Genomic DNA, 57,671 nt, shown 5'->3' with positions numbered 1-57,671 from the left:
GGACTTCCCAGCAGGCGTCCAGATCGGCAGCAATACGCTGTTCGTTCAGTTCCAGTTTGCCGATGCCTTTCAGGCTCGCTTCGTAGGCAATCACGCTGTGGGCGAAGCCCACGCCGAGGTTGCGCAGTACGGTGGAGTCGGTCAGGTCACGCTGCCAGCGGGAGATCGGCAGTTTGCTCGCCAGGTGCTGGAACAGCGCGTTGGCGATACCCAGGTTGCCTTCGGAGTTTTCGAAGTCGATCGGGTTGACCTTGTGTGGCATGGTCGAGGAGCCGATTTCGCCAGCGACGGTCTTCTGCTTGAAGTAACCCAGGGAGATGTAACCCCAGATATCGCGGTCGAAGTCGATCAGGATGGTGTTGAAGCGCGCGATGGCGTCGAACAGCTCGGCGATGTAGTCGTGCGGTTCGATCTGCGTGGTGTACGGGTTGAAGCCCAGGCCCAGCTCGTCTTCGATGAAGGCGCGGGCGTTGGCTTCCCAGTCGATGTCCGGGTAGGCCGACAGGTGTGCGTTGTAGTTGCCGACGGCGCCGTTGATCTTGCCCAGCAGCGGAACGGCGGCGACCTGAGCGATCTGGCGTTCCAGACGGTAGACGACGTTGGCCAGTTCTTTACCCAGGGTGGTCGGCGAGGCCGGTTGACCGTGGGTGCGCGACAGCATCGGTACGGCGGCGAAGCGGATCGCCAGCTCGCGGATCGACTCGGCGATCTGACGCATCAGCGGCAGCAGCACGGTGTCACGGCCTTCGCGCAGCATCAGCGCGTGGGACAGGTTGTTGATGTCTTCGCTGGTGCAGGCGAAGTGGATGAATTCGCTGACTTTGGCCAGCTCCGGCAGTTTGGCCGCCTGCTCCTTGAGCAGGTATTCGATCGCCTTGACGTCGTGGTTGGTGGTGCGCTCGATCTCTTTCACACGCTCGGCGTGTTCCAGTGCGAAGTCATCGGCCAGCGCATTGAGAATGGCGTTGGCTTCGGCGGAAAACGCCGGCACTTCAGAGATTTGCGGGTGGGCCGCCAGGCGCTGGAGCCAGCGCACTTCAACCAGGGCGCGGAAACGGATCAGGCCGTATTCGCTGAAAATAGGGCGCAGGGCCTGGGTTTTGCCGGCGTAGCGGCCGTCTACAGGGGAAACCGCAGTGAGCGAAGAAAGCTGCATGGGGTGCTCTCGGACAGTCGGGCAACGAAAAGGGGCGCGTATCATACATGAAAAAACGGCTCAGCCGAGGTCGGATGGCCGTCGCGGATCGCGCAGCGGGTGTTTCCAGGGGTGTTTTCCGTGGTGCTGGCGATCAGCCGTGCATCAACGGATACAGTTCTTTCAATAACTTGCGACGGCTGATCACCAGTTGCCAGCGATGACCGCCCACTTGTCGCCAAAGTCGCGCGCAGCGAATGCCGGCCAGCAGCAGGGCGCGGATTTTCGAGGCATTGTTGGGCTGCTGCAGGTTGCGCATGTCGCCATGCACCTGAATACGCTGACGCAGGGTGCTCAGGGTGTCCTGGTACAGCGCACCGCTGGCGGCGATCACGTTCTCGTGGACGATGCCGAAATGTTCGACCTGGGATTTGATCTGCGGCAGGCGTCTGCCGATGGTGTCGAGCAGGTCGTCGCGCTTGGATAACTGACGTTCGAGACCGAGCATGGCCAGGGCATAACGCAGCGGTTCACGTTGCAGGGTGCCGGGGTCGCGCTCCAGGGCGCTCGCGAGGGCGCGGTAGCCCTCGCGCAGGTTCAGGTCGTCACCGCCGAATACATCCAGCGTGTCTTTGGGGTCCATCACCAGCAGGCCGCCCAGCAGGCAGCCGACGGCGGCTTCGCTGGCCTGGCCGGTCTTGGCGATGCGGTCGACCAGCACGGCGGCCTGAAAGACACCGCCCAGGGCGGTGAGTTGTTCCTGAGTCGGGCTCATCAGCCGGCGTCCTTGCTGTACCACGGTTCGGCAACTTCGATGACGCCGCCACCCAGGCAGACTTCACCCTCATAGAAAACCACCGACTGGCCCGGTGTTACCGCGCGCTGCGGTTCGTCGAAGATCGCGCGGTAGCCGGTGGCGGTGCGTTCCAGCGTGCAGCTCTGGTCACCCTGGCGATAGCGGACCTTGGCGGTCAGCTTGCGCGGGCTGCTCAGGTCGATCGGGTTGACCCAGTAGATCTCCGAAGCGAGCAGGGCACGCGAGAACAGCCATGGGTGTTCGTTGCCCTGGCCGACGACCAGCACGTTGTGGGTCAGGTCCTTGCTCAGCACGTACCACGGCTCGTCGCCGGCATCCTTCAGGCCGCCGATGCCCAGGCCCTGGCGCTGGCCGATGGTGTGGTACATCAGGCCGGCGTGGCGGCCGATCACTTCACCTTCTGTGGTGCGGATCTCGCCGGGTTGGGCGGGCAGATACTGCTTGAGGAAATCGGTAAAGCGGCGCTCACCGATGAAGCAGATGCCGGTGGAGTCCTTTTTCTTCGCGGTCGCCAGCTGGTATTTCTCGGCGATCGCGCGCACTTCCGGTTTTTCCAGCTCGCCGACCGGGAACAGAGTCTTGGCGATCTGCTCGCCGCCAACGGCATGCAGGAAGTAGCTCTGGTCCTTGTTCGGGTCCAGGCCCTTGAGCAGTTCGGTACGGCCATCGATGTCGCGACGGCGCACGTAGTGACCGGTGGCGATCAGGTCGGCGCCGAGCATGAAAGCGTAGTCGAGGAACGCCTTGAACTTGATCTCGCGGTTGCACAGGATGTCCGGGTTGGGCGTGCGGCCGGCCTTGTACTCTTCGAGGAAGTGCTCGAAGACGTTGTCCCAGTACTCGGCTGCAAAGTTCACCGTGTGCAGCTTGATGCCGATGCGATCACACACGGCCTGGGCGTCGGCCAGATCGTCCATGGCAGTGCAGTATTCCGTTCCATCGTCTTCTTCCCAGTTCTTCATGAACAGGCCTTCCACCTGATACCCCTGCTCCATGAGCAGGAGGGCGGAGACCGAAGAATCCACGCCGCCGGACATGCCGACAATGACGCGTTTCTTTTCTGGATTGGAAAAGGCTGAATCAGACATAGGGGGTCGCTGGGTCGTCTGGAAAAGGACGCGATTCTAGCAGGGAGTCGGCGCCAAGGCTAAAAGCTATTCAATTGCGCACGACATCCAGGCTGTGGACGGGGCCGCGCAGGTAGTCGTCGATGCACTGCAGCACCAGCTCGCTGCGCCAACGTTGTGGCTGGGCGACCAGTTCTTCACGGGTCATCCACGGCGCGCCGACGATACCGGTGTCCAGTTCGCGTTCGGGGTAATGCTTGACCGCTTTGGCGGCGAAGCACACCCGTTGATAGGTCACGCCGTTGCTGGGCGCGGTGTACAGGTAGATGCCGACCACGCCGGTCAGCTCGACGTCCCAGCCGGTTTCTTCAAGGGTTTCGCGAATCGCGGCTTCGCGCAGGGTTTCGTTGGCCTCCAGATGGCCGGCGGGCTGATTGAGTACCCGTTTGTCGTTTTTCACTTCTTCGACGAACAGGAAGCGACCGTTGTCTTCGACGATGGTGGCGACGGTGATGTGGGGTTGCCAGGTCATGGTGGGGCTCTTTGTTGGGACGGGTGTGCGGGGATGATATGAACGCCGCTTGCCATGTGGCAGCGAATTCATTCGCGATGCGGTGGTGCGTCCGGGACATTTCGGCGGCTGATCGATTTTTCGCGAATGAATTCGCTCCCACAGTCTTGGCAGGTATGTGATTGTGGATACGGGGCGGCGTTGGTGCCACTGAAAAAGAAAGCCCCGGCACATGGCCGGGGCTTTCCTGTTGCGTTCGGCGGGGTGAGCCGCCGATCCGGCAAGCCTTACTTCAGCGCGTTGATCGCGTCGTTCAGGGTCTTGCTAGGACGCATGGCTTTGCTGGCCAGTTCTGGAGTGGCGAAGTAGTAGCCGCCGATGTCCAGTGGCTTGCCCTGTACGCCGTTCAGCTCGGCCACGATGGTGGCTTCGTTGTCGGTCAGGGTTTTTGCCAGCTGGGTGAACTTGGCTTGCAGTGCGGTATCTTCGGTCTGTGCCGCCAGAGCCTGAGCCCAGTAGGTGGCCAGGTAGAAGTGGCTGCCGCGGTTGTCGATGCCGCCAACCTTGCGCGATGGCGACTTGTTGTTGTCCAGGAACTGGCCGGTGGCCTTGTCCAGGGCAGTGGCAAGTACCAGTGCTTTCGGGTTGTTGTAGACGTTGCCCAGGTGCTCCAGGGACGCCGCTAGCGCCAGGAATTCACCCAGCGAGTCCCAGCGCAGGAAGTTTTCTTCATTGAGCTGCTGGACGTGCTTCGGAGCCGAACCGCCGGCGCCGGTTTCGAACAGACCGCCGCCGTTCATCAGCGGAACGATCGACAGCATCTTGGCGCTGGTGCCCAGTTCCATGATCGGGAACAGGTCGGTCAGGTAGTCACGCAGTACGTTACCGGTCACCGAGATGGTGTCCTTGCCGGCGCGGATGCGCTCCAGCGAGGTCTTCATCGCTTCGACTGGCGACTTGATGGTGATGTCCAGGCCGGTGGTGTCGTGATCTTTCAGGTATTTTTCGACCTTGCCGATCATCACGGCGTCGTGGGCGCGCGCTGGGTCCAGCCAGAAGATGGCCGGGGTGTTGCTCAGGCGCGAGCGGTTGACGGCCAGTTTGACCCAGTCCTGAATCGGCGCGTCCTTGGTCTGGCACATGCGCCAGATGTCGCCGACTTCAACGTTCTGCTCCATCAGCACCTGGCCTTTGTCGTCGGTCACGCGGACCACGCCATCGGTTTCGATCTGGAAGGTCTTGTTGTGCGAGCCGTACTCTTCGGCTTTCTGCGCCATCAGGCCAACGTTCGGTACGCTGCCCATGGTGGTCGGATCGAAGGCGCCGTGCTTCTTGCAGTCTTCGATGACAGCCTGGTAGATGGTGGCGTAGCAGCGATCCGGGATCAGTGCCTTGGCATCCTGCAGGACGCCGTCGTTGTTCCACATCTTGCCGGAATCACGAATCATCGCAGGCATCGAGGCGTCGACGATGACGTCGCTCGGTACGTGCAGGTTGGTGATGCCTTTGTCCGAGTTGACCATCGCCAGGGCAGGGCGGGTGGCGTAGACGGCTTTGACGTCGGCTTCGATCTGCGCCTGCTGGTCAGCCGGCAGATCCTTGATACGGGCGTACAGGTCGCCGATACCGTTGTTCAGGTTGAAGCCGATTTCCTTGAGGACTTCAGCGTGCTTGTTCAGTGCGTCCTGATAGTACTCGGCAACGATCTCGCCGAACATGATCGGGTCGGAGACCTTCATCATGGTGGCTTTCAGGTGAACGGAGAACAGAACGCCTTGCTTCTTGGCGTCTTCGATCTCTTTGGCAACGAAAGCGCGCAGGGCTTTCTTGCTCATGACCGCGCAGTCGATGACTTCACCGGCCAGTACCGAGGTCTTGTCCTTCAGTACGGTGGTGCTGCCGTCTTTGCCGATCAGCTCGATCTTCACGGCGCCGGCGGTTTCGATCAGCGAGGATTTTTCGCTGCCGTAGAAGTCGCCGTTGTCCATGTGGGCAACGTGGGATTTGGAGTCGGCAGCCCAGGCGCCCATCTTGTGCGGGTGCTTGCGCGCGTAGTTCTTCACCGAAAGCGGTGCGCGGCGATCAGAGTTGCCTTCGCGCAGAACCGGGTTCACGGCGCTGCCTTTTACCTTGTCGTAGCCAGCCCGGGCGGCCTTGTCTGCTTCGGTGACCACTTCATCCGGGTAGTCCGGAACATCGTAGCCCTTGGCTTGCAGTTCCTTGATCGCGGCCTTCAGTTGCGGAACCGAGGCGCTGATGTTCGGCAGCTTGATGATGTTGGCTTCCGGCGTGGTCGCCAGTTCACCCAGCTCTGCCAGATCGTCGGAAACCTTCTTGTCGCCCAGCTGCTCGGGGAAGCTGGCCAGAATACGGGCGGCGAGAGAGATGTCGCGGGTTTCAACGGTGATGTCGGCGGAGGCGGTGAAGGCTTCGATGATAGGAAGCAGTGAGTAGGTGGCGAGGGCAGGAGCTTCGTCGGTGAAGGTATAGATGATCTTCGAGCGGTTGGACATTTTCGGGATAACTCTCTTCTTTGCTGAGCGTACACAAAATTTCGAGATGCGCAGGGTAGGCACTTTCGCCCAAGGTATCGATGAGCCGAAAGTCGAGAATTTCGTCGCGTGATATGGGATACATCATCATCGAGCGTCAAGCAGTTGGACCGCGCAGGCGCTGTACGGAAAATGACTGCGGCTCGCCTAGCGACCTTCCGTACAGAGCCTGGCAATCCAGGCTACCGAGGGCTGAAAGTCTCGTATCAGATGGCTTGGCCCCCAATGACCCAATGGTCACCGGCGGCGAGTATACCACCGGTCCCGGCCATTAATACGATAGTAGTGTGAACGGTTTGCAAGGGCGTGGATCGATTCAGCGGTCCGAATTGCGCTTCGGAAAAATGCCGAATGGCGGCAATGCCGCGTACTACGGGGCCTGCGGCAACCTGACGCAGTTGTGGCTGGCGATGAGGCGTGGCGCATGCTCAGGTGGTGATTTTCGACTAAAGGAGCATTTTTTCCTGGCCCCCGGCAACTGAGCTACGCTCGATGCAGCGCGAATCTCCAGTCACAAAAACAAGCGGAGTCAAGCATGGGATACCAGAAGATCAAGGTGCCGGGCCAGGGCGAGAAGATCACGGTCAACGCCGATCATTCGCTCAATGTGCCGAACAATCCGATCATTCCCTATATAGAAGGCGATGGTATCGGCGTGGACATCAGCCCGGTGATGATCAAGGTGGTCGACGCAGCGGTGGCCAAGGCCTATGGCGGCCAGCGCAAGATCTCGTGGATGGAGGTCTACGCCGGCGAGAAGGCCACTCAGGTCTACGACCAGGACACCTGGCTGCCACAGGAGACCCTGGATGCCGTGCGCGACTACGTGGTGTCGATCAAGGGGCCGCTGACCACGCCGGTCGGTGGCGGCATCCGCTCGCTCAACGTGGCCCTGCGCCAACAGCTGGACCTTTATGTCTGCCTGCGGCCGGTGCGCTGGTTCGAAGGCGTGCCGAGCCCGGTGAAGAAGCCGGGTGACGTCGACATGACCATCTTCCGCGAGAACTCCGAAGACATTTACGCCGGCATCGAGTGGAAAGCCGGCTCTCCCGAAGCGACCAAGGTCATCAAGTTTCTGAAAGAAGAAATGGGCGTGACCAAGATCCGCTTCGACGAAAACTGCGGCATCGGCGTCAAGCCAGTCTCCCGCGAAGGTACCCGGCGTCTGGCGCGCAAGGCCCTGCAATATGTGGTCGACAATGACCGGTCCTCGCTGACCATCGTCCACAAAGGCAACATCATGAAATTCACCGAGGGCGCCTTCAAGGAATGGGCCTATGAGGTGGCGGCCGAGGAGTTCGGCGCGACGCTGCTCGATGGCGGCCCGTGGATGCAGTTCAAGAACCCGAGAAGCGGGCGCAACGTGATCGTCAAGGATGCCATCGCCGACGCCATGCTCCAGCAGATCCTGTTGCGGCCTGCCGAATACGACGTGATCGCCACGCTCAACCTTAACGGTGACTATCTGTCCGATGCGCTGGCGGCGGAAGTGGGCGGCATCGGCATCGCGCCGGGGGCCAACCTGTCCGACACCGTGGCAATGTTCGAGGCGACCCACGGCACCGCACCGAAATATGCCGGCAAGGACCAGGTCAACCCTGGTTCGCTGATCCTGTCCGCGGAGATGATGCTGCGGCACATGGGCTGGACCGAGGCGGCAGATCTGATCATCAAGGGCACCAACGGCGCCATTTCGGCGAAGACTGTGACCTATGATTTCGAGCGACTGATGGACGGAGCCAAATTACTGTCTTCGTCGGCCTTCGGTGATGCGCTGATTTCACACATGTAGTTTCGCAGGCGAAAAAAAACCGGTCAGTCCAGGGTGGGGGCTGACCGGTCTTTCAGGTCTCGCGCATGAACGGTCCGGCTCAGGCGTGATCTTTGCTGTGTTCGTGTTGCGTGTTTGGTTGCTGAACGTGCTCTTTATTGGCCGCAGGTTGCCCGCTGATCTTGACTGCGTGCATACCTTTGGGACCTTGGATGATTTCGAATTGAACCGGCTGACCAGCCTTGAGCGTCTTGTACCCGTCCATTTCGATCGCCGAGTAGTGCGCGAACAGGTCTTCGGACTTGCCGTCTTCAACGATGAAGCCATACCCCTTGGCGTTGTTAAACCACTTGACCTTACCGCTTAGCATAGTCACATCCCTCTGCAAAGGACTCCGATGGGAGTATCATCACCTCTCATCCGCCGGACCTAAAAAATTTTGGTTGACTGCGCGGACCCTTTTTACCCAATGTGGGTTCTATTGTTTGTAACACCGATTAGCCGATAGTCAAGGTCATGCGGCGGTCCAATCGATAACGTGCATGATCATGACCAATCTATTTAATTTCGTCCCCTGCGAACCTTCTTTACCATGCATGCAATGAGCAAGATTCGACTAACATTCAATCAGGATGACCCGCAGTCCCACGAGGACGAAGCGGCGGGCATCGCGGTGCAGGAAGCCAAGCCGACATTGCAGGTGCCACCGATGTACAAGGTGGTTTTGTTCAACGATGACTACACCCCGATGGACTTTGTCGTCGAAGTGCTCGAGGTGTTCTTCAATCTGAATAGAGAGCTGGCGACCAAGGTCATGCTGGCCGTCCATACAGAGGGACGGGCAGTGTGTGGATTGTTTACCCGCGACATCGCCGAGACCAAGGCAATGCAGGTCAACCAATACGCCAGGGAAAGCCAGCATCCGCTACTCTGTGAGATCGAGAAGGACGGTTAACGCCGGACACTTGGGTATGAGGTGAAGCTATGTTAAACCGTGAGCTCGAAGTCACCCTCAATTTGGCTTTCAAGGAGGCTCGCTCAAAACGTCATGAATTCATGACCGTCGAGCACCTGCTGCTGGCCCTATTGGACAATGAGGCCGCCGCGACTGTTCTGCGTGCCTGCGGCGCAAACCTCGAAAAACTCAAACACGACCTTCAGGAGTTCATCGACTCCACCACGCCGCTGATCCCTGTCCACGACGAAGATCGCGAAACCCAGCCAACCCTGGGCTTCCAGCGCGTGCTGCAGCGTGCCGTGTTCCATGTGCAGAGTTCCGGTAAGCGTGAAGTCACCGGCGCCAACGTGCTGGTGGCCATTTTCAGTGAACAGGAAAGCCAGGCAGTGTTTCTGCTGAAACAGCAGAGCGTTGCCCGTATCGATGTCGTCAACTATATCGCCCACGGCATCTCCAAAGTGCCGGGGCATGGCGAACACTCCGAAGGTGAGCAAGATATGCAGGACGATGAGGGCGGCGAGTCTTCTTCTTCAGGCAATCCTCTGGATGCCTATGCCAGCAACCTGAACGAACTGGCCCGTCAGGGTCGCATCGATCCTCTGGTCGGCCGCGAGCTGGAAGTCGAGCGTGTCGCTCAGATTCTCGCCCGTCGTCGCAAGAACAACCCGCTGCTGGTGGGCGAAGCCGGTGTCGGCAAGACCGCCATCGCCGAGGGCCTGGCCAAACGCATCGTCGACAGCCAGGTCCCGGATCTGCTCGCCAACAGCGTCGTCTACTCGCTGGACCTCGGTGCGCTGCTGGCAGGCACCAAGTACCGCGGCGATTTCGAAAAACGCTTCAAGGCGCTGCTCGGTGAGTTGAAAAAACGCCCTCATGCGATCCTGTTCATCGACGAAATCCACACCATCATCGGTGCGGGCGCGGCGTCGGGCGGGGTCATGGATGCGTCCAATCTGCTCAAGCCACTGCTATCGTCGGGTGATATTCGCTGCATCGGCTCGACCACCTTCCAGGAATTCCGTGGCATCTTCGAAAAAGACCGTGCCTTGGCGCGTCGCTTCCAGAAGGTCGATGTGACCGAGCCTTCGGTCGAAGACACCATCGGCATCCTGCGCGGGCTGAAAGGCCGTTTCGAGCAGCACCACAACATCGAATACAGCGATGAGGCGCTGCGTGCCGCTGCCGAACTGGCATCGCGCTACATCAATGACCGTCACATGCCGGACAAAGCCATCGACGTGATCGACGAGGCCGGTGCCTTCCAGCGTTTGCAGCCGGCCGATCAGCGCGTCAAGCGCATCGAGGTGGCTCAGGTCGAAGACATCGTCGCGAAGATCGCGCGGATTCCGCCAAAACACGTCAACAGCTCGGACAAGGAGCTGCTGCGTAACCTGGAGCGTGACCTCAAGCTGACCGTGTTCGGTCAGGATGCGGCCATCGATTCCCTGGCCACGGCGATCAAGCTGTCCCGTGCCGGTCTGAAGTCGCCGGACAAGCCGGTCGGTTCGTTCCTGTTCGCAGGTCCTACCGGCGTCGGCAAGACCGAAGCGGCGCGTCAGCTGGCCAAGGCGCTGGGTATCGAACTGGTTCGCTTCGACATGTCCGAGTACATGGAACGGCATACCGTGTCCCGTCTGATCGGTGCGCCTCCGGGCTACGTCGGTTTCGACCAGGGCGGCCTGCTCACCGAAGCCATCACCAAGCAACCGCATTGTGTGCTGCTGCTCGATGAAATCGAGAAGGCGCATCCGGAAGTCTTCAACCTGCTGCTGCAGGTCATGGACCACGGTACGCTGACCGACAACAACGGTCGCAAGGCGGATTTCCGCAACGTGATCGTGATCATGACCACCAACGCCGGTGCCGAAACGGCGGCGCGTGCTTCGATCGGCTTTACGCATCAGGATCACTCTTCCGATGCGATGGAAGTCATCAAGAAGAGCTTCACGCCGGAGTTCCGCAACCGTCTGGACACCATTATCCAGTTCGGTCGCCTCAGTCATGAGGTGATCAAGAGCGTGGTGGACAAGTTCCTCACCGAACTGCAGGCGCAACTGGAAGACAAGCGCGTGTTGCTGGAAGTGTCCGACGCGGCGCGCAGCTGGCTGGCGGAAGGCGGTTACGACGCACAGATGGGGGCTCGCCCGATGGCGCGTCTGATCCAGGACAAGATCAAGCGTCCGTTGGCCGAGGAGATTCTGTTCGGCGAACTGTCCGAGCATGGCGGTGTGGTACACATCGACTTCAAGGACGGCGAGATCACGTTCGAGTACGAAACGACGGCCGAACTGGCCTGACGTTTACCGCAAGACAGCAAAAAGGCGCCAATCGGCGCCTTTTTGCTGTCTGTAGGAGCGCGCTTGCCCGCGATTGCAATCTACCGGTTTCCAATGCGTTGGCTGGCACACCGCAATCGCGGGCAAGCGCGCTCCTGCAGGAGAGGCTCAATTCGCACCCACAAAAAAGCCCGGCATGTGCCGGGCTTTCTTGTCGAAACTGAATTAGCGAGCGCGGTAGGTGATGCGCCCTTTGCTCAGGTCGTACGGCGTCAGTTCAACGCGGACCTTGTCACCGGTCAGAATACGAATGTAGTTCTTGCGCATCTTGCCGGAGATGTGCGCGGTAACGACGTGCCCATTTTCCAACTCCACACGGAACATGGTGTTGGGCAGGGTGTCGACGACAGTGCCTTCCATTTCGAAGCTGTCTTCTTTCGACATGCAGTAAAGCCCTCGGTATCCAATGAATGGCCCGGTGCAAACGGCAGCCAGGCAAAAGCGGGCTGCATTGTGCCCGAAAAGTGGGGGTCAAGCCAAGGGCTTCAGTAAAGAGTGACCCATCTTTGGTTGGTCAGCAGCTCGATGGGGCGATATTGGGTCTTGTAGTTCATCTTTTTGCAGTTTTTTATCCAGTAACCCAGATACACCGCGTGGAGTTGCAGACGCGCCGCTTCAGCGATCTGCCAGAGGATGGCATAGCGCCCGAGGCTGCGGCGTTCTTCGGCCGGCTCATAAAAGGTGTATACCGCCGACAGGCCGTTGGGCAGCAGGTCCGTCACGGCGACGGCAAGCAACCGACCCTCGACGCGAAACTCGTAAAAGCGCGAGAAGGGCAGGTCGCGGACCAGAAAGGTCGAAAACTGATCGCGGCTGGGTGGGTACATGTCGCCGTCGGCATGGCGCTCTTCGATGTAACGCTGATAAAGATCGAAGTATTCCTCGCTGAAGTGAGGCTTGGTGCTGGTGACTTCGATATCGGCGTTTTTCTTGAAAATGCGTTTTTGCTGGCGATCCGGAGTGAACAGCCCTACAGGAATGCGCGCAGGCACGCAGGCACTGCAATTCTGGCAGTGCGGGCGGTAGAGATGATCGCCACTGCGGCGAAACCCCATGTCGGAGAGGTCGGCGTAGACCTGCACGTCCATCGGCTGGCTGGGATCGAGAAACAGCGTGGTGGCTTGTTCCTCGGGCAGGTAGCTGCAGGAGTGGGGTTGAGTGGCATAAAACTTAAGCCGCGCCAGCTCGGTCATGATCAACCCTCGAGAAAAACTTTAGCTAAGAGTGTATGTCAGGCGAGTCAAACTCGCCTAGGCAGCCAGTCGGCGCAGTTGACGGAATCCAGATGTTCGCGCAGGTATTCGGCGAACTGCTGGCGCGGAATCGAGCGGGCGCCGAGGCTGTGCAGATGGCGCGTGGGCATCTGACAGTCGATCAGGACAAAGCCCCAGGCCTTGAGGTGTTCGACCAGGGTCACGAAGCCGACCTTGGAGGCGTTGTCGGCACGGCTGAACATCGACTCGCCAAAGAACAGCTGGCCCATCGCCAGGCCATACAGGCCGCCGACCAGCGTATCGCCGTCCCACACCTCGACACTGTGGGCGAAGCCTCGCTCGTGCAACTGTATATAAGCCGCCTGCATCGAGCCGGTGATCCAGGTGCCGTCGGCGTAGTCCCGGGGAGCGGCGCAGGCTTGAATCACGGCGGGGAAATCCTGATCGAAGGTCACTCGATAGCGCTGCTGGCGCAAAACCTTGGCCAGGCTGCGCGACACATGCAGCTCGGCAGGGAACAGCACCGTACGCGGATCCGGCGACCACCAGAGAATCGGCTGGCCCTGTTGGTACCAGGGAAAACAGCCGTGACGGTAAGCGTGGATCAGGCGATCGGCCGACAGATCACCGCCGGCCGCCAGCAAGCCGTTGGGGTCGCGCATGGCCCGTTCCAGCGGTGGAAATTCGAAATTGTCGCGTTGTAACCAGGTCAGCATGGTGTCCAGACTTCACGAAAGGGGAGGGGAGCACGGGCCGCACTGCAACTCCGGGCGCGGAGCGCGGTCACACGCCGTTGATCGGTGGCGCATTTGCGCGATCCCCCACGGCTGGCCGTGGGGGCGTTCGCAGCGTTCGACAGATGTTCGGCGAAGAGAGGTCCGGGTGACAACAACGCGTCATAAGCCTTTGTCAGTAAAGAAAATGCGTGCTCAAATTGGCAGCTCTCGTTGTGGCTTGAAGAACTGCAAGGTCCACGCCAGACTAATCGTGGCGTGCAGCGTGCAAATCCGTACAATGCCCGATGTTGTTTAACCTCTTTTCAAGTCACCTGTCGAGCGTGCGTTCAACGTTGTTGTCGTCTCAAGGCCGTCAGGGATCTGTCAGGGATTGGTTCGGCACTATAACGTCAGTGCAGCTGCGCCAATGCGGTCGTTTATAGTCAACCATCAGATGTTCGCGCCAACGCGCAGGAATTGAAGCGTTTTGAAGAAATCCACCGCAGCACCCAGCCCCGTTCCGCTCTGGCGGCAGCACTTGCACTACCGACTCAAGGAAGGTGCGCTGATCGCATTCGGCGCCTTGTGCCTGTACCTGATGATGGCCTTGCTGACCTACGATCAGACCGATCCAGGCTGGAGCCACACCAGTAGCTCCATGCAAGTGCAGAACGCCGCGGGCCGTGCCGGCGCGTTCTGTGCCGACATCCTGTTCATGGTGCTGGGCTACTTCGCCTATATCTTCCCGCTGTTGCTGGCCGTCAAGGCCTGGCAGGTATTCCGCCAGCGCCATGATCCGTGGCAATGGAGTGGCTGGCTGTTCTCCTGGCGCATGATCGGCCTGGTCTTTCTGGTGCTGGCCGGTGCTGCGCTGGCGCATATTCACTTTCACTCGGCTTCGGGCCTGCCGGGATCGGCAGGCGGCGTGCTGGGCGAGGTGCTCGGCGATCTGGCGAAACGTGCGCTGAACGTGCAGGGCAGCACGCTGCTGTTCATCGCCCTGTTCCTGTTCGGCCTGACCGTGTTCACTGACCTGTCATGGTTCAAGGTGATGGACACCACCGGCAAGATCACTCTCGATCTTTTCGAGCTGTTCCAGGGCGCCATCAACCGTTGGTGGGCCGAGCGCAACGAGCGCAAGCAGATGGTCGCGCAACTGCGTGAAGTCGATCTGCGTGTGGAAGAAGTCGTCGCCCCGGTGGTGCCGGACCGTCGCGAGCAGGTCAAGGCCAAGGAGCGCATCATCGAGCGCGAACAGGCGCTCGCTCAGCACATGACCGCCCGTGAAACCCACGTCCCTGCCGTGATTGCCCCGGCCCCGGCGCGTCCGCCAGAGCCAAGCAAGCGAGTGCAGAAGGAAAAACAGGTGCCGCTGTTTGTCGACAGCGCGGTAGAAGGCACCTTGCCGCCGATCTCGATTCTGGATGTCGCGCAGAAAAAGGCACTCAACTACTCGCCGGAATCGCTGAATGCTGTCGGACATCTTCTGGAGATCAAACTCAAGGAGTTTGGCGTTGAAGTGTCGGTGGATTCGATCCACCCTGGCCCGGTCATTACCCGTTATGAAATTCAGCCGGCCGCTGGCGTGAAGGTCAGCCGCATTGCCAACCTGGCCAAGGACCTTGCGCGTTCGCTGGCGGTGACCAGCGTCCGTGTGGTCGAGGTGATTCCGGGCAAGACCACCGTCGGTATCGAGATTCCCAACGAAGACCGGCAGATCGTGCGCTTCTCCGAAGTGCTGTCGACTCCGGAATACGACGACGCCAAGTCGCCGGTCACCCTTGCTCTGGGCCACGACATCGGTGGCAAGCCGGTCATTACCGACCTGGCGAAGATGCCGCACCTGCTGGTCGCCGGTACCACCGGTTCCGGTAAGTCGGTGGGGGTCAACGCCATGATCCTGTCGATCCTGTTCAAGTCGGGCCCTGAAGACGCCAAGCTGATCATGATCGACCCGAAAATGCTTGAACTGTCGATCTATGAAGGCATTCCGCACCTGCTGTGTCCGGTGGTGACCGACATGAAGGACGCCGCCAACGCCCTGCGCTGGTCGGTGGCCGAGATGGAGCGTCGCTACAAGCTGATGGCGAAGATGGGCGTGCGTAACCTGTCGGGCTTCAACCACAAGATCAAGGAAGCCGAGGACGCCGGTACGCCGATCGCCGATCCGCTGTATCACCGTGAAAGCATCCACGATGAAGCGCCACTGCTGACCAAGCTGCCGACTATCGTGGTGGTGGTCGACGAATTCGCCGACATGATGATGATCGTCGGCAAGAAGGTTGAGGAACTGATCGCCCGTATCGCCCAGAAAGCCCGTGCTGCCGGTATTCACCTGATCCTCGCGACACAGCGTCCGTCGGTGGACGTGATCACCGGTCTGATCAAGGCGAACATCCCGACCCGTATGGCGTTCCAGGTGTCGAGCAAGATCGACTCCCGGACCATCATCGACCAGGGTGGCGCCGAACAACTGTTGGGGCACGGTGACATGCTGTACATGCCGCCGGGCACCAGCCTGCCGATCCGTGTCCATGGTGCGTTCGTCTCCGACGATGAAGTGCACCGGGTGGTTGAGGCATGGAAGCTGCGCGGCACGCCGCAATATAACGACGATATCCTCAATGGCGTCGAAGAGGCCGGCAGCGGCTTCGAAGGCGGCGGTGGTGGTGGCGGCGACGGTGAAGACAGCGAAACCGACGCGCTGTATGACGAGGCGGTCAATTTCGTGCTGGAAAGCCGTCGTGCATCGATCTCTGCGGTGCAGCGCAAGCTGAAGATCGGCTACAACCGTGCGGCACGGATGATCGAAGCCATGGAAATGGCCGGCGTCGTGACTGCCATGAACACCAATGGCTCGCGGGAAGTGATTGCGCCAGCCCCCATGCGTGACTGACACTGCGTTCGTCGCAAGTGACTGAATGGCGCCTTCTGGCGCCATTCAGCGTTAACTGAAATTCAAAGAGGACTCCCATGCGTCTTATCCGCATGTTGCTGGTATCTGCACTGGCTTTCACTGCTGCATCCGCCCACGCCGACAGCAAGGATGTCGCGCGTCTGACGCAGTTGCTGGAAAACTCGAAGACCCTGAGCGGCCGTTTCTCGCAACTGACGCTGGACGGCGGTGGCACCCAGTTGCAGGAAACCTCTGGCGAAATGACCCTGCAGCGTCCGGGCCTGTTCTACTGGCACACCGATGCACCGCAGGAACAACTGATGGTGTCCGACGGCAAGAAAGTCTCGCTGTGGGACCCGGATCTGGAGCAGGTCACCATCAAGACTCTGGATCAGCGTCTGACCCAGACCCCGGCGCTGCTGCTGTCCGGCGACGTGTCGAAAATCAGCGAAAGCTTCGACATCACCGCCAAGGAAGCCGGCGGCGTGGTCGACTTCGTGCTCAAGCCAAAGTCCAAGGACTCGTTGTTCGACAACCTGCGCCTGTCGTTCCGCAACGGCATGATCAACGACATGCAACTGATCGACAGCGTTGGCCAGCGCACCAATATCTTGTTTACCGGGGTCAAGGCCAACGAGCCTGTCGCGGCGAGCAAATTCCAGTTCCAGATTCCGAAAGGCGCTGACGTCATTCAGGAATAAGAGGTAAGAGCGTCGTTGATGGACCTGTTCAGCAGTGAGCCGATTGCCCAGCCGTTGGCCGCCCGTTTGCGGGCGACCAACCTGGATGAGTATGTCGGTCAGCAGCATCTGCTCGCCCACGGCAAGCCCCTGCGCGAAGCGCTGGAGCAGGGTGCGCTGCATTCAATGATCTTCTGGGGGCCGCCCGGCGTGGGCAAGACCACGCTGGCGCGCTTGCTGGCGAAAGTCTCCGACGCCCATTTCGAAACCGTGTCTGCGGTGCTGGCCGGGGTGAAGGAAATCCGTCAGGCCGTCGAAGTCGCCAAGCAACAGGCCGGTCAATACGGGCGTCGCACGATCCTGTTCGTCGACGAAGTACACCGCTTCAACAAATCCCAGCAGGATGCGTTTCTGCCCTACGTTGAAGACGGCACGCTGATCTTCATCGGCGCAACCACGGAAAACCCGTCGTTCGAGCTGAACAACGCTTTGCTGTCCCGGGCGCGTGTCTATGTGCTGAAAAGCCTCGACGAAGCTGCGCTGCGTCAGCTGGTTGACCGTGCCCTCACTGAAGAGCGAGGGCTGGGCAAGCGTCATCTGTCCCTCGGTGAAGAAAGCTTCAAGACCCTGCTGGCCGCCGCCGACGGCGATGGCCGGCGTATGCTCAACCTGTTGGAGAACGCAGCGGATCTTGCCGAGGACGACAGCGAAATCGGCCCCGAACTGCTGCAAAGCCTGCTCGGTGACAGCCGCCGGCGTTTCGACAAGGGCGGCGAGGCGTTCTACGACCAGATTTCCGCCCTGCACAAATCCATTCGCGGCTCCAACCCCGACGCGGCGCTGTACTGGTTCGCCCGCATGATCGACGGCGGCTGCGACCCGTTGTACCTGGCGCGGCGGGTGGTACGCATGGCCAGTGAAGACATCGGCAACGCCGACCCCCGTGCATTGCCGCTGTGCATGTCGGCCTGGGATGTTCAGGAGCGACTGGGCAGTCCGGAAGGCGAACTCGCGGTGGCCCAGGCCATCACGTACCTGGCCTGCGCGCCGAAGAGCAACGCGGTGTACATGGGCTTCAAGATGGCCATGCGCGACGCGGCCGAGCACGGTTCGCTGGAGGTGCCGCTGCATCTGCGCAACGCGCCGACCAAGCTGATGAAGCAGTTGGGCTATGGCGAAGAATACCGCTATGCCCACGACGAGCCGGACGCTTATGCCGCCGGCGAAGATTACTTCCCGGAAGAACTGGAACCTCGCCAGTACTACCAGCCGGTGCCCCGTGGTCTGGAGCTGAAAATCGGCGAAAAACTCAAACATCTGGCGGCCCTGGACCGCGCCAGCCCCCGTCAGCGGAGAAAAGAGTGATTCCAGTGATTCTTGCCGTGTCTGTCGGGGGCGTGGCTGGTACATTATTGCGCTTCGCCACCGCCAACTATGTTTCAGCGAACTGGCCGCGCCACTTCTATACCGCGACGCTGACGGTCAACCTGGTGGGCTGCCTGCTCATCGGTTTCCTGTACGGGCTGTTTCTGATCCGCCCGGAAGTGCCGGTCGAAGTGCGTGCCGGCCTGATCGTCGGCTTTTTGGGTGGCCTGACGACGTTTTCGTCCTTTTCACTGGACACGATCCGTCTGCTGGAAAGCGGCCAGGCGCCATTGGCGATTGGTTACGCTCTGATCAGCGTGCTGGGTGGGCTGCTCGCGACCTGGGCTGGCCTGTCACTGACTCGCATTTGATAGCCCCGATTTTGTACACACGAACTTAGTACACCCGAATTCAATAGACGAGAGAACGATATGCTCGATTCCAAACTGTTACGTACCCAGCTTCAGGACGTAGCGGATCGCCTGGCTTCCCGTGGTTTCACACTGGACGTGGCCCGCATCGAAGCGCTGGAAAACCAGCGCAAGACCGTGCAGACCCGCACTGAGCAGCTTCAGGCCGAGCGTAACGCCCGTTCCAAATCCATCGGCCAGGCCAAACAGCGCGGCGAAGACATCGCACCGTTGATGGCTGACATCGACCGCATGGCCGAAGAGCTGAGCAGCGGCAAGAAAGAGCTGGACGGCATTCAGTCCGAGCTCGACGCCATTTTCCTGAACGTGCCGAACCTGCCGCACGAGTCGGTGCCGGTCGGTGCTGATGAAGAAGAAAACGTTGAGGTGCGCAAGTGGGGCACTCCGGCGACCTTCGATTTCGAAGTCAAGGACCACGTCGCGCTGGGCGAAAAGTACGGCTGGCTGGATTTCGAAACCGCCGCCAAGCTGTCCGGCGCACGCTTCGCACTGCTGCGTGGCCCGATCGCCCGTCTGCACCGTGCCCTGGCGCAGTTCATGATCACCCTGCACATCAACGAGCATGGCTACGAAGAGGCTTACACCCCGTATCTGGTGCAGGCGCCTGCGTTGCAGGGCACTGGCCAGTTGCCGAAATTCGAAGAAGACCTGTTCAAGATCGGCCGCGACGGCGAAGCCGACCTGTACCTGATCCCGACCGCCGAAGTGTCGCTGACCAACATCGTCTCCGGTGAAATCCTCGATCCGAAACAGCTGCCGCTGAAATTCGTCGCCCACACCCCGTGCTTCCGCAGTGAGGCCGGTGCGTCGGGCCGCGACACTCGCGGCATGATCCGTCAGCACCAGTTCGACAAGGTCGAGATGGTGCAGATCGTCGAGCCGGAAAAATCCATGGAAGCCCTGGAAAGCCTGACCGGCAACGCCGAGCGCGTACTGCAATTGCTGGAGCTGCCATACCGCGTGCTGGCGCTGTGCACCGGCGACATGGGCTTCAGTGCCGTGAAGACCTACGACCTGGAAGTGTGGATTCCGAGCCAGGACAAATACCGCGAGATCTCGTCGTGCTCCAACTGCGGCGACTTCCAGGCGCGCCGCATGCAGGCACGCTGGCGCAACCCGGAAACCGGCAAGCCGGAACTGGTACACACCCTGAACGGCTCCGGCCTGGCCGTTGGCCGCACGCTGGTAGCCGTACTGGAAAACTACCAGCAGGCCGACGGTTCGATCCGCGTGCCGGAAGTGCTGAAACCGTGGATGGGCGGGATCGAGGTCATCGGCTAAATGGAATTCCTGCCGCTGTTCCACAAACTTCAGGGCGCCCGAGTGCTGGTTGTCGGCGGCGGCGAGATTGCCTTGCGCAAATCCCGCCTGCTGGCCGATGCCGGTGCGGTCCTTCGGGTGGTGGCACCCGAGATCGGAACAGAGCTGCGGGAACTGATCGACACCAGCAGCGGCGAGCAGTTGTTGCGTGGCTACAGCGAGGCTGATCTGCACGGTTGCGTGCTGGTTATCGCTGCCACCGACGACGAAGCGCTCAATGCCCAGGTGTCTGCCGACTCTCGCCAGCGTGGCGTGCCGGTCAACGTGGTGGATGCGCCTGCCCTGTGCAGCGTGATTTTCCCGGCCATTGTCGACCGTTCGCCGCTGGTGGTTGCAGTTTCCAGTGGCGGCGATGCGCCGGTCCTGGCGCGGTTGATCCGGGCCAAGCTGGAAACCTGGATTCCGCCGGCCTACGGCCAGTTGGCGGGGTTGGCGGCACGTTTTCGTCATCAGGTGAAAAACCTGTTCCCGAATGTCCAGCAGCGCCGGGCATTCTGGGAAGACGTCTTTCAGGGCCCCATCGCTGAACGGCAACTGGCCGGGCAGGGCGGCGAGGCCGAGCGTCTGTTGCAGGCGAAGATCGACGGTGATGCGCCGCAAGCGCCGGGTGAGGTGTATCTGGTGGGCGCAGGGCCGGGTGATCCGGATCTGCTGACCTTCCGTGCCCTGCGCCTGATGCAGCAGGCTGACGTCGTGCTGTATGACCGTCTGGTGGCGCCAGCAATTCTCGAACTGTGCCGCCGCGATGCCGACCGTGTATATGTCGGCAAGCAGCGCGCCGATCACGCCTTGCCGCAGGACCTGATCAACCAGCAGCTGGTGGTTTTGGCCAAGCAGGGCAAGCGCGTGCTGCGCCTCAAGGGTGGCGACCCGTTCATCTTTGGCCGAGGTGGTGAAGAAATCGAGGAACTGGCGGCTCACGGCATTCCGTTCCAGGTGGTGCCGGGCATCACGGCGGCCAGTGGTTGTGCGGCCTATGCCGGCATTCCGCTGACCCATCGTGATTACGCGCAGTCCGTACGTTTCGTCACCGGGCACCTGAAAGACGGCACCTCCGATTTGCCATGGCACGATCTGGTGTCACCGGCGCAGACCCTGGTGTTCTACATGGGCCTCATCGGTCTGCCGATCATCTGCAGTGAACTGGTCAAGCATGGCCGTTCTGCCGACACCCCGGCAGCGTTGATCCAGCAGGGCACCACGGCCAACCAGCGGGTTTTCACCGGCACCCTGGCCAACCTGCCGCAACTGGTGGCGGAGCATGAAGTGCATGCGCCGACGCTGGTGATCGTGGGGGAAGTGGTGACGCTGCGGGACAAACTGGCCTGGTTCGAAGGGGCCCAGGGCAGCGTTTGACCGGATATCCTGGATAGAAACGCAACGGTAGGAGCCGGCTTGCTGGCGAACGCGTCAGGTCATTCACCTTTCTGGTGACTGATCTGGCAGGTTCGCCAGCAAGCCGGCTCCTACAGCATGCGATGGCGGTTCCGGAGCCTGGGACTGTCAACCGTTCTGCAAAATCCCACGTCCGCTCAGGCGCCCACGATCATGCTCCCCGCTGAAATCCTGCTCAGGCCCTTTCGGTACCACGCCGGTCGGGTTGATGGTGCTGTGGCTGGCGTAGTAGTGGTTCTTGATGTGCTGGAAATCCACGGTATCGGCCACGCCTGACCACTGATACAACTCACGCAGCCAGTTGCTCAGGTTCGGGTAATCGGCGATCCGGCGCAGGTTGCACTTGAAGTGGCCATGGTACACCGCGTCGAAACGAATCAGCGTGGTGAACAGGCGGATGTCGGCTTCGGTCAGGTATTCACCCGTCAGATAGCGCTTCTCGCCCAGCAGTTCTTCGAGCGTATCGAGTTCGGCAAAGAGGTCGTCGAAGGCCTCTTCATAGGCACCTTGGGAGGTGGCGAAACCGGCACGATACACGCCATTGTTCACCGCCGGGTAGATGCGGTCGTTGAGCTGGTTGATCTGCGGACGCAGCGATTCGGGATACAGGTCCAGCGTGTTGCCGGTCAGGTGGTCGAACGCCGAGTTGAACATGCGGATGATTTCCGACGACTCGTTGCTGACGATGCGTTGCAGCTTCTTGTCCCACAACACCGGCACGGTGACGCGCCCGGTGTAGTCGGCGGTGTCGGCCAGATAGCGCTCGTACATGTAAGTGTGGCCGTCGAGCGGGTCGCCGCTGGAGCCGGTCTGTTTGTCGAAGGTCCAGCCGTGTTCGCGCATCAGCCAGCTGACCACGGACACATCGATCAGGTTTTCCAGACCCTTGAGCTTGCGCACGATCAGCGTGCGGTGGGCCCATGGGCAGGCCAGCGAGACGTAAAGGTGATAGCGACCGGCTTCAGCCTTGAAGCCGCCTTCACCGGAAGGACCCGGGCGACCATCGGCGGTCACCCAGTTGCGGCGTTGTGCCTGTTCACGCTGAAACGCCCCGTCTTTGCTGCTCTGATACCACTGGTCCTGCCAGCGTCCCTCTACGAGAAGGCCCATGTCTGACTCCAAAAAAGTGTGTACGTCTGTACGTTGGAGGTCAGTCTAAAGACAATCGTTCGAAGAAATAGCGCAAAGAGTCGGGGGTAATGATCGATTAAATCGATGTGTTACGTTTCGCCCAGTACTGCTCGGCCTTGGCAAAGGCTTCGGCGCGTGTCATTCCAAGGCCACGCAGGGCCAGGGCGATGGTCGAAATCAGCGCCAATTGCGGGTAGCTGTCCTGCTCTTCACCGCGCCAGATGGCGACGAGCTGCTGTGGATCGAGAGTGGCCGGTTTGACGTGGCGGCGCTCGGACAGCGCCGGCCACTCTTCGTCCCACGGTTGGCCGCCGGTGGTGCCGTACAGATGGCTGATGGTGTCCGGGTTGATTTCCACTTCGCCGCCGTCGCCCTTGATCACGATGGCGTGATCGCCCAGCAACGTGCTGGCATCACGGTGTACCGCCTGATAGCCAGGGTGGAAAATGCTTTGCAGGCCGCAGCAGGCATCCAGCGGATTGAGGATGCGCGCCAACGAATGGATCGGCGAGCGCAGCCCCAAGGTGTTGCGCAGGTCGATCATGCGCTGCAGTTGCGGCGCCCAGTCACCCAGCGGCATGAAGGCGATGTTGTGCTGTTGCAGCGCCTGATCCACCGCCTGCCAGTCGCGGCACAGCGGAATGCCCAGCAGATCCAGTAATTGCTCGCTGTACAGGCGCCCGGCCGTGTGGGCGCCGCCGCCGTGCAGAAACACCCGAATACCGTTCTGCGCCAGGCATTTGGCCGCCAGCAGATACCACGGCAGGTGGCGTTTCTTGCCAGCGTAGGTGGGCCAGTCGATATCGACGGTCATGGGCGGCGCGGTCAGGCGCTCACGCACGGCTTCGGTGAAACCGGCCAGCTCTTCGGCGCTCTCTTCCTTGTGCCGCAGCAGCATGAGGAAGGCACCCAACTGCGTGTCTTCGACCTTTTCATCGAGCAGCATGCCCATGGCTTCGCGGGCTTCCTCGCGGGTCATGTTGCGCGCGCCGCGCTTGCCCTTGCCAAGGATGCGCACGAACTGGGCGAACGGGTGCTCGGCTGGGGTTTCGGTGACGAGGGGGGCGAATTCGGTCATAAGCAATTGGTCGGCTTGGGCAGGCCCGCCAGCTTGGCGGCGAGTTTGGCGGGAGTGCCGTTGAACAGGCGGTTCAGGTGCAGGCTGTTGCCTTTCTCCGCGCCCAGTTTCTGCGCGGTGTATTTGACCAGCGGGCGGGTGGCCGGGGACAGCTGGAATTCGGCGTAGAACGCTCGCAGCAATTCGAGGATTTCCCAATGCTCGGCGGTCAGGGCGATATCTTCTTCAAGTGCCAGCGCCTCGGCGACGCTGTTCGACCAGTCGTTCAGGTCTTCCAGATAACCGTCCTTGTCCAGCGCGATGCTGGCGCCATCGACGATCAGTTGTTTCATAGCCATGAGTTGACCTTGTCGTACTGCAACGACAGCGCGACGAATTCGGGGTAATCGACACTCTGCGCCCAGTCCGGCACAGGCAGATTACGCGTTCTGGCGTCTTCATCGAGAACAAACAGCTTGAGCTGGCCGGCCTTGTCGTCCAGTTTCTGGCGAGCGGCCGTTGCCGGTGTCAGCGCATAGGTGGCGTCACCGCACAGCAAAAGCGCGTCGTTGCTGCCGAGCAGGCGCAGGCAGCTGCTCAGGCGCGAGTCGGCGAAGGGGGAGTGGGATAACACGTGCAAGGTCGACATCAGATCGTGATCACCTGGTCAAAACGGTCAATGAGCGCAGTGATGTCCTGATCGTTCAGGATCTGTAGCGGGTCGACGCTCAGCCCGGCCGGCTGCATGCCACGCTCGGCCAGGCTGCTGCCGCAGGCGAACAGATCGTCCACACCGAACATCGACAGCGCTTGCAGATTGGCGGTCAGGTCTTTCTGCTGCAACTGGCTGGCTTGTTGCGCGGGCAGCAATTGCAGCACGCCATCGTCCATGAACAGCATGGCCAGCGGCAGATCGAATGCACCACCGGCCAGGGCGATATCGAGGGCCTCGCGAGCGCTCGGGCCGGACCAGGGTGACTGGCGGCTGATGATCAGCAATGACTTGGGCATTTCAAGGCCCTCCAAAACAGATCAGGCGGTCTGCGGCCTGCACCGCGTCGTGCAACTGGCCGAGGCCTGAAAGATCCCACGGCGCCGGCAGATTTGCCGCCGGACGGGAATAGCGCTGGGCTTCTTCTTCGTTCAGCACGCCGCGACGCAGGGCGGCGGCGATACACACCACGCCGTCCAACTGATTATCCGTGACGAACTTGCGCCATTGCGCAGCGACATCCAGCTCATCCTGCGGCGCAACGACGTTGGCCGAGGCACTGTGCACACCGTCCTGATAGAAGAACAGCCGCACGATTTCGTGGCCACCCGCCAGCACGGCCTGGGCGAACAGCAGCGCACGGCGCGACGAAGGCGCATGGGCGGGCGAATAGAGAGCGATGGCGAACTTCATGGAAGGCTCTGTAGCGAACGGGTAGGGGCAATGGCGCCAATGATAAAGAATTCACGAACGCGAGACAGCAAAAAGCCCGCCGAAGCGGGCTTTTTGTTGAAGCGTGACGGCGATCAGTCGTCGCGACCCATGATGCCGAAGATCTGCAACAGGCTGATGAACAGGTTGTAGATCGACACATACAGGCTGATGGTCGCCATGATGTAGTTACGCTCGCCGCCATGGATGATGGCGCTGGTCTGGAACAGGATGCACACCGACGAGAACAGCACGAAGCCGGCGCTGATCGCCAGTTGCAGGCCGCTGATCTGGAAGAACATGCTCGCCAGCACCGCCGCCAGCAGGACGAAGAAACCGGCGGTGATGAAACCACCGAGGAAGCTCATGTCCTTGCGGGTGATCAGCACGTAGGCCGAAAGACCACCGAACACCAGAGCGGTCATGGCAAACGCGGAAGAAACCACTTCTGCGCCGCCCTGCATGCCTAGGTAACGGTTGAGGATCGGGCCGAGGATGAAGCCCATGAAACCGGTCAGAGCGAACGCCGACACCAGACCCCACGCCGAATCGCGCAGCTTGTTGGTGAGGAAGAACAGACCGTAGAAACCGATCAGCACCACGAATACGTTCGGATAGCGCACGTGCATCTGCTGCGCCACGAATGCCATGATGCCGCTGAAAGCGAGGGTCAGGGCCAGAAGGCCGTAGGTGTTGCGCAGGACGCGGCTAACCTCTAGCTGCTCAGCCTGCACGCGGTTGTTGACTGCGTAATCCTGTTCGCGCATGGCGCTACTCCCGGTGGTTTGAAATCTCAAGTTGCAAAGATCATAACAGAGCCGTGATGGCACGCGAGCCGCAGAGTTTGACAGCTTGTTTCATTACGGTATTATGGCGCCCGCAACGCAATTGGAGGTGTGGCCGAGTGGTTTAAGGCAGCAGTCTTGAAAACTGCCGACTGTAACAGGTCCCTGAGTTCGAATCTCTGCGCCTCCGCCATATTTTGTACGTCAAAGCCCTGATTATTCAGGGTTTTTTCGTTTCTGGCGGTTGCCCCCTGTAGCTATCCCCATGCTGCCCAGGCATTCCAGCTCCCGTACTTGTCGCGCGCAATCATTGCGTACGACAGCATGTCGCTGCACAAGTGACGGCGGTCCGAAATGATCATGCAGCCGCTGGACGCTTCGATCATCGCCCCGCTTGAAAGCTACTCGTAAAGTTGACGCTGACCCGTGCTCCAATGGTGCCCGTTTCTTTTGGTACGCAATGTAGCCAGTCTTGTTGAGCCCGTCCTCCCATCACGATGAGGTCGCCGGAAGAAGGTTTGAACGTCATCGCGCGACCGCCTGAATACGGTTTGATCTGAAACCGGCGTGTGGCGCCCAAGGTCAACACCGGGACAACGCATTCGGGTCTACGACAGGATGGATAGTCGCGATGCCAGCCGGTGCTGTCTGCTTCGCTACGGTAGAGGTTCATCCAGACACCGTCATAGTCAACACCATAGTGTTCAGATAAGGAGGCGACCGCTTGCAGGATGCCTTGCTCTGTTACTTGTTGAAGGTCTGTGTATGCAGCGGTCAAGCGCGGCTCAAGAAAGTTCTTGTTGAACATCCGGCGCTCATGCTCTGCCCAGGGAACGCTTTTCAACATTTGCTCAAAGAGCAGGGCGGCACCGGACGCCCAACCTGGCACGATCTCGATCCAGGAATGCTCATCCAGTTCGATGCGTTTCGCAGTGCTGAACGATGTATCGACTGAAAATGCAGCGTTGTCATCGCCGAACAGATCATTCTGAACAAGCGACAGGCTCAAGGGTTGCGTGAGTGAATTCATGGTGTCACCCATTTCTAAAATATTTCCGACTCAGTTGGCTCTATGCCACAACTATTCGGTCGGTATCAGTTTCAGCTGATCCGTTCCCAGCAGCGTCTAATTCTTCTCCAGCCCGATCTGCCTGGCGCGTGCTTTCAATGCTTTCACTTCCGCCATGAGCGCGTCGTTCATGGCTACCAACGTACGAGCATCGCCTTTCAATCTTCTGATGTCTGCCCAGGCTTCATGCAGTTCATCCACCAGCATCAGGCATTGATGTTGATAGCTTTCGAGCTCGGTTGGGACGCCAAGGTCGAAAGGTGAGTCCTCGTGGGGTGGGATGGAATCAGACATGGGAAGCACCGTCAGGAGTACAGATGTTCTCCATAGCGTAATCTTTGATACTGGATGAATCAACAGTGTCTTGATCGTCGCGATCGGTGGTCTTTTCAACGTTCCGATGGGAACTGCAAAGGGCTAAGTAGTTTCGGGTGAATCGCCAGCGCGAATGGCTGTGGTGAACCAGACACGTCTGGTCTTGTTCCGTTCGCCAGTCCGCTGGCTTGGCTTAGTGGGCTGGTTTCTCGAATACATACGCAAACTTGTCGGTATGCCCCTTGATAGCCGGGTCGAATACCTTGAGTTGATGATTGTCTTCAGGGTTCGCCAGCACCTTGCTTTCGCCTTTGTAGACAAAGCCGGCTGCGAGCACTGCCTGCTTGGCTGCCGCAGGTTCGATGCGGTGTAGCGTATCGACTTGGGTAATCCCGGTTCCTGCAGCACCGGCATGATCAACCACGACAAAACGCCCGCCAGGTTTGAGCGCCTTGTAGACCTGTTTGCTGAATGCTGTGATGTCTACGCCGCCCAGGAAGGGAGTGGGCAGGTCATGCAGGTTTTGAGAGGTGAAGAACACATCCACCGGAGTGGGTAGAGAGAATGCCTTGAGGTCGATGGGGACGGCTTCGACTTTTCCCGACCCTTTCTCTGCCACCAACGCCTTCATGGCGTTTTCAGCCTTGGCGCCCGGAGCCACCAGCGGCGCTGGCCAGACATCAAGCACTTTACCTTTGGCCCCGACCACGCCCGAGAAGATGCGTGTCCAGTAACCTTCACCAGGGATGAAGTCCACCACCGTCTGCCCGGGTTTGATACCGGCGAACGAGGTGATTTCCGCGCCATGGCGGACGCTATCGATGGCTGTGTCGGCCTGCCGCGTCGGCGCTTTCATGGCTTCATCCACATACCGCTCGCCTGCTTGAATGGAGAGGGCTGAGCACGCCAGCGCAACCATCAGTACGGCTGGAATCAGTTTTCGCATTTCGTTGCTCCGAGACAGTGGAGGGCGGCCATGGGCGCCTGTGGTAGTCAGGTTAGCGTATGACGTAAAGTCCGCATTCCTGATAGAGAGCAAGCGCTTTTGTACGATGCCTTACCGACCGCTCTTGAACTCCACCCAACTTGCGAGCGCTTTCCAGGTCTCGCTCCTCAGTCGTTTCAAATCAGCGGCCACTCACCGATGGCTCGATACTGGCCCTTATGGGATTGATAAAGGATGAATCGGTCGGCATGAAGGAGAAATTCTGGCGGGCTATCCGCCTCGGGAACGGGGAGGCGATAGTCACGTGTCAGCGTCAGATGAGGTCGAAACTCTTTCTGATCTTGATCGTGGCCGAACGGCAACATGGCCTGTTCCAGCGCGTACGACAGCCGCATCAACTCCGGTGGTGGGTCCGCTGGGGCAAGCACCAAAGCGCCCGACCTGCGCCAGACCTCCAGGCGATCCAACTCTACGGTTAGCGACCTTCCAGGCACCGTGATGCTGGAAGCTGCATCGCAAATCTCGGCGATCCGAGCCGTATCAACAGCACCGAGGAAAAGCAGGGTGAGATGAAAGTTGGCCGCCGGTACCGGACGGCCAACACGCAGAGAAAGCGATGTCCGCCATTGGGAGATCGCCTTCCTCAGCGCGGGCGGGCAGCCAAGCGCAAAGAACAGTCGTGATTGTGATTCGTTGCCCAATGCTATTTTCCTCATTGTCTCAATGTGAAAGCTGTACATGTCTACGCCAGGCAGGAACGCCATGTCGCTGACCAACTCTCGTTCAAAAACGGCAGAAAGCAGCAAGCGACGGAGGGGAGTGCATGCACTCGCGGATCGCCGTTGGGGATACTCCGGCCCTGCTGGTACAATCGGGCCAGATGATGTAACCCCCGCCGAGATTTTGCATGAACCCAGAATTGACTGAAGAAGAAATGCGCCGCGCGCTTTTCGGTAACGTTGAGCCTGCACCGCAGGTCGCGGCTGCCGCGATACCGGAACCCGTTGCCGAAGTAGTGTTCGTGAAACCCGCGGCGCCGGCAGTGAAGAAAAAAGCGGCGAAGTCGTTCACGCCCCGACTGCGAGTCACGCTCCGTGTAGGCAATGAGTTTGAAGGCAAATCGTTTGAGCTGATTCACGAAGCCGACACTCTGAGCACGCTGCTTGCCGAGCAGGAGGCCACCAAGGCAGCCAGGAAGAAGTTTCGGTATGTAGAGGTGGTCTCCGTCAAATCGATGTAGCTGTTTCTTTCGGCCGTCTCACATGACCCGCGTCTGGCCTTTGGCCGTTCGTCTGGCACCTCCGAATGGCAGGCAATAAAAAACCCGCCGAAGCGGGTTCTTTGCCATCAAATCCATCCAACGTCCTGTCAGCAGCATTCCGAGCAATGGCAGATCATCCGTGATCTCCGAGGGACTTCCTGCTCCTCGGTTGATGGGATCCAATTTATGATTTCGCACCTTGCCCGTAAATGGCTGGTTTGCTCGTCGTTGTGTAAGCCTTTTCCTACAACGGTTGCTGCTTCGATTTGCCGCGCCAGATCATGAAGGGCTCAACGTGCGCCCCTGCGTTTCTGGAAGCATCAAAGATGCGATCAGCACTTAACGATAGCGATGGTGGACTGGGTGTGGATGATGACGCTCCCAATCTCTACGGCGTTCAGCTTCTCTGCGGGCTTGCTCCCTTCGCCAATGGGCTCGACGCATCTCTTCCTGGCGGGAGTGCCACCGACCATCGTGCCAGTAGCGGTCGCCCTGGGCCAGCAGTGGTCCGGACGTAGAAGTGTTCAGGCTGACCAGGGCAGGCCACGGGTTTTCTACGGGATGGGAGATGGCTTGGGTGGCTGGCTGAATCGCCGGCGCAGTTTCAGGGATGTGCTGCATCTGCACGGCGGATACGTTGCTCGCCACTGTGAGCGAGAAGAGACCAGCCAGCAGCAGTTGGGGGAAGTAGGATTTCATTCAGGGCAACCTCAGATTAACGATTGAAGGCATGAGTAACAGCCCAGAGAGCCTTCAGGCTCGGGCAGCAGCCAACTGACCTGATCAAATAGACCTGAGATAAAAGAAAAGTTCGGAAGGTGGCCTGATTGAATAGCCATATAAAACAATAATTTACATGGTCTTTACATCGAACTGACAGAAGCGGTGCCCGACAATGCGGAAGTTGTAGAGAGTCTTCCCCAGTCGGCTGAAGGCGAATGTCCAGTTTCGCCAACAGCAGGCGGGTAGATAGGAACATCAATCGGCATTAAAACGCCGTGTCCGTGTTTGCAGGTAGAAGACAAGCTACCGGTGGGCCTTTGAAGGGTATAACTGTTCGTTGACATGAGCGATCAGATAGTCGATCAGTACGCGTACTTTCGCAGGCAGGAAGCGCGTCGGGTGGTAGAGCAACCAGATCTCACCTTGATACTTGCCTGGATCCAGCTCCCACTCGGGCAAAACATGAAGAATTCTCCCGCTCTGCAGGGCGTCTCTGGCGATGAAATCTGGAAGATTGGCGATGCCCAAATCGTTCTCGGCTGCACTCAATCGCGCGCCAGCGTGATTGGCAATGTAGCGACCTTTGACCTGAACAGACTGCGTGCGATCTCCCTGTCTTAGCCTCCAGTGACTGTCATCGGGTGTTTCCCCCAGATACACGCACTGATGCTGCGCCAGGTCCGATGGTACGGTTGGGACGCCATGACGTTCCAAATACCCGGGTGACGCGCACAGCAGCCAACGAACCATTCCCAGCGGTCGCCCGGCCAGCCCTTGCGGCGGGCGATGGGTGAGACGAATCACGAGATCCACGTCATCCGCGAGAGGGTCGGCGTCGAGATCGTTGAATACCAGCTGCACATCAATCTGCGGGTAGCGATCCAGAAATGCCGGCACAAGCGGGTGCAATACGGTCCGCGCAAACTGTGTGGGCGCGCTCAGTCTGACCCGCCCTCGAGGTGAGGAGGCGAGCTCTCCCGCTACGTCCACTGCACTGTTGGCGGCTTCAAGCATTCGGGTGCAGTGGCGGTACACCTCCATCCCGGACTCGGTCGGACGAACCCGCCGTGTTGTGCGCTCCAGCAGCTGTGCGCCCAAGGATTGCTCCAGACGCTTGATCTGTCGGCTCACCGAGGAGGGCAGAGTACCGAGCTGGCGCGCCGCCTCCGAGAAATTACCCGCGTCGATGACGCGTACCAAAAGCGCCATGTCGGCCAGTGATTCATGTAGCTGGGCAGGGGTCATGAGCATTTCATCAGGGTCATTTGTGCAACCGCAGCATAACTGATGTGTCACCCGGATGCGTTGTCTTGCCCTGTGTGCGGTTCAATACTGCCCGCCTACACAAAGGGGCGTACCAATGATCAGCCGTAGTCAATCGTTATTCATCAGCGACGTCATGCTTCTAGCCGTAGCAGTGGTGTGGGGCACAAGCTATGGGGTCGTGAAATCCGCTCTGGTGTTTTACCCGGTATTGGGATTGCTGGCCCTGAGATTTGCAATCACCTTCATCATCCTGAGCCCGGCGCTGCGGCAGCTTGCTGGATTACCGCTGCGCGGATATCTGGGGCTGTTGAGCACGGGGTTGCTGCTACTGGCGATTTTCCTGAGCGAGACATTCGGGCTGCTTTACACCTCCGCCACAAACGCGGCATTTCTTATCAGCCTCTGTGTGATGCTCACGCCTTTGGTCGAGTGGTTCTGGCTGAAAAGAAAGCCCACCCAACAGGAGTGGTTGGCGGTGGGCATCTCCGTCATCGGTGCTGTACTGATGACCCAGCACGGTCAGTTCGAAGTGAACGCCGGTGATGCCCTGATATTGCTGGCTGCGTTGTGCAGGGCAGTGCAGGTCTGCCTGATCAAACGCGTCGTCCAGGCCCGCCAGATTCCCGCGTTGTCTGTGACTGCACTGCAGTCTGGGGTTGTTGCATCAGGCTGCATGCTGCTGACGTTTGTCACCATGCCTGCGCCGATGGAGAGCCTTGCCAAGGTCTCCGATCCCACGGCTTTTTGGGGCTACGTGGGCTACCTGGTCCTGGCATGTACGCTCTTCGCTTTTTTTGCCCAGAATTACGCGATAAAGCGGAGCAACCCTACAAGGGTCTCACTGCTGATGGGCAGCGAACCCATATTTGGCGGGATATTTGCCATGCTCTGGCTCAATGAGCCCATCACCGTTCAAAGCTGGATAGGGGGCATCTTGATTTTTTCATCGTGCATTCTTGCCAGTAAAAACTGGTCGTTCTTGCGGGCAAAGGCAGCGGCTCCCATTACTTGATAGCGCAGCACAGGAGATATGTGCAGTGGGGTGATCGCCGTGATATCGCCCCACTGGCCTTCCCTGGCTTGTGCGTCTTCAGGCAATGCTCGCGCCGCCATCGACCAACAGGGTAGAGCCTGTCGCGTAAGGCGTGCTGGCCAGATAGACAATGGCATTGGCGATGTCTTCGGGCTGGCCGACCACTTGCGCTGGCAAGCGTGCAGCGGCGCTGTCGTACATGGCCTGAGGGGCGTCGTCGGACAGCTTCGACCACAGCGGTGTGGCGATAAGGCCGGGGGAGACGGTGTTGACGCGCACCGGTGACAATTCCAGCGCCAGCCCGCGGGACAAGGCTTCCAGCGCCGCGTTGATCGCGCCTTGCAGCACCGACGCTTTGCTGGGGCGTACGCTGAGGAAGCCCGAGACAAACGTCAGCGAGCCACCTGCGTTGATCTGCACCGCCGCGGCCACGCGGTAGGCGCCCCAGAATTTGCTGTTCATCGCCGCATAGGCATCGTCGAGTGCCAGTGTGCGAACCGGGCCGCCGGGTGTCTGCGCCGCCGAAATCACTACATGGTCGAACGATCCGGCGGTCGCAAAATACTGGCTGACGGCAGCTTCGTCGGTGGTGTCGAGCACCACGGTCTGAATGCGGCCGTCGATGCTGGCAGCCACTGTATCCAGTCGGGACTGATTGCGTGAAGCGATGGTGACCTGCGCGCCGAGGCGGGCGAATGCGCTGGCAGTGGCGGCGCCGATGCCGGAGCTGCCGCCGATGATCAGAACCTTGGCTTGGGTGAAGTCTTTCATGGTGGTGTCCTTTCAGGTGGGGTGATTTCAGTGCGTAACGATCAGTTCGATGGTCAGGCCGGCAGCGAGGGTGACCCAGAGCTGACGATCCGTGCGGTCATCGCTGGCGCTGAGCTGGTAGGCGATGCCGTGGCCGTGCAGGCGATCGACTAGTGCGTCCCACTCGTCGAGACTGGCGACCCGCAGGGCGATGTGGTCGATGCGGGGGGCAACACGCATGGCCGGTGATCCGCCGGTGGCCTGGGTGAGATGGATCAGCGCTCGGCCTTCGTGATAAAGCCAGGCACCGGGTACGCCGAAGCTCGGGCGGGGCCCTGCGGTAAATCCCAGGACCTGGGTGAAGAAACCGACGGTCTGCGGCAGATCCGGGGTGACGATGTTGGCGTGGTCCAGATGCATGACGGTGTACCGATAAACGAATGAAGTGATCTCATTCTGCAAATCGGGCGTGCATTTGATAATTGAGCTTGTGCTTGATGGATTTTCAAAATATTTGGAAATGTCGGTGATGCAGCGCATTTCAAGGCGGCGTGAGCGACACCCCTGAAATCCCCATGGAACCCATCAGCCCCTGCCAGCCACTCAGCAGCAGGTTTCCATGGATGATTGCTCATGCCACTCCAGTTCCTTCCTTCCCGCGCGACCATGCAGCAACTGGGCGCTTCGATCATGGGCCGTCAGGGCGTGCGCCCACCGGACGAAGGGCCGAACGCCGGCGCCGAGTTACAGCCGTTGGGGCCGCGGCGCAATATCGGCATGTCGATCGGGGGCGGTGGCCGGGTCGAGCTGACCGACCGCTCGGAAGGGGGGCGCCTGGGCAATGAGCAGCGCCTGTTGGACGAAATCCTCAACAAGCCGGGTCAGTCGTTCGAGCGCTACCAGCGTGACGGCCGGCTGATCGACCGCCAGGGTTTTACCGTCAAGGCCGATGCCGCCGGTCATTCGGTCTACGCCTTTGTGTCGTCGCGGCCGCATCGCGCCGAGACCGGAGCGCAGCCTGTCGGTGTTTTCGACCGTACCCACCAGGGGCAGAAAAGCGGCATTTTCCAGAGCGCCGACGGCCAGGCGTGGACGCTGCATGACAAGCGGCTGTACCGTTTCGATGACGCCGGCAGCTGGCAGGCAGACGCTCTTCCTGAAGGGCACGACGGCAAGTTCAAGGCGCTGACGCAGAAGGGCGATGACGTCTTTGCCATGGACGAACAGGGCAGTGTCTGGCAACTGGGCGGCGCGACGCCTGCGCAGGTGCCGTTTGCCCATCCGGTCAGCGCAATTGCGGCGCAGGGCGAGCATTGGCTGGGTGTGGCTGCCCACGGCGACTCGTTTCATCTGCATGAGTCGGGGGCGAACGGACGCGCCACCGAGCTGACCGTTGGCGGCCGGCAGATCGGCGATGCCAAGGCCGACAAGCCGTCGGCGATTGGCCTGGCGGGGCGCCATCTGCTGATGATCGACGGTGGCGGGCGGCTGCACATCGGTGCGTTTCCCCATCGCAGCCAATGGCCGGCGCAACTGAATCTCAGGGCGCACGCGGCCGAACGTCTGGCCACCGAAGGCTTTGGGCAGATGACCTTCAGCGCACTGTTCAACGATCTGGAAGGCAACCTGCACGCACGCTTCAAGGACGGCCACGGCAAGGAGCACACGGCGCAGTGGAACCCGGCTCTGGGTGATTTCGAGTCGGGCTGGAACCTCAGTCAGTCGACCGCGGTGGTCAAGCAGAACGGCTTGCCGGCCATCACCCCCGATGCCCACGAGCGGATTCATCTGGACGGCGGCAGCGTCGCTCAGAAAGACGGGCAACTGCTGGTGCATGACCCGCGCACCGGAGCCTGGGGCAAGGGCTCGGAGGCAGACTTGCAAGACCTGCATCAAGGCAACGACGGCTTTGCGTATATCGTCAGCAAGGAGGGGGCGGTCAAGCGTCTGGCGGTGCAGGCGCAGGCCCTGTCGCGCACGCTCGGCAGCGGCCCGGACCTCACCGTCGGTCATGGCACCGAAGCCAAGGCCGGCGCGACCTTGCGCGGCGCCCACGATGTGGTGGCAGAAAAGCTCGCGGTGCTCAATGACGACCGTTACGTCACCCTCAGCGACGGCCACCTGCGTACCCACGATCAGCGGGGTACGGTGCAGGAGCTGCCGCCGTTGCCGGGGCTGGGAGACTACGAAACCCTGGGCATTCCCGATCCCCATGATGTCGATCAACGGCACATTCAGGATCTGAGCATCGCCGACGGCAATCTCTACGTACTCAAGGCCGGGACGTTATACCGCATGGACGCCGGGCACTGGCAGGGCGGCAAGCAGGGCGTGGGTGTCCATCATCAGGATCAGTCCGCCTGGACGCCGATTGATTTACCCGGCGGGGTGACGCCCGAGAGCATCCGCACTTCCACCCACGGTGAATTGCTGGTGCGCCACGGCGGGACCGAGCAACGGCTGGAAGCGGATGGCAGCCTGGGCGCGGCCACCGCCGACAACCCCAGATTGACGACCCAGCACGCGTTGCATGAGCGGCTGGCCGAGCGTGAGCAGACCCTGGGTAGTCTCGCCCGGCACGGCAACCTGAAAGTCGGCGCCAGCGTGTTTGGCCGCAACGGCATGGAAACGGTCAAGCCCAAGGAGGCAGCACCGACCTCCCTGCAATACGTGAAATCCCACGTGCGGCTCAAGGCGGCGCTGCAGAAGCCGTTCGACAAGGCCACCCACGCCATCAAAGGCCGACAGGGGCTGGCCGATGTCTACCAGCAGGAGGCAGATTTGCTGACACGGCTCGACCAGCGTCGCCGCCTGAACGCGACGGGCGTGCCGGCGATGGCGACGCACTTGGCGGAGATTCGTGGCAACGCGCGCTTCGCCATGAATCCCAAGGTCGAGTTGCTGACCGACGTCATTGAGCAGGTCTCGAAGAGCGTGACTGAGGACACCGAGCGCGTGTTGCGTTCACTGGCGCAGGATCACGGAGCGGTCGGCTCCAATGGTCAGGTCAACCCTGATTACCGGCCAGCCAAGCCGGTCGCCAATGACTTGCTGTTCAAGCTGGAACACTCGCTGGCGGCGTCTGGCGTTGCCGGCAGCGGGTTGAACCGTTTGCTCGGCGAGTTGCGCACGCAACGCTTTCAGGTAGGCCATCGCGACCCGCAAAAAGGGCGTGACGCTGGCGATCCGCAGGCGCTGGCCAAGGCGCGGCTGGCGCTGAATGCCGACGTGCTGTTTCAACTCAAGCAACAACTGGAACTGCTGAGCAGGGCGAGCCGCGAAGGCAACACCTCGGAAAGCCTGCTCGACGGCATGGCCAACACCCTGGAACAGACCTACGCCAAGGGCTATCTCGACGACCCGCTGCGCAAATACACCGACGCCGGTTTCCGCAGCCATCGCGAGCTGGAAGCCAGCTATGACGCGAGCAAGACCCTGCTCAAATACTTCCGCGACCCCAAGCATCCGCTGACGCAAAACCTGCGGGTCGGCATGGACGTCGCGCCGGCGCGCATAGGCGAAGAACTCACCACCGCGCTGCGTCAGCTCAAGCCACGGGAAAACCTGAAGATCAGCCGCAACTACGCTGGCAACGTCAACGGCGGGGTCAGCGGAGCGGTGACTGGGCCGGCCTATCTCGGCGGGCGTTTCAACCTTGAACCCGAGCGCACCTACGGCCTGACCTTCACCCGCTATGAGCGCGGACTCAAGGTGGCGATCAACCGCGACGGCGCCTTTGGTGGCGGCGGTAACGTTGGCTTTGGTGCCGGTATTGCCGATCATCAGGCACCCAAACAGGAAACTACTGCGAACCTGTTGCAGAACAGCAGTTGGTTCGGGATCAGCGCCGACCTGAAATACAAATACACGCAAAGCAACGCCATGAGCTTTTTCGTCCGCGACGAAGACATCGAGGCGTTCGTGCAAAACCTGGTAAGCACGCCGCTGCAAAAAAGCGGCGAAACCGAACGCGCGGTGACCGACCGTATGCACCCGTTGGACTTTCTCGATGACAGCACCGAGCAGGAACTGCGTACCGGGTCGAAACACAACGCCGACCTGGACCTCAACCTCGGTGCCGAATACCGGCTCAATGACGGGCAAATCGGCGCGCAACCGGTCAAAGGCTTCATGCGGTTTTCGGCGGGCGCGACCGGCAACGCCAACCTCGCCAGTTTCGAGCGCGAGCGGGTTCAGGGGCGCGGCTCCGATGGACTGCGTACGGACATCCGCACCGACAACCGTGTGCGTTTTCTGGAGAAGGGCGGCGTGACGGCCTATGCCCGCCTGTTCGATGCGGCGTTCAGTTCGCAGCCCAACCACGTGTTCATTTCCGGCGGCGTACCGCTGGGCGTGAGCGTCAACGTGGCGCTGGACAACAAGACCGGCAAGGCCTTCGACGTGCGCTTCAAGGACACCTTGCCGGTGCTGACGGCCGAAACCAAAGCGCTCGCCAGCTCACTGGAAAAGGCCTTCCCGCTGATTGCCGCGCCGGACTTGGCCGGCCAGAACGCGCGGCAGCAACTGGCTACGCTGGAGGGGGCCTACAACACGGCGGCGCCTGCGTCACCGCTGTCCAATGCGCAGTATTCGGCGCTGAACAGTTTGAGACAGACCCAGCGTCAGGATCAGGCGGCGCAACAGAACACCCGGCTGATGACGACCATGGATTTCATCACCAAGCAAAGCAACGTCAACCGCATCGACCACGCCAGTTACAGCAAGCGCGCCACCGACCCTGTGCGCCAGTGGCTGAGCGGCCACACAAACCCCGGCAACGCCGAGAAGGTCGCCGCGTTCATGGCCCAGGATGCGCAACTGAGCGGGTTGATCAAGGAACTGCAAAACCGCAACGGCGCCACGCGGGCCGAGATCAAGATGGAAGTGACTGACGATGCCAAGACACGGATCGATCGGGAAGCCATTGCCGGCAGCCTCAACGACGCGAGCCTGAAGCAGATTCTGGGCGATCCGCAGAACTTGCGGATCAAGAGCATTTCGGTATTCCGCAACGCCGGCAAGGAAGACGCTTTCACCCTGCCCGGGGTGTGGGTCAACTACCGCAGCGGCAGCAACCTGAGCGTCGAACGGCTGCGCGGCGAAATCACCTTCGACTACGCCCAGGGCCAGCATCAACCGGTGGGTTACAAGATGGAAGGGCAGATGACCGCCGAGCGCAACACACCGACGCTGACAGACCTGGCCGATGCCGCGAGAGGCGGCTACCGACCAACGTAAGGCAAACGCGATTCCTGTTGGACTTAACGATGATGAGGCGTCGCTTTTGTAGGCGCTGATTAGGCGATGGCAAAGCGTCGCTTTTGTAGGAGCGCGCTTGCCCGCGATAGCGTCGTGTCAGTCCCGGATATGCATCAGTCCCACCGCCATCGCGGGCAAGCGCGCTCCTACGGGTTCGGGGGACTCAGCGATGATGAGGCGTTGACTGTGTAGGAGTGAGCTTTCTCGCGATAGCGTCGTGTCAGTCCCAGATATGCTTCAGACCTACCGCCATCGCGAGCAAGCTCACTCCTACAGGTTATCCCCAACCCGCGCCGCTGACCGCTTCCTGCGCCAACGGATGCAGATCCGCGCCGTGATTGGCCGCCTGCAACGCCAGCAGCTCCTTTCTCATCCCCGGCGTCCAGAACATCTGGATATGGTTGCGCACGCCGAGCACGGCGGCTTGCGCGTCGGGCTCGGTGGCGAAGTACAGGGCGATCTGGTTGGCCATCTTGATCAGGTTGGCATCGCTCATCGACGCACCTCCGCTTTGCCTTCGGCCGCACGGGCATGGCGGCGTTCATCGAGCAGGCGTTGCTGCTCGTCGCTGAAGGCCTGGTAGCGTTTCTGCCATTCGGAAGGGTGATAGACCCGGCTGACTTCTACCGCCGTGACCTTGTATTCCGGGCAGTTGGTGGCCCAGTCGGAGTTGTCCGTGGTGATCACGTTGGCCCCCGATTCCGGGAAGTGGAACGTGGTGTAGACCACGCCCGGCGCCACCCGCTCGGTCACCCGCGCGCGCAGAACGGTCTGCCCGGCGCGGCTGCCGATACCGACCCAGTCGCCTTCGTTGATGCCCCGGCTTTCGGCGTCGGTCGGGTGGATTTCCAGACGGTCTTCCTCGTGCCAGGCAACGTTCTCGGTGCGCCGGGTCTGGGCGCCGACGTTGTACTGGCTGAGGATGCGGCCGGTGGTCAGCAGCAGCGGATAGCGGGTGTTGACCTTTTCCTCGGTCGGCACATAACCGGTGAGCATGAAGCGCCCCTTGCCGCGCACGAACTGCTCGATGTGCATGGTCGGCGTACCGTCCGGCGCTGCGGCGTTGCACGGCCATTGCAGGCTGCCATGGGCGTCCAGCGCGGCATAACTGACGTGGGTGAAGGTCGGCGTCAGGCTGGCGATTTCATCCATGATGTCCGACGGGTGCCGGTAATTCATCGGATAGCCCAGCGCATTGGCCAGCGCCACCGTGCCTTCCCAGTCGGCCTTGCCGCCCAGCGGATCCATGACCTTGCGTACCCGCGAGATACGCCGCTCGGCGTTGGTGAAGGTGCCGTCCTTCTCCAGGAACGATGCACCCGGCAGAAACACATGGGCGAACTTGGCGGTTTCGTTGAGGAAGATGTCCTGCACCACCACGCATTCCATAGACGACAGGGCGGCGGTGACGTGTTGCGTGTTCGGGTCGCTCTGGGCGATGTCCTCGCCCTGGCAGTACAGGCCCTTGAAGTTGCCTGCCAGCGCCGACTCGAACATGTTGGGAATGCGCAGGCCCGGATCGGGTTGCAGGGTGACGTTCCACGCCTGCTCGAACTGCGTGCGCACGACCTCGTTGGAGATGTGCCGGTAGCCGGGCAATTCGTGAGGGAAGGAGCCCATGTCGCAGGAGCCCTGCACGTTGTTCTGACCGCGCAGCGGGTTGACGCCGACGCCTTCGCGGCCAATGTTGCCGGTGGCCATGGCGAGGTTGGCGATGCCCATCACCGCCGTGCTGCCCTGGCTGTGTTCAGTGACGCCCAGGCCGTAATAGATCGCCGCGTTCTTGCCGCTGGCATACAGCCGGGCGGCGGCGCGAATATCGGCAGCGTTGACGCCGCAGATGAGTCCCAGCACTTCCGGCGAGTTTTCCGCACGGCTGACGAACTCGCTCCAGCGGGCGAAATCGTTGCCTTCGCAGCGGGCGTCGATAAACGCCTGATCGAGCAGGCCTTCGGTGACGATGACGTGGGCCAGAGCATTGAGCATGGCGACGTTGGTGCCGGGGCGCAGGGCCAGATGGATTTTTGCCCGGGCATGCACCGAATCCACCAGGTCGATGCGGCGCGGATCGATGACGATCAGTTGCGCGCCTTCACGCAGGCGGCGTTTGAGCTGCGAACCGAACACCGGGTGGGCATCGCTGGGGTTGGCGCCCATCACCAGAATCACGTCGGCCTGCATCACCGAGTCGAAACTCTGGGTGCCGGCGGACTCGCCCAGGGTTTGTTTCAGGCCATAGCCGGTCGGCGAATGGCAGACCCGCGCGCAGGTGTCGACGTTGTTGTTGCCAAACGCAGCACGCACCAGTTTCTGCACCAGATAGGTTTCTTCGTTGGTGCAGCGGCTGGAGGTGATGCCGCCGATGGAGTCGCGGCCATAGGTCTTCTGCAGGCGGCGGAATTCGCTGGCGGCGTAGGTCACCGCTTCATCCCAGCTGACTTCCTGCCACGGGTCGTTGATGTGCTTGCGGATCATCGGCTTGGTGATGCGATCCGGGTGGGTGGCGTAGCCCCAGGCAAAGCGGCCCTTCACGCAGGAGTGGCCATGGTTGGCCTGGCCGTTCTTGTCCGGGACCATGCGCACCAGTTGGTCGCCCTTCATCTCGGCGCGGAACGAGCAGCCCACGCCGCAGTAGGCGCAGGTGGTGATGACGCTACGTTCCGGCTGGCCCATTTCGACCACGCTCTTTTCCATCAGCGTGGCGGTGGGGCAGGCCTGCACACAGGCGCCGCAGGACACGCATTCGGAGTCGAGGAAGTTTTCGCCGCCGGCGGCCGCCACCCGCGAGTCGAAGCCGCGCCCGGTGATGGTCAGCGCGAACGTGCCCTGGGTTTCTTCACAGGCTCGCACGCAGCGGCTGCAAACGATGCACTTGCTCGGGTCGTATTCGAAGTAGGGGTTGGAGGTGTCTTTCTTGTCCGCCAGATGGTTCTCGCCGGCGTAGCCGTAACGCACTTCGCGCAGGCCGACCTGACCGGCCACGGTTTGCAGCTCGCAGTTGCCGTTGGCCGAGCAGGTCAGGCAATCGAGCGGGTGGTCGGAGATGTACAACTCCATGACATTGCGCCGCAGCGTGGCCAGTTTCGAGGTCTGGGTGTGGACGTTCATGCCTTCGCTGACCGGCGTGGTGCAGGACGCCGGGTAGCCGCGCATGCCGTCGATTTCCACCAGGCACATTCGGCACGAGCCGAACGCTTCCAGGCTGTCGCTGGCGCACAGTTTGGGAATGGTGGTGCCCATCAGGGCCGCGGCGCGCATCACCGAAGTGCCTTCCGGCACGCTGATGCTGCGGCCGTCGATGGTCAGCGTCACCTGAACGTCGCTCTGGCGAGCCGGGGTGCCCAGGTCCATGTCGGTTTTCGGATCGAAAATAGTGATCATTGCTCGGCCTCCGAGGCTTGCAGACCGAAGTCGGCGGGGAAGTGCTTGAGCGCGCTGGCGACCGGATAGGCAGTCATGCCGCCCAACGCACAGAGCGAACCGAACTGCAGGGTGTCGCACAGGTCCTTGAGGATGATTGCCTGCTCGTCACGACCGTGCTGGTCAGGCGCAGCCAGCAGGCGGTCGATGACCTCGACACCACGGGTCGAGCCGATCCGGCAGGGCGTGCATTTGCCGCAGGATTCTTCGGCGCAGAACTGCAAGGCGAAGCGCGCCATGTGCGCCATGTCCATCGTGTCGTCAGCCACTACCAAACCGCCATGGCCGAGCATTGCGCCGATGGCGGCGAAGGCTTCGTAATCCAGCGGCGTGTCGAACTGCTGCGGTGGCACCCAGGCGCCCAACGGCCCGCCGACCTGAACCGCTTTCAGTGGCCGACCGCTGGCAGTGCCGCCGCCGTAGTCTTCGACCAGCTCGCGCAGGGTCAGGCCGAAAGCCCGCTCGACCAGACCGCCGTGGCGAATATTGCCGGCCAACTGAAAAGGCATGGTGCCGGTCGAGCGGCCCATGCCGTAGTCGCGGTAAAACGGCGCGCCCTTGGCCAGAATCAGCGGCACCGAGGCCAAGGTCAGCACGTTATGCACCAGCGTCGGCTGGCCGAACAGGCCCTTCAGGGCAGGAATGGGCGGCTTGGCGCGAACCAGCCCGCGCTTGCCTTCGAGGGAGTCGAGCAGCGCGGTTTCCTCACCGCAGATATACGCCCCGGCGCCGACCCGCACTTCCAGATCGAAGGCCTGGCCGCTGCCGCAGACATCGGCGCCGAGATAACCCGCCGCGCGGGCGATGTTCAGCGCCTCATGCAGCGTGGCGATGGCTTGCGGGTATTCCGAGCGCACATAGATATAGCCGTAAGTCGCGCCGACGCTGAGGCCGGCGATGGTCATGCCTTCGATCAACAGGAAGGGGTCGCCTTCCATCAACATGCGGTCGGCGAAAGTGCCGGAGTCGCCTTCGTCAGCGTTGCAGACGATGTATTTCTGCGCGGCCTGAGTACCACGTACCGTGCGCCATTTGATCCCGGCGGGGAACGCCGCACCGCCGCGACCGCGCAGGCCGGAGTCGAACACCTCGGTGGCGGTCTGTTCGCCGCCGATGGCGATGGAGCGGGCCAGGCCTTCGAAACCGCCGTGGGCGCGGTAATCGTCCAGCGACAATGGCTGCGTGATCCCGGCGCGGGCGAACAGCAGGCGTTGCTGGCTTTTCAGATAAGGCAACTCTTCCACCAGCCCCAACGCCAGCGGATGGCTGACAGGATCGTTTTGCAGCGCATCGAGCAGACCGGGCACGTCGGCCTCGGTCAGCGGGCCGAAACCGATGCGCCCTTGCGGGCTGTCCACTTCCAGCAGCGGCTCCAGCCAGTACAGGCCGCGCGAACTGGTGTGGTGCAGATCCAGCGACAGATTGCGCTTTTGCGCCTCGCTGGCCAGCGCCACGGCAACCCGGTCGGCACCGACTGCGCGGGCCACCGAATCAATGGGTAAATAGAGACGCGTCATTGTGCGTCCTCCCGGCAGGCATCCAGCAGCGCATCCAGGCGCTTGGCGTCGAGTCGGGCATGCACCTGGCCGTCCAGCTCCAGCGCCGGTGAACAGGCACAGGCGCCGAGGCAATAAACAGGACGCAGGCTGATGTTGCCGTCGGCGCTGCTGCCGTGGTCGTCCAGTTGCAGACGCTCGCGCAATTGCGCCGCCAGTTGCTCGGCACCGCGACTCTGGCACGACTCTGCCCGACACAGACGCAGAATGTGCCGGGCCGGCGGCGCAGTACGAAAATCATGGTAGAAACTGATCACCCCGCGCACCTCGGCCTGGCTCTGATTGAGGGCGTGGGCGATTTCAGGGATGGCCGCGTCGGGGATATAACCCAGACCGTCCTGAATGCCATGCAGAATCGGCAGCAGTGCACCCGGGGAGCCTTTGTGGTGCTCCAGCAGGCGGTTGACCATAGGCAAAAGCGACATCTCATCAGGCATACAGCATTCCTCACGGTCACGGACAAACCAGGCGGCTGTCGGTTGTCCGAAAGTGTCGGCTGCGGCGCAGGTACCACGTCACGGGCTCGTGGATTTTCAGGCCGAGGCCAGGGCACCCTTGTCGGGCATCTTGTTGTGCCCGGTGCGATCTTCGTCGCACCTTGGATCGGGCAGAAAGGGCAGCTTGGCACGCCGCATCCGGTTTGCTGGCACAAAAGCGACGTGGCCGGTTCTCTTTACGACTGCATAAAGCGTAGACGCTGGCAGCCAATGCTGGCGCCGTGGACCCGTGCCGCACGCAAGTGAATGTATTTGGTCGGAATTCCACCGCCGGGTCATGCCGCTGGTGTGAACGTTGCTAAGACCCCGTGGCAGGGTGCAACCATCACCGAATTTTGACGCCCGGCCACTTCTGCACCCCCACCCTCAGTCATGAATCAGGCGCCTCTGATCAGCGCGCCACGGAGCCCATCGTGAGTACCCTCTCGGAAATTGCAGCAAACCTGTTGAAACGTGAACGCATGACCGAGGAGGCCAACGCGAAAGCGGCCGTGCAGCACCCGATGGGCTGGGAACAACTGATGGCCCTGTCCAAGGAAAAGGACATCGAGAAGTGGCAGGCGACCCTGAGCGACATGATCGCCCACAACACCGGCAAGCGCGTGACCGTGATGCGCGTGATCGAGGGTGGGTTGTCTTGAGGTTGTAGCAGGCCGGCTTGCTGGCGGTGGTGATTTCATGGACGCCGCCGCCGGCAAGCCGGACGGCTACGAAAGACCTGAGAATTCTCGTGACTTTCCCGACAATTGGGATCGTGATGTAGGACATTTCTGAAAATTCAGCGATGCTTAGTGGATCAGCCCCTGAGCGCTTGTTCGATCCAAAGCTCCCGGCTAGTGTGCCCGCCGTCGCTGCAAACTCAGCGACCGGGTGTGGAAGCCCGCCATCGATCTAGGCGCATCAGCGTTCGTATCCTGTTGTCTACGTTTTGGCGTAGCGTCAGGTTTATGGTGGCTGTGCGCTGGGGCATCTTCGGGTGCGCCGGGTTCCTAGATCCCTGGTCTTCCACACCCTCGCACAGCCACCACCCATTCATGTGGAAGTGAATGCTGGCGGCTCCACTTAATTCTAGGGCCTAGCAAATGTTCAAAATCACTCCCAATCCCCCAGCCTCCAGATCCGTTTCAACCGCAAACGCCGGAGGTGCCGCATGACCCGTTTCATCCCCCTGAAAAGCAACAATTCCGCGTGCCCCGTCCTGCACATCGATACCGAAGCGCCGCTGGACTATCTCTACGCCAGCGCCGACCGCCGCATCCGCATGGCGCGCCAACTGCTGCAATGCCTGGACAGCGTCGAAGATCAGGAGGTCCGTTACCTCGCCAACTGCGCGCTGATGCTGCTCAGCGATGGCTGTGATGCGTTGGAGGCGGTGGAAGCGCATATTTCTCCGCCGCCCTCTTGCACGTTCATCTGAGTCCACTCAAACAGCCGCCAGCTTTCATGCTGGCGGTTTCGCTTTTGTGACTGCACGCACTAAATATTTCTCGATCTTGTAGGAAACGTCTGCGAATCAAGTCCTATCGGTCCTGTTCTCGCTCCACCCTCTGGAGTCAAAGTTTGAAATCCCGCATCGTCCGTCCCCTCTGAAAAAACCGACACATTCGTCGTCGATCCCCAGTCACTCTGACCACCATGCCATGGAGGCGCCGGGTGACTGCTGCCTGTCATGGATGCCCGCACATGCCTAGCTCGCCCCGTATTTTCTTCGACCACTCCCGCCACAAACTCTGGGTCCGCGACCTCGATGCGCCCCTCGACGTGCTGACCTTCACGGGCCAGGAGTGCCTGAGCAAACCCTTCAGCTACACCATCGAGTTCACCTCCGCGGTGCAAGACATCGTGGTGGAGCAGATCCTCGGGCAGCCCGCGCGTTTCAGCCTTTACGCCAAACCCAAGCCGCCGCCCTTCGTGTTCCCCGGCTACCCGGTGCCGGAGATCAAGCCGCTGCGCACGCTCAATGGCGTGATCACCGGCTTTCGCCGGCTGTCGGCGTCGAAGGACGAAGCGCGCTACGAAGTCACCCTTGAGCCGCGTCTGGCCTTGTTGAGTCGCGGCCAGCAATACCGCCTCTACCAGCACAAGTCGGTGCCGCAGATTGTCGAGCACGTGCTGCGTACCCGCCATGGTTTCAGGGGCCAGGACTTCTACTTCAACGTCATCCGCGAGTACCCGCGCCGCCAGCAGGTCATGCAGTACGACGAAAGCGACCTGGCGTTTATCACCCGTTTGCTCGCCGAGGTCGGCATCTGGTTCCGCTTCGTCAGTGACGAGCGGCTGGACATCGACGTGGTCGAGTTTCACGACGACCAGCGTCACTACCAGAACCTGCGCCCGCAACTGGCCATCCCGTGCCGTCCCCCCGGCGGCCTGAGCAACACCGACGAAGACGCCGTGTGGAGCCTGCAGACGCGGCACACGGTGGTCGAGAAGAACATCGCCTTTCGCGCCTACGACCCGCGCAACATCACGGCGCACCTGACCAGCGAAGTCGACCAGAGCCGCGGCACCTTCAGCGCCCACGGCACGATCCTGAGCAACGGCGCGACCACCACCTACGGCGAGGCCTATCACTACGCCGAGCACTACACCGTGCTGGGCGACAAATTCGATCAGGACGAAAAGCTCGAAAGCGAGAGCGGTTATTTCTATGCGCGCCTGCGCCACGAACGCTACCTCAACGACCAGACCCGCCTGAGCGGCACCAGCAACAGCGCGTCGCTGGCGCTGGCTCAGGTGCTGGACATCGAAGGCGCGCCCCAGGCGTTCCACCGCGGCACCGTGATCACCACCCTGACACTCACCGCCGCCCGCGACCGCAGCCTGACCGTCGAGTTCGAGGCCATTCCCTTCGCGGACCGGATCTGCTTCCGCCCGCCACTGCAGAAAAAACCACGCATCGCCGGCACGCTCCCGGCCCGCGTCACCAGCAACCGCGAATACGACCCCTACAGCCACATCGACCAGGAGGGCCGCTACAAGGTCAACTTCCTGTTCGACCGCGACAGTTGGACCACTGGCGAAGAAAGCCTGTGGCTTCGACTGGCTCGTCCGTATGCCGGTGAAAAATACGGCCTGCACCTGCCGCTGATCTGCGGCACCGAAGTGGCCGTGGCCTTTGAACAGGGCGACCCCGACCGCCCGTATATCGCCCACGCCCTGCACGACAACCAGCATCCGGACCACGTCACCCTGGCGCGCGAGGATTACCGCCGTAACGTCCTGCGCACCCCGGCCAACAACAAACTGCGCATGGAAGATTTGCGCGGCAAGGAGCACGTCAAGCTCAGCACCGAACACAGCGGCAAGAGTCAGCTCAATCTTGGGCATTTGGTGGACTCGAACAAGAAGAAGCGCGGTGAAGGTTTTGAGTTGCGCACGGATGGCTGGGGCGCGATTCGGGGTGGCAAGGGGCTGTTTATCAGCGCCGATGAACAACCGAAAGCGCAAGGCGACACGCTGAGCATGAATGCCGCGCTGGCGCAGTTGGAAGATGCCCTGAAGCTGGTCCAGACCCTGGCTCAAAGTGCGTCGTTATCGGGCTCACTCCCTGCCGATGAGGTTTCTCAACGCGCACTGAAAACCACACTGAACGGGCTCCGGAAAGCGGGCCTGTTGGCCTCGGCGCCTGATGGCATGGCACTGACCACGGGGGCCAGCCTGCAGCTGTCCGCCAAAGACAATCTCACAGCCACCGCAGGCAACAGCGCCGATATCACTGTACGCAAGCGATTCAGTGTGGCGGCCGGTGAAGCGATCAGTTTGTTCGCACAGCGACTCGGCCTGAAAATGTTTGCCGCCAAAGGCCCGGTAGACATCGAGGCGCAGGGGGACGCCATGCGCCTCAAAGCGAACAAAGATCTGAACCTGGACAGCGTCAACGGCGAGATCGTTCTCAATGCGAAGAACGGCATCACGCTGGTCAGCGGCGGCGCCTATATCAAGATCGCCAATGGTTGTGTCGAGATCGGCGCCCCCGACAAAGTCAATATCAAGAACGACAGTATCACCTGGGGCGGTTCGGCATCGCTGGACAAGGCACTCAAGCCCTGGAAGCAGGAAGACCCCAACTACCTGTACCCGATGCAGGGCAGCTTCCGTGTCATCGACAAGGACACGAATCAGCCTCAACCTTTTGTGCCCTACCGCATGACCTTGCCTGACGGCAGCGTCCTGGAGGGGGTGACCAACAGCGAAGGCATGACTGAGCGCGCTTATGGCTATGGTGCCGACCCGATCAGCCTTGAACCTGACCTCAAAAAAGAGAGCATCGACGACCGCGAAGAGGAGGAAGAGGAAGAAGAACTGGCCGAAGGCATCACCTTGCGCCTGGGCCTGTTTTTCGACGGCACCGGCAACAACATGGCCAACTCGGCGGCCACTGAACAGTGCCGGCGGGAAGACCTGGAGCTGTACAGCTCGGACGAGCTGGACAGCATCATGGAAGTGTGCAGAAACCGCGACTTTACCAAGTACGACGGTTCTGCTTTTACCCAGGCCCCGGACAACAGTTACGGCAACGCGCCGACCAACATTGCCTATCTGTATGAGCTGTATCCGGATAACTCCGCCAAACCAATGCAAGTAAAAGCGGAGACTGGCTATTTATCGACGTATGTAGAAGGCATCGGTACCCGCAGCGGTGGGCAAGATGCCGTGATGATCGGCCAGGCACTAGGGCGCGGAACCACGGGCGTCGTTGCTCGGGTCAAACAGGTCCCGGATTTGCTCAAAAAGCGCTTGAGCCTTTTTCAACAGATCAATCCCGGCAAGCGCATTCGCAAAGTTGAAGTCGACATCTTTGGCTTCAGTCGTGGTGCTGCGGCGGCCCGGCACTGTGCCAATGAATTTCTCAAACCAGGATGTGGCGTCTTCGCACAATTGCTGCAAGCAGGGCAATCCGGACTGCTCGACAGTTTCGACCCCGCGGTGGATGTCAGCCTCAACCTGATCGGCCTGTTCGACACCGTCGCAGCCATCTCGACACCGGAACAGGGCGACCTCTCGCCCGCCAACGCCGCCAATGCCGGCGTCAACCTCTACCTACCGCCGCGTTGCGCCCGCCAGGTTATCCAGTTGGAGGCTCGCGACGAGCACCGGCTCAACTTTGCCCTCAACGATGTGCTGAGCAACCACCTGCGGGTCAGTCTGCCCGGTGTGCATTCAAATATTGGTGGCGGCTACCTGCCAAATGCCCAAGAGCGGTTGTGGCTGACCCAACCTGTGCGTATCACCCTGCCTGAAGGGAAACAGCCGGACACTCATCCACAGTGGGCAATCACGGTGGCCGAGGCCGAGGCCCTGAAAGCTGGTGGCCTGGCCGAGAAAGGCGTGATCGAAGCCAAGGCCTGGCCAGCGGCGATACGGCCATTCCGCGACAACAAAGAACAGCATTACTGGCTGACGGTGGTGCTTGAACGGCCAGTGCGCCATGAGCTGTCTCTGATCGCATTACGGGTGATGCGCGAGCTGGGCACGCGCTTCGACATTCCGTTTGAGGAAATAAATGACCGAGATGAGCGATTCAGGCTGCACTCGGAGTTGCAACCCATCGCCGAGGCAATCCTGAAACAGGTTCTGGCCGGTTCTGCGGTACTCCTTGAGCCAGAGCAAGAGCGCCTGCTACGGGCTCACTACATTCATCAGTCGGCCCACTGGACACCTACCAAATCCTTGATGCTGAACAAACCGGCTCCGGGCAAACGCCGCATCGTTCACCCCGATCAGCCGCAGAAGGGCTATCCGCAATGAAGCGGTTGATGCTGCTGCTCGCGTTGCTGCTTGGCCTGAGCGCCTGCACCAGTGACGCTGACGCGCCGTCACGCCCCAGGTTGCCGTATCCGGCTTGGTACATCGGTCTCGCCGCGCCCATGCACATGGAAGTGTGGGTCGAGACCATTGACGTGCTCGATCAGCAGGGCCTGCCGTTTTTCCACGTTTTCGGCGGTGTCGCCAGTTACACCGGCAAGGTCGAGGGCTGGCACAACGGCGTCGGGAAAATGAAGCCCCTCTATGGCGTTGACTTGCCAGAACGGATCTTTCTGCGTTGGCAGTCGCTGGTCGAACCCCAGGTCTACAAGCTGCGCCTGCATATCCCGCAATGGGTACGCGACGAAATGGTCAAGCCGCATCGGGTGTATTGCCAGGGCTCCAAAGAGTGGATCGACGACTACCGGGAAATGATCACCCTGGGCATGGCCCCTGGCGGCATCGTCAAGGTCTGGCTGGGCGGGGCCTGCATCGGCTTCAAGGAGGTTGGCCGTTATCAGGCGGCCATCGAGCCACGCGGCCCTTTTCTGAATAACCGGGGCCTGTATTACCGCGCCCCCAGTCCGGCCGCCCAAGCCTGGATCAAGGAACACGGTATTCCCTATGGCAGCTGGTAATGCGACCGCGTTTTCACAAGTGGGAATCAAACCCGCCGCAAACCCAGTACTCAGTCAGCAGGCATGGAGCCATGCCGAACTCTATGGAGCTTGAACGATGAGCGAAGACACCACCCCTCTGGCAGTCAACCGACTGGGCAAGGACGCGCCCGTTGTCGATGTACAGCGCTCAGCGCTGCGCTGTTACTTCCGCCCGGAAACTGAAGAGTTTGTTTTTCTCGCCGGCAAGGAGGCGGGAGAGTTTGAAACCCATTGGCGAGGCATGGCCGATGGCATGGACAAGTTTCATCAGGCGCAGGCGAACTATTCAAGTGCACTGAAGCACTACGATGAGTGCGCCAAGGCGGCAGTTTCCTCGCGGCAGATGGAAAAGAGCCTTACAGCCATCGACAGCGCCGAAACCGAGTTGGAAAAGGCGCGCGAGGAAATCAAGGAAAAACTGGCGGGTTCTGCCAGTGGTTTTGGTTACGACAACGTCGTCGAGCTAATTCCAATGGTCGCGCAGGTTGGGGCCAGGCGTATGCCCTACGCCTACGTGAAACAGAGTTACTTTACCGAGGCTGAATCCAAGCGCCGTCTGCACAATGTTTCTCTTCGCCCGGGGGGCGGTAAGGGTGGCGGCAGGAGTGGCCAGAACAGCTTTCTCAGCCGAGACGAAAGCGGCAAGTTGCTGGTATCCACCAGCAAACTTACCGAGCAGCTCACGGCGCTGGAGTGGCCGAAGATCAAGCTGGAGTTGAAAGACATATTGGATTGGACCGGATCGGATTTCGACCCGGAAGATCTCAAGATAGACGCCACTCTGTTTGAGTGGGCTGTAAGCTGGAATGACAGCCTGCTCGGCAAAAAGAAACTGACCGACAACGTCGATGTGTCAGGGGCTGCGCAATTCATGCGTTTCACAGCCAACCTCGGTGCTAATGCCGAGTTCGACGTAGAGAAAGGTGCGGCAGCTTTCAAAGGTGAAGCCCAGGCCACTCTGACGCTGGCCTCCGGTTATGCGGACATCAAAGGTTACGTGCCGGATCGATTCGGTTGGCCACTGACGCTGCAGGCTCGCAGCGGCAAAACCATGGATCTGGGCCTGTTGCGTATATGCCTTGCAGGTGAGACCTCTGGCTTCCTCGGTGCCTCACTGCAGCTCGAAGCCCAGTTACAGGTCATGGTTAAAGGTGATGAACAAATCATCACCGGCCAATCGGGCGCGAAGCCGCGCTTCCGTACGCGCAAGGACAAAGGCCGAGACTTCTTCCAAGCCATGGAAGCTCAGGATCAAGGCACGACCATCACCGCCGGTGGATTTGCAGGCGCCAAGGTGGAGATCCTTGGTAAAAGCACCCTGCAATGGCTCAAGCCTGCACCTCCACCGGACAGCCCCGACGCGGCACCGTCCAACAGACATCCGGACGCCGGAGGCTATGTCGACTTCGCCACCATCGGTTCCAGCATTGCTGGCATGGCCGGTATCGGCGCGGGTGGGAAGTTCTTCTGCACCTTTCTCAACGGCAAGTTCTGCCTGCATGTAGCGGCCAGTCTTTGTGTGGGGGTAGGGGCTAAAGGCGGGTTTATTGCTGAGGTGGGTGCAAAAGATATTATTGAATTTGGAAGATGGATAATTTATCAGCTGTATTTGAATAATTATGGAATACTTGAGTATGTCAATGAAGATGCCTTTAGAACGTATTATCAATATTGTGCTCTGAAAGTTATTGCAGGAAAAGAAATAGCCTATCAAGGTGCTGAGTGGGCGATGGACGCACCGAAAGATGTCGCGCGAATGCTTAAAGCCCTAATAGATGACTTGGAAAACAAAAAAACAAATGGCACCAACGGATCTGAGGCGCGTAACCAAATCGCCAACGTCATCATCGAACAAAAGCAAGACTTATTGACTTACACCCCAGAGACAAAAGGGATTTTTTTGTATTTATTAACACGTCATGGAATGATTGATCATATCGACTTAGCTAACCGCTCTTGGGTAGGTGATATCTATCATCGACGTAAAGAAGCAATAATATTGATATTAAACAGTATTCAGACCCAGTCGGAATGGCGCAAGGTCATGTGCCGTATGACAGTCGATGGTTCCAAGTTGCCGGGCAATTCTGAGAAAGTGTCCGAGGACCAGAAAGAGCACTTGATACGCTTCTTGCAAGAAGGGCGCAATCGCGATGTCGAACTGCGCGATATACGCAATGGGTTGGCGAATATATACAATGGATTGAAAATAGAGCCTGCCTTGGGGTATGCGCTGTCAATGAATAATACTTATTACTACCAGCTCAACTGTGATGCCAATCCGCATTATCCTGTGCGTTGCGATTTTGGCGACCTTGCCGAATCAAGCAACAAAATTGTTTAAAGGTACATGAAACGTGAACAAGCATGCACTGAAATTTACGCTATGTCTGGCCTTGGTGTTGCAAGGCTGTGAAAATAAAGAAGGTCTGAAAAATTCCAATTCGAATAATATTGCAGTAAATGAATTGCAGTCATTCATCACAAAGTTGAAGTCGGACTTGGTATTTGTTGAGGGTGGCGAGTTTTTAATGGGGGATTTTGGTCTGGAACATGCCCCTGAGCGGCTACCCTATGACATGAAAAAACATAGCAGGCCACTGCACAGAGTCGAGTTGGGCAGCTATTCAATTAGTAGGTACAAGGTTTCTAATTCTGAGTTTCAGTTCTATCTCAAAGCCAATTCGCTTAAGTTAAGGGAAAAAGGTACGTCTCCAAAATCTGAATGGGATCAGATGAACAGCCTTCCCAATACTCCCGCTCATGTCGATTGGTATGAATCGGAAAGCTATTGCAACTGGCTGGCAAAGGTGACAGATCTTCCGTTTGCGCTACCTACAGAGGCTCAGTGGGAATATGCGGCTCGTAGCCGAGGACAGTTTTTGATGGTTGCTACCGATGACGGCACGTATAAGGCAGAACCATACGATCTGGTGACTGAGAATTACTACCCCAAAGGTATAAACATCTCAAGCAGCGGAAATAAAATTGAATTCGGCAAAAAAATGGGGTGGTCGACTGATGATGTATCGCCTTTGCCGATCGACATGTTTCCACCTAGCCCATTGGGGCTCTACTCCATGACAGACAATGGCTATGAATGGGTCAAGGATTGGTACGATCCAGAATATTACGCGTACTCACCGTTGAAAGATCCACAGGGACCAGAGAAACCCGTTATTAAAGACCTATTTGGTCGCTATACCAAGGTACTGCGTGGCCAAAGCAGCGCTGATCCCTATTGGGGTGGAGGCGCTAACGTATTCAGGAGAAAAATGGACCCTTTGGGCAGCATTGTCAAAAGTGGTGAACCTTTTCTTCACGATAAAACCGCGCGCTGTGTCGTTAATAGCTCGACACCGATAGGCCAATAAAAATGCTGTAGAGCCATCTTCAGCACGGCGGTGCCAATTCTAACATTCCTGCTGAGCAGGTATTTTAAATCGTTTCAAAGGAGCTTCGACGATGAGAGTGTTTTCTTTAATCAAATACATTTTTCTATTTTTGGGTATTGTTACCCTGGTGATCACGGCAGTGACGTACCAAGGAAGGAATGATTTTCTGGATAGCGCACTGCCTGCTGAAGGCATTGTCGTGTCTTTTCAAGTCAAAAGATCGGACGGTTCTACTTATTACAACCCTGTAGTGGAATTTGCCGACCGCGACGGTGAGAAACGTAGTTTTGTATCTTCCACCGGGAGCAATCCGCCTGCCTATAAAAAAGGAGAGTCTGTCGATGTGCTCTATGCTCCCCACGCTCCAGAGGAGGCAACGATCAATAGCTTTTTCGAGTTATGGGGTGGCGTCGTAATTTCGGCCATACTGGGCACCGTCTTTTCTTCCGTCGGCGCGCTGATGTTTCTGATGGCACGCTTCAAGCGCAAAAGGAAAGAGCAGTTGATGAAAATCGGAGTTACGGTCGGTGCACAATTGCAATCTGTCGAACGTAATGGCCGCTTTTCCATGAATGGACGCAATCCGTACATTATTACTTGCCAGTGGACCAACCCTGAAACCTACGCCATTCACAGGTTTGAAAGTGAAAACATCTGGTTCGATCCTTCTGAATACATCACTCGTGAAACCATCGATGTCTATGTCAAACCTGGCAATTTGAGGGTGTATTACGTCGATGTTTCATTTCTGCCGGAAGTGGCGAGTTGATTAGCTGATTTCACATTTTATGTTCAGGTGATGTTTATGGAACCCGTTATTCGTGCGGGCGACAAACTGTCGTCCGGTGGTGTCGTCATTTCCGGTACCGGCAATGTTGTCATTAATGGTGCTGCGGTGGCCTGTGTCGGTGACCCGGTGGTGTGTCCGATTCTGGGCCACGGGTTAAATGCAGTAGCCGAGGGGGATCCGGATTCTAACTACTTGGGCCGGGCTTTTGCGCTGGATGGTCATCGGTGCTTGTGCGGCTGTACGCTGATCACGTCGCTGCCGAAGGTCGGGAGGGAGTGACATGCCTGTCGATCTTGATGCCCTGCCTGAAAAATTGTTGCCGCCGGATCCTCCGCGACTGGCGCGTTGGGTTTTTGTCGTTCTGCTCTGTGCGCTGTTGGGTGGCGCCCTGGCTTTCCTGTTCTGGCCGGGCGAGCGCTGGCGCCTGTCGGCCTGGTTCTGGAGTTGTGTACTGATCCTGCCTGCGGTTTCCGGCCTGATGCTCTTTGCCCTGCGGCAACTGGCTTATGAGAAAAACCGGGACTATGCCGACAGCTGGAATGCCAGCCAGGAAAAGTATGAGCAGTTGCTGATTCAACAAGGGCAGCAGGCTGTCGCGATTCTGGCCAGTGCCTACTGCTCGCCGACAGGTTCCACACAGATTGCACAAACGCTGCGCAACGGCAGCCGCCCGCTGCAGGCTCTTGACCATCAAGAGCTGGCATTCGACGGGCAGCCGCTGGACAAGACTGAGCAGCCCAACTGGAAAGCGCGGTGCGAAGCCCGTTTACGGGCGGACCTTCAGCAGTTGCTGGCAGGTATTACGCCGGATCTGCAGCGTTGTGCCGACGATGCCGCGTTGCAGGTTCGTATCAGGCACAACGCGGTCTTCGGTAATGACGAGATTGAGGCGTTATGGCGCTCCTGCCGCGGTGACCAAACGCTCGCCGATCAGCTTACGTTTGCCTCCGAAGATGACGGCCTTCTCTGGCTGGATGCCTGGCTGGACAGCCCCTTGCCAGCCCGACCGATATTGTCGGTGCAGTTCGACGCATTGCTGATGCCGGTGGCCGGTCAGGCGGAATCGGCCTCGGCGGTGCTGCTGGCCCCTGCGCAGTGGAGCGCTGAAAAAGACCTGCCCGCCCTGGCATTGGTGCATCGCCCCGTGCAGGTATCCGAGGCAAAAACGGCGATCCAGCGGGCGCTGCTTTGGGGGCAGGTCCCGCCCACCAGCAACGATTTCCACATTTGGCACAGCCAGTTGTCCTCCGAGTTTCTGGCCGAAGTCAGCGTTGATCTGCACGCGCTTGAACGCTCGCCTGACGGTGCTCACTGGTCTTCGATGGACGGGTTTGGCGTGCCGAAGTGTGCGGTCGGCAACATGGCCTTGGTCGTCGCCAGCGAGCAGGCGAAAGCCGAACGCAGGGCCCAGTTGGTGCTGCTGCGTGATAGCTGCGTGCAGGCTTGCGTGATTCAGCCGGTTTGAACATTAAAAGGGATTGATTGTGAAGAAGAACCGAATCTCCATCTGGATATTGATCGTCTGTCTGGCGCTGATCGGCGGGTTATTGATCTGGGTCGACAACCCGGTGATCCGCGAAAAAACCGAGGTTGAGCAATGGAAGTGGTCGATGTTCCTGTGCGCCGGGCTCTTGCTGCTGTGCGTACTCAATGGCGCCGACCGCTGGATGATCAATGTGCTGGGAGATATGGAGCTTCTCTCTCGCTGGCGGAGCAAGTCGGCTGTTCCTGTACCCGGTGTGACCGAACCCATAACGCCCGACAAGCTCAGCACCCTTCGATCCGAGCTGAGGCAGATCCACGGCCCGTTCTGGCGCCGCAAATTCCGCCTGCTCCTGGTGTTCGGCGAGCCTGAACAGATCAAGGCCCTGGCTCCTGACCTGCCTGAAAGCAAATGGCTGGAAGGCGAAGGGCTGGTATTGATCTGGGGCGGCAGCGTGCAAGGAATGCCAGATAAATCGCTGTTTGAGCAATGGCAATCCCTCTGCCGCTGGCGCGCCCTCGACGGTGTGGTCTGGGCCTTGAACGAAACCCAGAGCCGTGACGCGTCCGCCATGACTCAGGGCGTGCGTCACTTGCGTGAATTGGCTCGCAAGCTGCGCTGGCAGTTGCCGTTGCATGTCTGGCAGGTGACGCCGGGGCAGTGGTCGCAGAGCGGTCGCAAGACGCAGCCGGTGGGGTGTGTGCTGCCGTCGCCGCCGACCGCGAAAGCCCTGAGCGAGGCGCTGGAGGGGCTGGTTCAGCCAATGAGCGAGATGGGCTGGGCGCAGATGCAGGGGCAGGAGCATCACGATTTTCTGCTGCGGTTATCCCGCGATTTGGCTGCCGAGGGCATTGCCCGTTGGGCGCAGGCGCTGACGCCGTTGTTCGGGCGTTTTGTGCCGGGGGTGACGTTGCGCGGCTTGTGGTTCGGCGAGCCAGTGGCGCCGACGATAAAGGCCGCGGGCGAGGCGTCGTCGTTCTGGCTGATGGACACGGCGTGGCTGGGGATTCTGGGGGACAAGCCCGGTCGCACCCGGCGGATCGGCTGGCCGCCGACGCGCATCGCCTATGTGGCGATGATCAGTCTGGCGGCGCTGTGGGGCGCCGGTTTGTTGCTCTCGTTTGTCAGCAACCGCGCGCAGGTGCTGGAGATTCAGAGCCATCTGGCGGCGGTGCAGCCGGACGGCAATCAGCAGCAACAGGTGTTCGCGTTGCATGAGTTGATGCGCGAACTGGGGCGTCTGGACCATCGCGCAAAGAACGGCGAGCCGTGGTACCTGCGTTTCGGCCTGAGCCAGAATCAGGCGACGATGGATGCGCTGTGGCCGCGCTATGTCGAGGCCAATCAGCGGCTGATGCGCGACCCAGCGGCAGCCAATTTGCAACGGCATCTGGCGGCGTTGGTTGCCTTGCCGCCGGACAGCCCTGAACGCAATGAGCGCGCGCCAGCGGCCTATGAGCAGTTGAAGGCCTATCTGATGATGGCTCGACCGGAGAAGGTCGATGCGGCTTTTCTGAGCAAGGTGTTATTGGAGGCCGAGCCCGAGCGCGACGGCGTTCCATCCATGCTCTGGGCCACGCTGTCAGCGCCGATGTGGCAGTTTTACGCCGAACAGTTGAAAGACCATCCCGAGTGGCGCATCGAGGTCGACCCACAATTGCTGGCTCAGGCGCGGCAGGTGCTGATCGGCCAGATGGGCCGGCGCAATGCCGAAACCAGCCTCTACCGTCAGGTGCTGGATACGGCCGCATCGCATTATTCACCGCTGGACTTGCAGGACCTGCTCGGCGAGACCGATGCCTGGGCGCTGTTTTCCACCACCGCCGGGGTGCCCGGCGTGTTCACCCGCCAGGCCTGGGAAGGCCATGTGCGTCAGGCGATCGACGACATCGCCGAGGCGCGCCGCGAAAAGATCGACTGGGTGCTCAGTGATCGTGAAGG

48 protein-coding genes, 1 tRNA gene and 1 pseudogene (1 of these 50 running past the window's edge) are annotated in these 57,671 nt (G+C 60.1%); 23 read left to right on the top strand and 27 right to left on the bottom strand.

Annotated elements, in window-relative coordinates; genetic code table 11:
- The 5 genes from purB to ACIPL0_RS28730 all read right to left on the bottom strand — a co-directional run.
- On the bottom strand, positions 1-1,156 hold the 5' portion of the coding sequence (purB, locus tag ACIPL0_RS28750; RefSeq protein WP_400602006.1) for an adenylosuccinate lyase. 215 nt of this gene lie to the left of the window's left edge; 1,156 of the gene's 1,371 nt are visible here — the first part of the coding sequence; its start codon is at positions 1,154-1,156; the stop codon falls past the left edge of the window.
- Between the two features lie 133 nt (positions 1,157-1,289).
- Entirely contained in the window at positions 1,290-1,910 is a 621-nt protein-coding gene (gene hflD / locus ACIPL0_RS28745) for a high frequency lysogenization protein HflD (RefSeq protein WP_400602008.1), read from the bottom strand.
- On the bottom strand, positions 1,910-3,040 hold the full coding sequence (mnmA, locus tag ACIPL0_RS28740; RefSeq protein ID WP_400602010.1) for a tRNA 2-thiouridine(34) synthase MnmA: 1,131 nt from the start codon (positions 3,038-3,040) through the stop codon (positions 1,910-1,912). Before mnmA ends, hflD begins: the two co-directional genes overlap by 1 nt.
- Positions 3,041-3,110: 70 nt before the next feature.
- Complete coding sequence (locus ACIPL0_RS28735; RefSeq protein ID WP_400602012.1) at positions 3,111-3,551, bottom strand: NUDIX hydrolase; 441 nt, start codon at positions 3,549-3,551, stop codon at positions 3,111-3,113.
- 266 nt (positions 3,552-3,817) lie between these two features.
- Complete coding sequence (locus tag ACIPL0_RS28730) at positions 3,818-6,043, bottom strand: NADP-dependent isocitrate dehydrogenase (protein WP_400602014.1); 2,226 nt, start codon at positions 6,041-6,043, stop codon at positions 3,818-3,820.
- Between the two features lie 574 nt (positions 6,044-6,617).
- Here ACIPL0_RS28730 and icd point away from each other — a divergent pair.
- On the top strand, positions 6,618-7,874 hold the full coding sequence (gene icd / locus ACIPL0_RS28725) for an NADP-dependent isocitrate dehydrogenase (RefSeq protein WP_400602016.1): 1,257 nt from the start codon (positions 6,618-6,620) through the stop codon (positions 7,872-7,874).
- A gap of 79 nt (positions 7,875-7,953) precedes the next feature.
- Here icd and cspD read toward each other — a convergent pair whose 3' ends face one another.
- A complete protein-coding gene (gene cspD, locus ACIPL0_RS28720) occupies positions 7,954-8,223 on the bottom strand; it encodes a cold shock domain-containing protein CspD (protein WP_400602018.1) in 270 nt (89 codons plus the stop codon).
- Between the two features lie 222 nt (positions 8,224-8,445).
- Between cspD and clpS the strand changes: the two genes are divergently transcribed.
- On the top strand, positions 8,446-8,808 hold the full coding sequence (gene clpS, locus ACIPL0_RS28715; protein ID WP_166594818.1) for an ATP-dependent Clp protease adapter ClpS: 363 nt from the start codon (positions 8,446-8,448) through the stop codon (positions 8,806-8,808).
- 29 nt (positions 8,809-8,837) lie between these two features.
- A complete protein-coding gene (gene clpA, locus ACIPL0_RS28710) occupies positions 8,838-11,108 on the top strand; it encodes an ATP-dependent Clp protease ATP-binding subunit ClpA (RefSeq protein ID WP_400602020.1) in 2,271 nt (756 codons plus the stop codon).
- A gap of 204 nt (positions 11,109-11,312) precedes the next feature.
- On the opposite strand, the gene infA is transcribed toward clpA, so the two are convergent.
- The 3 genes from infA to aat form a co-directional block, all read right to left on the bottom strand.
- The gene (gene infA / locus ACIPL0_RS28705) at positions 11,313-11,531 is read right to left on the bottom strand and encodes a translation initiation factor IF-1 (protein WP_002553999.1); all 219 of its coding nucleotides are present in this window, start codon (positions 11,529-11,531) and stop codon (positions 11,313-11,315) included.
- Between the two features lie 101 nt (positions 11,532-11,632).
- A complete protein-coding gene (locus ACIPL0_RS28700) occupies positions 11,633-12,340 on the bottom strand; it encodes an arginyltransferase (RefSeq protein WP_400602022.1) in 708 nt (235 codons plus the stop codon).
- A 47-nt stretch (positions 12,341-12,387) separates the two neighbouring features.
- Positions 12,388-13,077: a leucyl/phenylalanyl-tRNA--protein transferase gene (gene aat / locus ACIPL0_RS28695; protein ID WP_400602024.1), complete on the bottom strand. Its 690-nt coding sequence runs from the start codon at positions 13,075-13,077 to the stop codon at positions 12,388-12,390.
- 487 nt (positions 13,078-13,564) lie between these two features.
- Here aat and ACIPL0_RS28690 point away from each other — a divergent pair, with 487 nt between their 5' ends.
- From ACIPL0_RS28690 to cysG, 6 genes are all read left to right on the top strand, one after another.
- On the top strand, positions 13,565-15,973 hold the full coding sequence (locus ACIPL0_RS28690) for a DNA translocase FtsK (protein ID WP_400602026.1): 2,409 nt from the start codon (positions 13,565-13,567) through the stop codon (positions 15,971-15,973).
- A gap of 77 nt (positions 15,974-16,050) precedes the next feature.
- Positions 16,051-16,674 carry an outer membrane lipoprotein chaperone LolA gene (lolA, locus tag ACIPL0_RS28685; RefSeq protein ID WP_400602028.1) on the top strand — a complete coding sequence of 208 codons (624 nt, stop codon included), beginning with the start codon at positions 16,051-16,053 and terminating at the stop codon, positions 16,672-16,674.
- 18 nt (positions 16,675-16,692) lie between these two features.
- Positions 16,693-18,018 (top strand): replication-associated recombination protein A, encoded by a 1,326-nt coding sequence (locus tag ACIPL0_RS28680; RefSeq protein WP_400602030.1) that lies wholly within the window; start codon positions 16,693-16,695, stop codon positions 18,016-18,018.
- Positions 18,015-18,389: a fluoride efflux transporter CrcB gene (gene crcB, locus ACIPL0_RS28675; protein WP_400602032.1), complete on the top strand. Its 375-nt coding sequence runs from the start codon at positions 18,015-18,017 to the stop codon at positions 18,387-18,389. Before ACIPL0_RS28680 ends, crcB begins: the two co-directional genes overlap by 4 nt.
- A 60-nt stretch (positions 18,390-18,449) precedes the next feature.
- Positions 18,450-19,730 carry a serine--tRNA ligase gene (serS, locus tag ACIPL0_RS28670; RefSeq protein WP_400602034.1) on the top strand — a complete coding sequence of 427 codons (1,281 nt, stop codon included), beginning with the start codon at positions 18,450-18,452 and terminating at the stop codon, positions 19,728-19,730.
- Complete coding sequence (gene cysG, locus ACIPL0_RS28665) at positions 19,731-21,125, top strand: siroheme synthase CysG (RefSeq protein ID WP_400602036.1); 1,395 nt, start codon at positions 19,731-19,733, stop codon at positions 21,123-21,125.
- Positions 21,126-21,272: 147 nt separating this feature from the next.
- Here the strand turns inward: cysG and ACIPL0_RS28660 are convergent, their stop codons facing one another.
- From ACIPL0_RS28660 to ACIPL0_RS28630, 7 genes are all read right to left on the bottom strand, one after another.
- Entirely contained in the window at positions 21,273-22,274 is a 1,002-nt protein-coding gene (locus ACIPL0_RS28660; RefSeq protein ID WP_400602038.1) for a glutathione S-transferase family protein, read from the bottom strand.
- Between the two features lie 97 nt (positions 22,275-22,371).
- Complete coding sequence (locus ACIPL0_RS28655) at positions 22,372-23,373, bottom strand: glycosyl transferase family protein (protein WP_400602040.1); 1,002 nt, start codon at positions 23,371-23,373, stop codon at positions 22,372-22,374.
- Positions 23,370-23,705: a TusE/DsrC/DsvC family sulfur relay protein gene (locus ACIPL0_RS28650; RefSeq protein ID WP_400602086.1), complete on the bottom strand. Its 336-nt coding sequence runs from the start codon at positions 23,703-23,705 to the stop codon at positions 23,370-23,372. Before ACIPL0_RS28650 ends, ACIPL0_RS28655 begins: the two co-directional genes overlap by 4 nt.
- A complete protein-coding gene (gene tusB / locus ACIPL0_RS28645; protein WP_400602042.1) occupies positions 23,702-24,001 on the bottom strand; it encodes a sulfurtransferase complex subunit TusB in 300 nt (99 codons plus the stop codon). The genes ACIPL0_RS28650 and tusB overlap by 4 nt, the downstream gene beginning before the upstream one ends.
- Positions 24,001-24,363, bottom strand: coding sequence for a sulfurtransferase complex subunit TusC (tusC, locus tag ACIPL0_RS28640; RefSeq protein ID WP_400602043.1), 363 nt, complete (start codon positions 24,361-24,363; stop codon positions 24,001-24,003). The genes tusB and tusC overlap by 1 nt, the downstream gene beginning before the upstream one ends.
- A 1-nt stretch (position 24,364) precedes the next feature.
- Complete coding sequence (tusD, locus tag ACIPL0_RS28635) at positions 24,365-24,757, bottom strand: sulfurtransferase complex subunit TusD (protein ID WP_400602045.1); 393 nt, start codon at positions 24,755-24,757, stop codon at positions 24,365-24,367.
- 113 nt (positions 24,758-24,870) lie between these two features.
- On the bottom strand, positions 24,871-25,542 hold the full coding sequence (locus ACIPL0_RS28630) for a Bax inhibitor-1/YccA family protein (protein ID WP_400602047.1): 672 nt from the start codon (positions 25,540-25,542) through the stop codon (positions 24,871-24,873).
- 123 nt (positions 25,543-25,665) lie between these two features.
- Between ACIPL0_RS28630 and ACIPL0_RS28625 the strand changes: the two genes are divergently transcribed.
- A tRNA-Ser gene (locus ACIPL0_RS28625) sits at positions 25,666-25,753 on the top strand.
- 189 nt (positions 25,754-25,942) lie between these two features.
- Here ACIPL0_RS28625 and ACIPL0_RS28620 read toward each other — a convergent pair.
- The 4 genes from ACIPL0_RS28620 to thpR form a co-directional block, all read right to left on the bottom strand.
- Complete coding sequence (locus tag ACIPL0_RS28620; protein WP_400602048.1) at positions 25,943-26,590, bottom strand: alpha-ketoglutarate-dependent dioxygenase AlkB; 648 nt, start codon at positions 26,588-26,590, stop codon at positions 25,943-25,945.
- A gap of 96 nt (positions 26,591-26,686) precedes the next feature.
- A complete protein-coding gene (locus ACIPL0_RS28615) occupies positions 26,687-26,923 on the bottom strand; it encodes a hypothetical protein (RefSeq protein WP_400602050.1) in 237 nt (78 codons plus the stop codon).
- A gap of 214 nt (positions 26,924-27,137) precedes the next feature.
- Positions 27,138-27,890 (bottom strand): class I SAM-dependent methyltransferase, encoded by a 753-nt coding sequence (locus ACIPL0_RS28610; RefSeq protein WP_400602052.1) that lies wholly within the window; start codon positions 27,888-27,890, stop codon positions 27,138-27,140.
- 176 nt (positions 27,891-28,066) lie between these two features.
- Entirely contained in the window at positions 28,067-28,630 is a 564-nt protein-coding gene (gene thpR, locus ACIPL0_RS28605) for an RNA 2',3'-cyclic phosphodiesterase (RefSeq protein WP_400602054.1), read from the bottom strand.
- Between the two features lie 167 nt (positions 28,631-28,797).
- On the opposite strand from thpR, the gene ACIPL0_RS28600 reads away from it, so the two are divergent.
- Positions 28,798-29,130: a hypothetical protein gene (locus ACIPL0_RS28600; RefSeq protein ID WP_400602056.1), complete on the top strand. Its 333-nt coding sequence runs from the start codon at positions 28,798-28,800 to the stop codon at positions 29,128-29,130.
- Between the two features lie 1,047 nt (positions 29,131-30,177).
- On the opposite strand, the gene ACIPL0_RS28595 is transcribed toward ACIPL0_RS28600, so the two are convergent.
- Positions 30,178-31,119, bottom strand: coding sequence for a LysR family transcriptional regulator (locus ACIPL0_RS28595; RefSeq protein ID WP_400602058.1), 942 nt, complete (start codon positions 31,117-31,119; stop codon positions 30,178-30,180).
- Between the two features lie 115 nt (positions 31,120-31,234).
- Between ACIPL0_RS28595 and ACIPL0_RS28590 the strand changes: the two genes are divergently transcribed.
- Positions 31,235-32,152, top strand: coding sequence for a DMT family transporter (locus tag ACIPL0_RS28590; RefSeq protein ID WP_400602060.1), 918 nt, complete (start codon positions 31,235-31,237; stop codon positions 32,150-32,152).
- 78 nt (positions 32,153-32,230) lie between these two features.
- Here the strand turns inward: ACIPL0_RS28590 and ACIPL0_RS28585 are convergent, their stop codons facing one another.
- Positions 32,231-32,944: an SDR family oxidoreductase gene (locus ACIPL0_RS28585; RefSeq protein ID WP_400602062.1), complete on the bottom strand. Its 714-nt coding sequence runs from the start codon at positions 32,942-32,944 to the stop codon at positions 32,231-32,233.
- A gap of 27 nt (positions 32,945-32,971) precedes the next feature.
- Positions 32,972-33,343, bottom strand: a complete 372-nt coding sequence (locus tag ACIPL0_RS28580; protein ID WP_400602064.1) for a VOC family protein — start codon at positions 33,341-33,343, stop codon at positions 32,972-32,974.
- Between the two features lie 213 nt (positions 33,344-33,556).
- On the opposite strand from ACIPL0_RS28580, the gene ACIPL0_RS28575 reads away from it, so the two are divergent.
- Positions 33,557-38,161, top strand: a complete 4,605-nt coding sequence (locus ACIPL0_RS28575) for an AvrE-family type 3 secretion system effector (protein ID WP_400602066.1) — start codon at positions 33,557-33,559, stop codon at positions 38,159-38,161.
- Positions 38,162-38,459: 298 nt separating this feature from the next.
- Here the strand turns inward: ACIPL0_RS28575 and ACIPL0_RS28570 are convergent, their stop codons facing one another.
- From ACIPL0_RS28570 to ACIPL0_RS28555, 4 genes are read right to left on the bottom strand one after another with little or no spacing between them, the layout of a single operon-like run.
- Complete coding sequence (locus ACIPL0_RS28570) at positions 38,460-38,678, bottom strand: formate dehydrogenase subunit delta (protein WP_400602067.1); 219 nt, start codon at positions 38,676-38,678, stop codon at positions 38,460-38,462.
- A complete protein-coding gene (gene fdhF, locus ACIPL0_RS28565) occupies positions 38,675-41,563 on the bottom strand; it encodes a formate dehydrogenase subunit alpha (protein ID WP_400731748.1) in 2,889 nt (962 codons plus the stop codon). Before fdhF ends, ACIPL0_RS28570 begins: the two co-directional genes overlap by 4 nt.
- The gene (locus ACIPL0_RS28560) at positions 41,560-43,119 is read right to left on the bottom strand and encodes a formate dehydrogenase beta subunit (protein WP_400602070.1); all 1,560 of its coding nucleotides are present in this window, start codon (positions 43,117-43,119) and stop codon (positions 41,560-41,562) included. Before ACIPL0_RS28560 ends, fdhF begins: the two co-directional genes overlap by 4 nt.
- The gene (locus tag ACIPL0_RS28555) at positions 43,116-43,595 is read right to left on the bottom strand and encodes a formate dehydrogenase subunit gamma (protein ID WP_400602072.1); all 480 of its coding nucleotides are present in this window, start codon (positions 43,593-43,595) and stop codon (positions 43,116-43,118) included. Before ACIPL0_RS28555 ends, ACIPL0_RS28560 begins: the two co-directional genes overlap by 4 nt.
- A 473-nt stretch (positions 43,596-44,068) precedes the next feature.
- Here ACIPL0_RS28555 and ACIPL0_RS28550 point away from each other — a divergent pair, with 473 nt between their 5' ends.
- The 10 genes and pseudogenes from ACIPL0_RS28550 to ACIPL0_RS28505 all read left to right on the top strand — a co-directional run.
- Positions 44,069-44,296, top strand: a complete 228-nt coding sequence (locus ACIPL0_RS28550) for a hypothetical protein (protein WP_400602074.1) — start codon at positions 44,069-44,071, stop codon at positions 44,294-44,296.
- A gap of 509 nt (positions 44,297-44,805) precedes the next feature.
- Positions 44,806-45,072, top strand: coding sequence for a hypothetical protein (locus ACIPL0_RS28545; RefSeq protein ID WP_400602076.1), 267 nt, complete (start codon positions 44,806-44,808; stop codon positions 45,070-45,072).
- A gap of 266 nt (positions 45,073-45,338) precedes the next feature.
- Positions 45,339-47,663, top strand: a pseudogene (locus ACIPL0_RS28540) (type VI secretion system Vgr family protein); the annotation flags it as partial.
- A gap of 1,739 nt (positions 47,664-49,402) precedes the next feature.
- Positions 49,403-50,041, top strand: a complete 639-nt coding sequence (locus ACIPL0_RS28535; protein ID WP_400602077.1) for a DUF2931 family protein — start codon at positions 49,403-49,405, stop codon at positions 50,039-50,041.
- A 97-nt stretch (positions 50,042-50,138) separates the two neighbouring features.
- Positions 50,139-52,406: a hypothetical protein gene (locus ACIPL0_RS28530; RefSeq protein WP_400602078.1), complete on the top strand. Its 2,268-nt coding sequence runs from the start codon at positions 50,139-50,141 to the stop codon at positions 52,404-52,406.
- Positions 52,407-52,419: 13 nt separating this feature from the next.
- Complete coding sequence (locus ACIPL0_RS28525; RefSeq protein ID WP_400602080.1) at positions 52,420-53,436, top strand: formylglycine-generating enzyme family protein; 1,017 nt, start codon at positions 52,420-52,422, stop codon at positions 53,434-53,436.
- 91 nt (positions 53,437-53,527) lie between these two features.
- Positions 53,528-54,226 (top strand): DUF3592 domain-containing protein, encoded by a 699-nt coding sequence (locus ACIPL0_RS28520; protein ID WP_400602081.1) that lies wholly within the window; start codon positions 53,528-53,530, stop codon positions 54,224-54,226.
- 36 nt (positions 54,227-54,262) lie between these two features.
- The gene (locus tag ACIPL0_RS28515) at positions 54,263-54,526 is read left to right on the top strand and encodes a PAAR domain-containing protein (protein WP_400602082.1); all 264 of its coding nucleotides are present in this window, start codon (positions 54,263-54,265) and stop codon (positions 54,524-54,526) included.
- 1 nt (position 54,527) lies between these two features.
- A complete protein-coding gene (locus ACIPL0_RS28510; protein ID WP_400602083.1) occupies positions 54,528-55,712 on the top strand; it encodes a hypothetical protein in 1,185 nt (394 codons plus the stop codon).
- Between the two features lie 19 nt (positions 55,713-55,731).
- Positions 55,732-57,671 (top strand): ImcF-related family protein (locus ACIPL0_RS28505; protein ID WP_400602084.1); only part of this gene is annotated, 1,940 nt, incomplete at its 3' end.

The sequence above is a fragment of the Pseudomonas sp. NPDC090208 genome (genome assembly GCF_044746785.1).
Classification (GTDB): Bacteria; Pseudomonadota; Gammaproteobacteria; order Pseudomonadales; family Pseudomonadaceae; genus Aquipseudomonas.
The sequence above is the reverse complement of the archived record's forward strand: the minus strand, read 5'-3'. Positions and strand labels throughout refer to the sequence as shown.

Bases quoted from the DNA above. Each gene is read 5' to 3' on its own strand.
- ACIPL0_RS28580 (WP_400602064.1), bottom strand. From the start codon at position 33,343: ATGCATCTGGACCACGCCAACATCGTCACCCCGGATCTGCCGCAGACC.
- ACIPL0_RS28515 (WP_400602082.1), top strand. From the start codon at position 54,263: ATGGAACCCGTTATTCGTGCGGGCGACAAACTGTCGTCCGGTGGTGTC.
- aat (WP_400602024.1), bottom strand. From the start codon at position 13,077: ATGCTGACCTGGTTACAACGCGACAATTTCGAATTTCCACCGCTGGAA.
- ACIPL0_RS28600 (WP_400602056.1), top strand. From the start codon at position 28,798: ATGAACCCAGAATTGACTGAAGAAGAAATGCGCCGCGCGCTTTTCGGT.
- ACIPL0_RS28700 (WP_400602022.1), bottom strand. From the start codon at position 12,340: ATGACCGAGCTGGCGCGGCTTAAGTTTTATGCCACTCAACCCCACTCC.
- ACIPL0_RS28560 (WP_400602070.1), bottom strand. From the start codon at position 43,119: ATGACGCGTCTCTATTTACCCATTGATTCGGTGGCCCGCGCAGTCGGT.
- ACIPL0_RS28680 (WP_400602030.1), top strand. From the start codon at position 16,693: ATGGACCTGTTCAGCAGTGAGCCGATTGCCCAGCCGTTGGCCGCCCGT.
- ACIPL0_RS28735 (WP_400602012.1), bottom strand. From the start codon at position 3,551: ATGACCTGGCAACCCCACATCACCGTCGCCACCATCGTCGAAGACAAC.
- infA (WP_002553999.1), bottom strand. From the start codon at position 11,531: ATGTCGAAAGAAGACAGCTTCGAAATGGAAGGCACTGTCGTCGACACC.
- tusC (WP_400602043.1), bottom strand. From the start codon at position 24,363: ATGCCCAAGTCATTGCTGATCATCAGCCGCCAGTCACCCTGGTCCGGC.
- ACIPL0_RS28545 (WP_400602076.1), top strand. From the start codon at position 44,806: ATGACCCGTTTCATCCCCCTGAAAAGCAACAATTCCGCGTGCCCCGTC.
- ACIPL0_RS28585 (WP_400602062.1), bottom strand. From the start codon at position 32,944: ATGAAAGACTTCACCCAAGCCAAGGTTCTGATCATCGGCGGCAGCTCC.
- ACIPL0_RS28510 (WP_400602083.1), top strand. From the start codon at position 54,528: ATGCCTGTCGATCTTGATGCCCTGCCTGAAAAATTGTTGCCGCCGGAT.
- ACIPL0_RS28575 (WP_400602066.1), top strand. From the start codon at position 33,557: ATGCCACTCCAGTTCCTTCCTTCCCGCGCGACCATGCAGCAACTGGGC.
- tusB (WP_400602042.1), bottom strand. From the start codon at position 24,001: ATGTCGACCTTGCACGTGTTATCCCACTCCCCCTTCGCCGACTCGCGC.
- ACIPL0_RS28630 (WP_400602047.1), bottom strand. From the start codon at position 25,542: ATGCGCGAACAGGATTACGCAGTCAACAACCGCGTGCAGGCTGAGCAG.
- ACIPL0_RS28650 (WP_400602086.1), bottom strand. From the start codon at position 23,705: ATGAAACAACTGATCGTCGATGGCGCCAGCATCGCGCTGGACAAGGAC.
- tusD (WP_400602045.1), bottom strand. From the start codon at position 24,757: ATGAAGTTCGCCATCGCTCTCTATTCGCCCGCCCATGCGCCTTCGTCG.
- ACIPL0_RS28520 (WP_400602081.1), top strand. From the start codon at position 53,528: ATGAGAGTGTTTTCTTTAATCAAATACATTTTTCTATTTTTGGGTATT.
- hflD (WP_400602008.1), bottom strand. From the start codon at position 1,910: ATGAGCCCGACTCAGGAACAACTCACCGCCCTGGGCGGTGTCTTTCAG.
- clpS (WP_166594818.1), top strand. From the start codon at position 8,446: ATGCATGCAATGAGCAAGATTCGACTAACATTCAATCAGGATGACCCG.
- clpA (WP_400602020.1), top strand. From the start codon at position 8,838: ATGTTAAACCGTGAGCTCGAAGTCACCCTCAATTTGGCTTTCAAGGAG.
- ACIPL0_RS28610 (WP_400602052.1), bottom strand. From the start codon at position 27,890: ATGCGAAAACTGATTCCAGCCGTACTGATGGTTGCGCTGGCGTGCTCA.
- ACIPL0_RS28615 (WP_400602050.1), bottom strand. From the start codon at position 26,923: ATGTCTGATTCCATCCCACCCCACGAGGACTCACCTTTCGACCTTGGC.
- ACIPL0_RS28535 (WP_400602077.1), top strand. From the start codon at position 49,403: ATGAAGCGGTTGATGCTGCTGCTCGCGTTGCTGCTTGGCCTGAGCGCC.
- lolA (WP_400602028.1), top strand. From the start codon at position 16,051: ATGCGTCTTATCCGCATGTTGCTGGTATCTGCACTGGCTTTCACTGCT.
- mnmA (WP_400602010.1), bottom strand. From the start codon at position 3,040: ATGTCTGATTCAGCCTTTTCCAATCCAGAAAAGAAACGCGTCATTGTC.
- ACIPL0_RS28660 (WP_400602038.1), bottom strand. From the start codon at position 22,274: ATGGGCCTTCTCGTAGAGGGACGCTGGCAGGACCAGTGGTATCAGAGC.
- ACIPL0_RS28590 (WP_400602060.1), top strand. From the start codon at position 31,235: ATGATCAGCCGTAGTCAATCGTTATTCATCAGCGACGTCATGCTTCTA.
- ACIPL0_RS28730 (WP_400602014.1), bottom strand. From the start codon at position 6,043: ATGTCCAACCGCTCGAAGATCATCTATACCTTCACCGACGAAGCTCCT.
- fdhF (WP_400731748.1), bottom strand. From the start codon at position 41,563: ATGATCACTATTTTCGATCCGAAAACCGACATGGACCTGGGCACCCCG.
- serS (WP_400602034.1), top strand. From the start codon at position 18,450: ATGCTCGATTCCAAACTGTTACGTACCCAGCTTCAGGACGTAGCGGAT.
- cysG (WP_400602036.1), top strand. From the start codon at position 19,731: ATGGAATTCCTGCCGCTGTTCCACAAACTTCAGGGCGCCCGAGTGCTG.
- cspD (WP_400602018.1), bottom strand. From the start codon at position 8,223: ATGCTAAGCGGTAAGGTCAAGTGGTTTAACAACGCCAAGGGGTATGGC.
- ACIPL0_RS28620 (WP_400602048.1), bottom strand. From the start codon at position 26,590: ATGAATTCACTCACGCAACCCTTGAGCCTGTCGCTTGTTCAGAATGAT.
- thpR (WP_400602054.1), bottom strand. From the start codon at position 28,630: ATGTACAGCTTTCACATTGAGACAATGAGGAAAATAGCATTGGGCAAC.
- ACIPL0_RS28595 (WP_400602058.1), bottom strand. From the start codon at position 31,119: ATGACCCCTGCCCAGCTACATGAATCACTGGCCGACATGGCGCTTTTG.
- ACIPL0_RS28555 (WP_400602072.1), bottom strand. From the start codon at position 43,595: ATGCCTGATGAGATGTCGCTTTTGCCTATGGTCAACCGCCTGCTGGAG.
- ACIPL0_RS28530 (WP_400602078.1), top strand. From the start codon at position 50,139: ATGAGCGAAGACACCACCCCTCTGGCAGTCAACCGACTGGGCAAGGAC.
- ACIPL0_RS28655 (WP_400602040.1), bottom strand. From the start codon at position 23,373: ATGACCGAATTCGCCCCCCTCGTCACCGAAACCCCAGCCGAGCACCCG.
- ACIPL0_RS28570 (WP_400602067.1), bottom strand. From the start codon at position 38,678: ATGAGCGATGCCAACCTGATCAAGATGGCCAACCAGATCGCCCTGTAC.
- icd (WP_400602016.1), top strand. From the start codon at position 6,618: ATGGGATACCAGAAGATCAAGGTGCCGGGCCAGGGCGAGAAGATCACG.